The following is a 53,530-nucleotide window of genomic DNA, read 5'->3' on the forward strand; positions in this document are numbered from 1 at the left end:
GTCCCCCTCCCTCGCCCCGCTGGGCGATGGAGGGGGACTTCATTTGGCCGCGTGTGCTGCGATTGCGTGCAAACATGACGGCCACATGCTCCGACCTGACGCGCTTTGCGCGTCAGGTCTCCCCGCATCCGTATCCGTATCCGAATCCGATCCCGATTTCGCACCCGATCCCGCCTTCATCCCCCACCCTTCTGTATGCGCCGAGGAGCGGAGGTCCAGACGGATCAGGGCGAGCGATTGTCTGAGCCGAAGGCGAGTTCGAGCTCGACCCCGGCTGGACCGAGCACCGCAGGTTGCCCGCAGCGAAGCGGAGGGACGCAGACAGTAGGGTCGCCTTTCTTTTGCTTCCTTTTCTTTGGCGACGCAAAGAAAAGGGAGTCGCCCGCCGGGGCGAGACCCGGCCTGCTGGCAAACCACAAACGTTGGAGGCAAAGATGGCTTCGACAAGCTCAGCCCGCAAGGTGGCGGAACAGTAGCGCTATAAATTCAATAGCTACTCGCACCCAAATTACAAGGACTACAGGCCGACTTAATGCCAAACAGTGGAATCGGGCAGCCGCCCGAGTGAAAGACTCAGTCCCGCACCACAAGTATCGGCAGATGCGCATGCGAAAGCACCTGCGCAGCAACACTGCCCAACACAAGCTTCTCAAGCCCCCGGCGGCCATGCGAGCCCAGCACAATCAGGTCGGCACCGATGCTGCTCGCAGTTTCAAGAATGCCGCGGTAGATCGCGTGGCCTTCAATCACGGAAGCCTTGACCGTCACGCCTGCTTCTTCCAGCAATTGCGTGGCACCCTTGAGCGCCTCGTTGGCTTCAGCTGTAGCAGCCCCCAGGTATTGCGCCTGACCATAGGCGAAATCAGCGCCCACACCGCTGAAGGCATAGGGGTCAATCACGTAAATCACCGTCACCGTGCTCTTGAAAGCCTGTGCAAGCCCGCAGGCCTTGTGCACCGCCATCATCGAGGTGGAAGAGCCGTCAACCGGCAACAGGATGTGCTTGAACATGATTCATTCTCCAAAAGATGCCGGACTCCACCATCACGCTTCGATCTTCACGCCTTTCCAGAATGCCACATGCCCCTTGATGTTGTCGGCTTCGGGTTTCGGGTCGGGGTAATACCAGGCGGCATCGGTGTTCATCTCGCCGTTGACCAGCAGCGAGTAATAACTGGCCTGCCCTTTCCACGCACACATGGTGTGGTGGTTGCTGAAAGTGATGTAGTCGCGGTTGAGCGAATTTTCGGGAAAGTAGTGGTTGCCTTCCAGCACCACGGTATCGTCGCTTTGCGCAATAACTGCGCCGTTCCAGATGGCCTTCATAACACTTCTTTCATGGGTGGCGGGGTCCGCCGTCTGGCGAAAAAACACCCCTGCAGATCCATCTTCGCATACTCGGATGTGTCCGAGGGCGCCTCTCACGAAAGGGCAAAAGAAAAGCGTGACGGTCACCCATCACGCTTCTTGTTTTTCTGCATCGCCGCTACAGCGGCGGGACTTCAGGCCATGCGCAGGTTGTTGCCTTCAACAATCACGCGTGAGCCCACGGGCACCGAGCTTGAAACTTCCACCGTACGGGTTGTTCCGTCGTTCATGCGCACGCGCACCTGGTACACGGTGACCTTCTTCATGTTTTTCTCGATCTGGTTGCCGGCAAAAGCACCGCCCGCAGCACCGAGCACGGTCATGGCTGTCTTGCCGCTGCCGCCGCCGACCTGGTTACCCAGCAAGCCGCCGACCACACCACCGGCCACGGTCCCCAGGCCAATCGTGGTGTTGCCTACTGCCACGCCATTGACTTCGCCCTGGCGCTGCACGGGGGTGACCGCTTCAACCGTACCGCAGTCGGCGCAAACCACGGGCTTGGGAGCCGGGGCCTGGGCCACGGCAACAGGCCGCTGTTGAACGGCTGGTTTCGCCGGCGCGGGCTTGGCGGCAGGCGTTGTGGTGGTGGTGTTGCTCGCGAGCTTGCTCGTCGTGCTGGATTGGGTTGTGGGAGCAACCGCCTCCGTTCCGCCAGGCTGTGCGTCGGATCGGTTAACGACCAGAGCGGCAGCCAAAGCCATCACCGTGACGCCGAGAACGGCGACGATGGCGATAAGCGCCTTGCTGTGTTGCATGCGTTGCGAAAAAGCAGGCTGGCTGCCGGGAGCGGCGGTAACGGGGTTGTTTGTATCCATGATGGGTACTCCTTGTGTGAGCCTCAGTTGTAACCACCGCAAGTTAACGCGCATGTAGGACGACGTGACATTCGTAAGTAAAGGTTTGCTGAGCCCCTCTCAAAGCGTGCACTTTTGCGCAGTTGCGCAGCCCTTCACCGGCCCCTCACCGCGCGTTTGCGCGCGCTTTACACAGCGCCTTGGGGGTGCGTCGGATCGATCCACAACACCTGCTCGGGTTTTTCAACAGGCACGATGTCCAGGTTGATGGCCACCGCCTCGCCGTCGCTGCGGCAAAGCACGCACTCCAGCAGTTCAGTGGGGCTCGCATTGATTTCCTGGTGCGGTACATAGGGCGGCACATAAATGAAGTCCCCGGGGCCGGCCTCGGCGGTGAACTCAAGACGCTCACCCCAGCGCATGCGTGCCCGCCCCCTCACAACGTAGATCACACTTTCAAGGTGCCCATGATGATGTGCGCCGGTCTTCGCATTGGCGTGGATGGTAACGGTGCCGGCCCAGAGTTTTTGTGCCCCGACGCGCGCAAAATTGATCGCCGCCTTGCGGTCCATGCCGGGGGTGGAAGGCACGTTGCCGTCAAGCTGACCACCGGGAATCACACGCACGCCGTCGTGCTTCCAGTCGGTGCTTTCATGCGAATGATCGTGTCCGTGGTCATGGCTCATTGTTGTCTCCGGGAAAGTGAGTTCCTAGTCCAGCAGGGCCGCGTACACCAGGGTTCTAAACAGGGCGCGGTAGTGGTCACGCTGGTTGGGCGCCTGGATCATCAACAGCGCATACATGTCTTCGACGGGGTCCACGAAAAAGGTCGTCCCGGCAATCCCGCCCCAGTAATACAAACCGGGGGAGCCTGGAACAGACGAAATACCCGCCGCCCTGCGCACCGCAAACCCCAGGCCGAAGCCATAGCCGGGTAGCAACACGTCTCCGGTGACGGGAATGGCGCCCAGATGATCCGAGGTCATGAACTTCACTGTGTGCGGGCCTAACACCCGCACGCCGTCGAGTTCTCCCTTGTTCCGCATGAATTGGAGGAAACGCGCGTAGTCCATCGCCGTCGAGAGCAAACCACCGCCGCCGCTTTCCATGGCCGGCGCGCGACGCGGGTCGAGCATGCGAAGCGGCACACCGCCATCCGGGTCGTGGGCAAAGGGTTCGGCGATGCGTGAATGATCGGCCTCGGCGACCGAAAACCCGGTTTGGTGCATGCCTAGCGGCGTGAAAATGGATTGCTGCAAATAGGCGCCCAGAGGCTGCCCGCTGACCACCTCCACCAAACGCCCAATCACATCGGTCGCCCTGCTGTAAGCCCAGACGCTGCCGGGCTGGTACATCAACGGCAGGCCGGCAAGAACCTGCGAAAACTCCGCATTGCTGCGTTCACGTGAACCCATTTGCAGCTCCGCGTACTGGCGCTGGGTTGCGGAGCTTCCCATGAACTCATAGGTAAGGCCGGCGGTTTGGCGCAGCAAGTCGTGCACGGTGGCAGGCCGAACCACTTCTTCCAGGTGAACCTGGCCGCCACGCTCCACAGCCACTTTCTGGTTGGCAAATTCAGGCAGGTATTTCGCCACCGGATCAGCAAGTAACACCTTGCCCTGCTCCGCAAGCGTCATCAGTGCGACCGAGACCAGCGGCTTGGTCATGGAGTAGATGCGGAAAATCGCGTCGCGCCGCATGGCGCTGGCCGCCGCAGGGTTGCACTGACCCAGGCTTTCAAAAAGTGCAATCTTGCCGCGCCGCGCCACCAGGGCCACGGCACCGGGCAGGCGCCCGCTGTCGACGTCGCCCTGCAGCACGGAAAGCAGGCGCTGCAAACGCTTCGGGCAGAGGCCCACCTCAGCGGGAGAAGCGAAAGCCAGTTCGGTCATGGCCACGACTCAGGTGCCGTAACGCTGGCGTGCCAGGGCGGCGCCCTGGGCGAGCGCCTGCAATTTCTTGAGCGCAACCTCCCGGCTCATGGGTGCCAGGCCGCAGTTGGTGCAAGGCAAGAGGCGGTTCTTTGGCACGTATTTCAGCGCCTCGCCAATGGTGTCTGCAATCTGCTCCGGCGTTTCAATCTCGTCGCTGGCCACGTCGATCACGCCCACCATGACGTCCTTGCCTTCGAGCAAGGCCATCAGGTGCGGCGGCACATGCGAGTGATAACACTCCAGGCTGACCTGCTTGATGCTGCTTTTAGCCAGTGCAGGAAACACCGCTTCATATTGGCGCCACTCCTGGCCCAGTGTTTCCTTCCAGTCATTGTTGGCCTTGATGCCGTAGCCGTAGCAGATATGAACAGCGGTGGTGCAGGTCAGGCCCTGCGCAGCGCGCTCCAGCGCCTTGACGCCCCAGTCGGCGGCGTCTTTCATATAGACATTGAAAGCCGGCTCGTCGAACTGGATGATGTCCACGCCGTCGGCCTGCAGCGCTTTTGCCTCCTGGTTGAGCAGTTCAGCAAAGGCCATGGCCATCTTCGCGCGGTCACCATAAAACTGGTCGGCCACAGTGTCGACAATCGTCATCGGACCGGGCAGCGTGAACTTGATCTTGCGCGTCGTGTGGGCGCGCAGCAGCTGCGCCTCGGCCGCATGCACGCGGCCCTTGAGTTTGAGCGCAGACACGACCTGCGGCACCATGGCGTCATACCGGTTGTCGCGTATCCCCATCTTGACCTTGTGCTCGAAGTCAATGCCTTCGACCTGTTCGAGAAAGCCGTGCACAAAGTGCTGGCGCGACTGCTCGCCGTCACCAATTACATCCAGGCCCGCGTCTTCCTGTGCCTTGATCCACAGCAGCGTGGCATCAAGTTTGGCTTGCGCCAGCTCGGCGCCTTCGGCCTTCCACTGGGGCCAGAGTTTCTGGGTCTCGGACAGCCAGGCGGGTTTGGGCAGGCTGCCGGCAATGGTGGCGCTGAACAAGGGAGAAGTCATGGGCGTTCCTCGGGTGGTCGTCATGTTGGATGAAAAAAATTAGCGTGGTTCGGGCCTAACTGGCGCGTCGCAAAACTCCTGTGCCAGCAACTCGTAGGAGCGGCGGCGGGCGGCGGGATCATGGGCCCAGGTGATGACCACGAGTTCTTCGACCTGCAGCGCCTCCGAGAGCGCGCGCAGCTTGCCGGCGACCTGTGCGGAAGTTCCCACCAGCGCCGCGCTGCGAAGCCGCTCGGCATCGCCCTGCTCTGCCGCACTGTACGGACGCTGCGTAACCTCGGCCGGCGATTGAAGGGGCCCCAGGGCGCCTTTGCTCCGGTCGATTTTCCAGCGTTCGCGGCTGGAGAAAAGCTGCCAGGCCTCGGCTTCGGTATCGGCTGCCAGGGCCCAAACACAAAGCGCCGGCTGCGGTACGGGCTGGGAAGCACTGGGCCGGTACAGCTCGCGGTACAGGTCAATCGCTTCTTCAGCGCCCTGCCCGTCCGTGATGAAGTAAGCAAACGCATACGGCAGGCCATAGTGCGCGGCCAGCTGCGCGCCGTAGTTGGAGCTGCCTAGCATCCAGAGCGTGGGGGAGCCCGGTCCTGTCGGGTTGGCGCTTACGCCACGGCCGGGGTGATCTTCCGGCAACTCTGTGCCGTTGATCCAGGCCTGCAGCTCGCGCACCTGCAGCGGAAAGTGGTCGGCCGCATGGCGTGCATTCGGATTCAGCAGCTGGGCGGTGCGGCCGTCCGAACCCGGTGCACGGCCGACACCCAGATCGATACGCCCCGGCGCCAGCGCCTCCAGCACCCGAAACTGCTCGGCCACCTTGAGCGACGAGTAGTGCGGCAGCATCACGCCGGCGCTGCCGATGCGGATCCGCCGGGTGGTGGCGGCGATGGCGGCCATCAATACTTCGGGCGCGCTGCCCACAATCGTCGGGTGGCTGTGGTGTTCGCTGAGCCAGAAGCGCTCATAACCCAGGGTTTCGCAGTGTTGTGCCAAGGCCAGGGTTTCGCGGATGGAGGCATCCTCGCTGCGGCCGGTCACGGCCACGGATTGATCAAGTACAGACAGTCGAATCATGGCTTCACTATAGCCAGAGCCAGGTCGGCCCGCTGGTCTGTTCCAATAGAGGGTTACCGACCGCTTCACCCACCAGAAGAAACACCATGGCACTCAAAGCCACCATCTACAAAGCCCAGCTGCAAATCGCCGACATGGACCGCGGCGTGTACGGCGACCACAACGTGACGATTGCGCGCCACCCCTCAGAAGCGGACGAGCGCATGATGATCCGACTGCTGGCCTTTGCACTGAACGTGCCCGCCGACGACAAGCGTGGCCACCTCGAGTTTGCCAAGGACTTGTGGGATGTCGATGAAGCCGCCCTCTGGCACAAGGACTACACCGACGCCATCCTGCACTGGATTGATGTCGGCCAACCCGACGACAAGCGCCTGATGCGCGCGGCCGGCCGGGCGGAACGCGTCAGCGTCTACAGCTTTGCCAGCAGCACCCCGGTGTGGTGGAAAACCATGGAAACCAAACTGACCCGCGCTGCCAACCTGGTGGTGTGGCAGATCGACGCCGCGCAAAGCCAGGCCCTGGCGAAACTGGCCAACCGCACCATCCAGCTTCAGGTGACGGTGCAGGACGGCACCGTATGGATGAGCACGGGCGCGGAATCGGTGGAGATCACGCCGCGCAGGCTGACGCCCGGCGGCTAGGAGCCTGTCGGGCTTGGGGCGTCGAAAGCGAAAGTCGGCCCCAGCGAGGACAGTTTTTGCCGGGTTTGCAGGCCCATAGCCCAGCTATGGGACAAAAAGACGGTGAAAAATGGACCGCTGCGGTCGATTTGCAGCCGACGATCCCCAAGTCCGACAGGCTCCTAGTCCCTGCCCGGCGGTGCCGGGTCCGCACCTTGCTACTGGTACGCCGCGCAAAACCCGGTGAGCCCGCCCTCTGCAGGAAACACTGCCAGGTTCTGCTGGTGCCAACTGCTATTGTTTCGATAGCTATTCAAGCACAAAACACGAGGGCATCTGGCCATTTTCGTCATCAAACCCAGCTGCGGGCAGGCTGGGAAGGAATGCTCAGACCAAGGGCTTGGCGCTTGCCCCGCGGCCTTGCTGGCTCTGGAAATAAACCACCTTGCGGGCCCGCTGCACGTCGCCCAGCGGGCGATGTTGCGCCAGAGCCTGCCAGGGGTCGAACACATTGCTTTCGGCTTGCTCCAGCAAAGCCTGGCTGGCAGTCTGTTGCGGCAGCGTGAGCAAGGCAACCGTGGTGTAAGGCGTGGGCCAGTTGACCGACGCATCTTCAATCGGCGTGGTCTTCTCGTTCACAAAGGGCTGCAGTTGCAGCTCGTACTCCAGAGCTCCGGTGGCAAGCCGCCGGGCGAAGTCTGCGCCCCAATCCTTTTGGGCATCAGCCGAAGCCGGGCCGTTGCTGGAGGCAGGCAACAGCCGCACGCGCACGGCATACGGGCCGCAGGCCATGGGCACGCTGCTGAAAAAAGATTCGGTGGTGAACCCCTTGAAGGATTTGGCTGCGGTTTTGAGCATTTTGGCCAGTTGCACGGGCCCGCGATAAAAACCGTAACGCTTGAAGAAAAACTTCACCAAGGCGGCATTGCCGTATGAGGCAGCTTCGACCAGATCAACAAACTCCGCACTGCCGGCGAAAGCAAATTTCTCCTGGTTGATCAGTGTGAAGTCCTGACTCACGGCCGGACCACCCAGCGCACTGTCGCCGCTCACGCCCCAGACTTTGAATGAAAACCCGCGGATGTCGGGCATGCTGTCGCTGGCCTTGTTCAGTCCGCCGTTGGAAAGGCGCAGCAGCACCTCATGGGAAGCCGGCGCGGCAAACAGGCCGTGCCTGGCAAATTCAGGAAGGTCCGCAAGCACCCGCAGCTCGCCGCGCGCGGCAGTCAGCTGCTTGCGGTGCAACGTGCGTCCGGTGCCGTAGCGCGCCGACTTGCGGCGCTGGATCTCCGCAAAACGCCGGGCATAAGCTTCATACCGCGCGGCTTCGTCGTCGGCAATGCGTTCCTGCCATGTCGTGCTGGGTGTCTGTGTGCTCATCGGAATCTCCTGCTGTGCTTGTTACGCACGATACATCACGCCAACCATGACGCCAGTCGTCCCGATCCGTTCAGGCCGGCTTCAAACGATTCGATCAGCTACGATTTTTATAGCTGTCTGCGCCCGTAATCAAAGGGCAAACGGCCATTTTCTTCATGAGTTTCAGGCCGAAGCGCCTTCCGCCTCCTGCAGCGAGCGCCACATCACCTTGCCGGAACCACTTTTAGGCAGGACATCCACAAACTGGACCACACGCGGGTATTTGTAGGCCGCCATGTTCTCCTTGCACCAATTGATGACGTCTTCCTCGCTGACCTGGCCCTTGTGGCTTTGCCGCAGCACCACCACCGCCTTGACGGTCTCGCCGCGGTACGCATCTTTGGTGCTGATGATGCAGGCCTCCTGGATTGCCGGGTGCTTGAACATCAGCGCCTCCACCTCGGCCGGCCAGACCTTGAAGCCCGACGCGTTGATCATGCGTTTGAGCCGGTCGGTGATAAAGAAGTAGCCCTCTTCATCAACGCGCCCCAGATCACCCGAACGGAAAAAGCGCTTGCCATCTATCTCAATGAAGGCCGCTGCCGTGGCGTCCGGCCTCTTCCAGTAACCTGAAAAATTCTGCGGCCCGCTCATGATGATTTCGCCCTGCTCGCCCAGCGGCATTTCTTCCAGAGTCGTTGGGTCAATCACGCGCGCGTCGACGTTGACAAAAGGCACGCCCAGGCACTGCTGCTTGGTGGCGTCGGGTGGGTTGCTGTGTGATGGCGCAGCAGTTTCCGTCAGACCGTAGCCTTCGGCAAAACGCAGGCCGTACTGCTCCCACAGACGTTGTGCCACCGCCTGCGGCATGGCTGCGCCGCCACCGCCGATATAGACAAGGCTGCTCAAATCAAACGCTGCAAAGTTCGGGCTGGCCAAAAGGTCAATCACCATCGTCGGGATGTTGGTCCAGTGCGTGACGCGCCAGCGCGAGATCAGCTTTCCTGCGAGTTCGCGGTCCCAGCGCGGCATGATGACGAGCGTGGCCCCGCCGTAGATCGACGCGTGCATGACCGAGACCATGCCGGTGATGTGAAACATGGGTACCACCGAAAGCACCCTGTTTTCCGGCGTGCTGTTGCCCCACAGGCCGCTGGCCACGGCGTTGTGCATGATGCTGGCGTGCGTATGCATGCAGCCCTTGGGCAAGCCGGTTGTGCCACTGGTGTAGGGCAGCACCGCCAGGTCTTGCGGCGTGACGGTGTGCTCGGGCAGCCGGCCCGGCGCGTCCTGCGCCACGGCCTTGTTCCAGGCGGTGACGGCGCCGCCCTGCATGTCGGGCTCCAGGTGCACTGTACCCAGCCATTCCTGCCAAGCCGCCGGCAGGTCGGCCGACGCCGCCTCCATGTCAAAGGCATCGTTGTAATGCGTGACGATCATGTGCTGCAGCCGTAGTCCCGGCTCCAGCTGCGCATTGGCGCGGGCCAGCTCGGGCGCAAGGTCGGCCGAGGTGATGGCCACCCGTGCATCGGGGTCGGTGATGTAGTGCTTGAGTTCTTCTGCGCGGTTCATCGGGTTGACCGGCACCACGACCGCGTTCGCACGCAGGATGGCGAAATGCGCAATCACCCACTGCGGGCAATTCTGCATATTGAGCACCACCCGGTCGCCTTTTTTGACGCCCATCTCATGCAAAGTCGCCGCAAGCCGCTCGGCCTTTTGCAGCACTTCGGCATACGTGAAAGTGCGGTCGAAAAACACCAGCGCTGGCTTGTCCGGATAACGCAGTGCGCTGACCGCGAGGTTGTGCCACAGCGAGATGGCCGGCGCGGTGATGTGGTGGGGCAGACGCTTGGGCCAGACCTTGTAATGCAGGGTGTGCGGATTCGCTTGAGGGGTCGCAGATGCAACTGCTTTCAGGTCGGACAAGTCGGGCTCCAGGGGTTGCGCGAGGCGGGCCTTCAGCCTACCCTGCTGTTGCCGGGTTTGCATCGGGGTAGCTCCCGATAAAAACCTGTCGCCTGAGAGACCACCGCTGCGTATGGCGAGTGTCAGCCATGGCGGGCGGAACCTCGCTTCACCTTCGAGCACAACAAGAAACAGCATGCGCTTTATTCCGTTTCCCCCAGGCATCTCCTCGCAAGACACTGGCAGCGGTGACGCCGCTTCTCTTCTGGCCAGCGCCACATCGTTTGCGGTATTCCCCGAAACCCATCCGTATGTGGTGATCGGATTCCCTGCTGGCCATTGAAGAAGCTCGCGGCGCAGCGGCGCTCCCACCCTCTTCTGGTGCATCGGCGCACAGAAAATGATCTGATTTGATGTATTGACACCACATTAGTGCACAAATCTTGTATACCAGTTAAGGGCAATCCCTTAAATCGCCTGCCACCGCCTTGCATATCTGGCACGGGATATGCACCATCGGTCGCATGGCCAACGCATCCGACATCAGCAACCGAATCATCGAAGCCGTGATGGCACAAAAGCTCGCCCCCGGCGCTCGCTTGGGTGAGCAGCAGCTGGCCATGCTGTTTGATTGCAGCCGCACCATCGTGCGCGAAGCGCTGACCCGGCTGGCAGCACGCGGCATCGTCACCGTCAGCGCGCGGCGCGGCTGGTACGTCATCGAACCCTCGCAGGAAGAAGCTCGCGAGGCCTTCGAGGCGCGTCGCGTCATCGAGATGGGCCTTATCCGCTGCACGACCGATGTCAGCAAGGCCTCCATCAAACAGCTCAAGAGCCACTTGACCCGGGAAAAAGCCGCAGTCAAGGGCAAGGATGTCGGCATTCGCAGTTTTTTGCTGGGCGACTTTCACGTGTGCCTGGCCGAATGCCTGGGCAACAATCTGCTGGCTGATACCCTGCGCGACTTCACGGCACGCACCACCCTGATTGCCATGTTGTACCAGTCCTCACATGACGCAGCCCAATCCTGCGAAGAACATGTGCAGATCGTCGATGCCCTTGAAAAGGGCGACCTTGCCAAGGCTGAAAAGCTCATGCAAAGCCATATCGGCAGTGTGCAGGCGGCGCTCCGACTGGACGCTGCCGCCGGTGATCCACTCGCACAGCTGCGCAGCGCCCTGAGCCCGCTGTCATCGTCCAAAACAAAAACGGCACAAGACTTGCATACAAGTGTTCGCAAACCCGGCCGCCGGGCGGCCAAAACCCCGGAAGAATCCTCAACCTATTTAGGAGCCCTGTTATGAAACAAAGTAAACGTCTTTTTTCCGCCAGTCTGGCGGCCGTTGCCTTGCTGGCAACCGCAGGTGTGCAGGCGCAAACCGCGCTTGACGATGTGATGAAGGCCAAGACGATCAAGATCGCCGTGCCTACCGACTTCCCGCCTTACGGCATGGTCGGCATTGATCTCAAGCCCCAGGGACTGGACGTGGACATGGCCAACTACATTGGCCAAAAGATGGGCGTGAAGGTTGAGCTGGTGCCGGTGACCAGCGCCAACCGCATCGCCTACCTGCAGACCAAGAAGGCTGACCTCGTGATCTCAACACTGGGCAAAAACCCGGAACGTGAAAAAGTCATCGACTTCACCGCCGCATATTCCCCCTTCTTCCAGGCCGTGTTCGGCCCCAAGAGCATCACCGTGAAGTCCTTCGCCGACCTGGCCGGAAAAACCATCAGCGTCACGCGCGCCGCCCTGGAAGACCAGGAACTCACCAAAGTGGCGCCAGCCGGTGCAGACATCAAGCGCTTCGAAGACAACAACACCACCGTGTCGGCCTACACCGCCGGCCAGGTGCAGCTGATCGCCACCGGCGTGTCTGTCGCCGGAAACATGATGACCAAGAACCCGCAACTCAACACCGAGTTCAAACTGCTGCTCAAGGACAGCCCCAACTTCATTGGCGTTGCCAAGGGTGAAGACAAGCTGCGCCTGAAAGTCAACGAAGTCATCGCCGCCGCAAAGAAAAGCGGCGACATCGACAAGATGGCCGTCAAGTGGCTGGGTCGTCCGGCAGGTACCCTGCCTGAGTAATGTTGCACACCCCCGTTGGGGTTCGCTGCGCGTAACCCCCTCCCCCCTTGCAGGGGGCGTCCGCTGCGGCCCGGCGAAGCCGGTTCCGCGCCGACCCTGGTCGAACATCTACGCGCCGTAGCTCTCAACAGGATTCCGACATGAACATTGATTTTGATTTCATGGCAGTGCTGTCGCAGTGGCCCCTGCTGGCCACCGGCGTGGCTTGGACGCTGGGGTTGACGGTGGTGTCATCACTCGTTGGCCTGGCGCTGGCGGTGTTTTTTGCCTGGGCCCGCGCCAGTGGCCCGCTGGCCTTGCGTTGGGTGGTGGGAGCGTATGTAGAGTTGATCCGCAACACGCCCTTCATCGTGCAGCTGTTTTTCATCTTTTTCGGCCTGCCGGCCGCCGGGTTCAGGTTGTCGCCGGAAATGGCTTCGGTGCTTGCCATGGTGATCAACCTGTCGGCCTATGCCACCGAGATCATCCGCGCCGGCATTGAAGCCACGCCGCGTGGACAGGTCGAGGCGGCAGAAAGTCTGGCGCTCAACCGCGTGCAGATCTACATCCGTGTGGTGCTGCCACCTGCACTCAAGAAAGTGTGGCCGGCGATGGTGAGCCAGATCATCATCGTCATGCTGGGATCTGCGGTATGCGGGCAGATCTCGACACAGGAACTGTCTTACGCCGCCAACCTGATTCAGGGCCGCAATTTCCGCGCCTTCGAAGCCTTCATCATCGCCACTGTCATCTACCTGGCCCTGTCCATCGGTGTCCGCAAGTTGCTGAACTGGTTAGGCCCCAAATTCCTATTTGGTCGGTAGCCAGGAAGACCCCGTCATGATTGAATTTTCCATCTGGGACATCTTCAGGAACCTGCTGCTCGCCGGCCGCTGGACGGTGGTGCTGTCTCTCACGGCCTTTATCGGCGGCGGCGTGGTCGGTTTACTGTTGCTGGTGGGCCGCTTGTCGGCTGCACGCGCGACACCCGGCTCACAAAAAATCGCTCGGCTGAGCAGCAGCGTGCTGGACGGCTACATCCAGCTGTTCCAGGGCACACCGCTGCTAATGCAACTCTTCCTTGCCTATTTCGGCCTGGGCCTGTTCGGCGTTGACGTGCCGGCCTGGGTGGCAGCCGCATTGGCACTGACACTGTACACCAGTGCCTACCTCGCTGAAATCTGGCGTGGCTGTGTGGACGCCATTCCCAAAGGCCAGTGGGAAGCTGCTCAAAGCCTGGCCCTGAATTTTGGCGAACAACTGCGTCACATCGTGCTGCCGCAGGCCGTGCGTATTGCGGTGCCGCCCACCGTTGGTTTTCTTGTTCAGGTCATCAAGGGCACAGCGCTGGCGTCGGTGATTGGTTTCATCGAGCTGACCAAGGCCGGCACCATGATCACCAATGCCACCTTCAAGCCCTTCCTGGTGTACAGCTGCGTGGCCCTGATGTATTTCGCCCTGTGTTTCCCGGTGTCGCTGTATGCGCGCAGGCTTGAAAGGAAGATGAGAAATGGACGCTAAGGTGATATCCGATAAAACTCTTGTAGAAATTAATCAGCTGCGCAAGAGTTTTGGCAGCAACGAAGTGCTGAAGGGCATTGATCTTGACGTCAAGGCCGGCGAAGTGATTGCCATCATCGGCAAAAGCGGCTCGGGCAAAAGCACACTACTGCGCTGCATCAACGGGCTTGAAGTGTTCCAGAGCGGCACCCTTCGTGTGGACGGCAAACACCTGCTGCACGATAACCCGCAGGTGATGCGCGAGCTGCGCCAGCACGTCGGCATGATCTTCCAGAGCTTCAACCTGTTCCCGCACCTCATCGTCGGTAAAAACATCATGCTCGCACCCACGCTGGTCAAGAAAACCGCCGGTGCCGAGGCCGAGGCCCATGCGCGCAAGTTGCTGGAGCGCGTTGGCCTGGCAGAAAAATTTGACGCATGGCCGGACCAGCTCTCCGGCGGCCAACAGCAACGCGTAGCGATTGCCCGCGCGCTGGCCATGCAGCCTTCCGTGCTGCTGTGCGACGAGATCACCTCGGCGCTCGACCCCGAGCTGGTCGGCGAAGTGCTGCAAGTGGTGGAAAGCCTGGCCAGTGAAGGCATGACGCTGTTGATGGTCACGCACGAAATGAACTTCGCGCGCAAAGTCTGCGACCGCGTGGTCTTCATGCACCAGGGCCGGGTGCATGAAACCGGCGCGCCTGACGAGGTGTTTTCCAACCCGCAGACACCTGAACTCAAGCAGTTCCTGGGCATGATCCAGTAGTCGCCGATTTACGGGCACAAAAGCAGGGGCTCTGCTATCCTGTCCGCCAACCAGGTCCTGTTTGGATGGGGCCAGCAAGCCTCAGCGCGCTCGGCCCCATGGCATCCGTGATTCGACCTGCAGTAAGGCGCCGATTTTCTGCGCATTCACTGGTGCGATTGCTCGCGCGGAGGCTTCATGACAGGAACCTGGGTTGCAGGCAACGAAAGCGGCGCCGCCGATAACGAGGCGCTGCTACGCCTGCAGCCGGCGCTCGGGGCAGGCGTGCTGTACAAAGCCCTCTTTGAAAATCCCCTTCTTTGCTGCATTGCCACCGATAGACAAGGCCTTATCCTGATTTTTGGCGCTGGCGCTGAACACATGCTGGGCTACAGCGCGGCAAGCGTCGTCCATCAGCGCCTCCTGACTGAAATCATTGATTCGCAAACGTCTGATGTGCGCGTGGCGAGCCTGAACCACGAGCCATCCCATCTTCCTCTTGACAACGATTTCGCAGCATTCGTGTCAGGCGCGCTGCATGGCAACGGCAAACCCTGCACGCTGACCTTTGTTCACAAAGAGGGCGGCCGCATTGCCGCCGCAGTTTCAGTCACGCCGCTGCGCGACGCCCAGAACAACATCGTCGGCTATCTCCTGCTCAGCAACGCCGTTTCCGAACGCCCGGCGCTTGCGCCTGAGGCACCGCTTGCCCGCCACTTCGAAGAACCCTCGATGGTCTCCCGTCTGATGCGGGGCCTCACTGCAGGTAGACGCACCGCGCAGGCACTTCGGGAAAGTGAAGAACATTTTCGCTTTCTTAACGACATCAATGAAGCCACGCGCCTGCTCGAGGACCCGGTGCAGGTCATGGCAGTGATGTCGCGCAAGCTGGGTGAACAATTGCACGCCTCACGCTGTGCCTATGCCGAAGTGATGAACGACGGTGAGCAGTTCACCATTCTTCACGACTACACCGACGGATGTGCGAGCACGGTGGGAAGCTATCAGCTTTCGCTTTTCGGCGAGAAGGCCGTGACGCGACTCAGCATCGGGCAGACACTGATCATTCGCAATGTGGATGCGGAGCTTTCTCCGGATAACGGGGCCGACATGTTCAACGCCATCGGGATCAAGGCCATCATCACTTGCCCGCTGGTAAAAAATGGCAGCCTTCGCGCCATGATGGCGGTTCACCAGACCACGCCTCGAGACTGGACGCCTGTGGAAGTCGCTCTGGTTCAGGAAGTCGTCGAACGTTGTTGGGCAACCATTGAGCGTGGCACCGCCGAGAAAAAACTCCGCGAAAGCGAAGCCCTGCTCCATATGGCCGGCCGTACCGCCCGTTTGGGTGGCTGGGCTGTCGACTTGCAGGACGCGCGGGTGACGTGGTCCGACCAGGTGTGCGTGATTCTCGATCTGCCACCCGGCTCTCGGCCACAGGCTGAGCATTTTTTCAACTTCTGCGTGCCGCAATCACGCCTCAGGGTCCAGGAAGCTTTCGATACCTGCGCGCGCCAGGGAACGCCCTTCGATCTGGAACTCGAGATGATCACGTCCAACGGACGCCGCATCTGGGCGCGCTGCACTGGTGAAGCCCAGCACGGTGGCGCAGAAGTAGTGACGAAGGTACACGGTGCCCTGCAGGACATCACCGAGCGCAAGGAGTCAGAAGCCGCCCGCGACCGTCTGGCCGTGATTCTGGAATCCACCACCGACCTGGTCAGCATCAGCGATCCTGCGGGGCATATTCTTTATCTCAACCGTGCCGGCCGCCATGCACTGGGTGTGGGCCTGCAGGAGGACCTGACGCAAACCCTGATTACCAACTTTCTCCCGCCCCTGCCCCAACGCGCTGATGCACCCGGAAGAGTTTCCGTTGCCATTCGCGATGGTGTCTGGAGTGGTGAGGCGACCCTGCGAAGCCGCCTTGGCCGGGAAATTCCGGTGTCGCAGGTGGTCCTCGCGCACACGGCATCGAATGGAACGCTGGAGTATCTGTCGACCATCATGCGCGACATCAGCGAGCGCAACCAGGCGCAGAAGGAAATCCTGCGTCTCAACGCAGAGCTTGAAGAGCGCGTGTTGCATAGAACAGCGCAATTGCAGGCCGCCAACCGTGAGCTGGAAGCTTTCTCCTATTCCGTATCTCATGACCTGCGCACACCGCTGAGCACAATTGATGGATTCAGCAGCCTGCTCAGCAAAAGCATCCATGAAGATGCGGACAAAGAGCGCAACAAACACTACTTGACCCGCATTCGGGCAGGGGTTGTGCAGATGGGCGAGCTGATCGATGCGCTGCTGTCGCTGGCCCAGCTCTCCCGCACCGGCATGCAATGGAACAGTGTCAATCTGAGCGCCATGGCCGCGCGCTTGGCCAGCGGCTACCGCGAGCGGGCGCCCGAACGGCAGGCGCACTTTGACATCCAGCCGGATCTGCAGGCACGAGGCGACGAGCGCCTGCTGCTGCAGGTGCTGGACAACCTGCTGGGCAATGCCTGGAAATTCAGCGCACGACAACCCCAGACCCTCATAAGCTTCGGCGGCCAGACCCAGGAAGCGGGGGAAACCGTCTTCTGGGTGCGGGACAACGGCGCAGGTTTTGACATGGCCTATTCCGAAAAGCTTTTCGGTGCTTTCCAGCGGCTGCATACGGCCAACGATTTTTCCGGCACCGGCATCGGCTTGGCCACCGTACACCGGATTGTCACGCGCCATGGCGGCCGCATCTGGGCGGAATCAGCGCCGGACCAAGGCGCGACGTTCTACTTCACGCTGACACAGTCCCCCGCTTGAAAGGCGTCGCTTGCTTTGCTGAAGACCTGCCATTCAAAGATAGTGCGTGTCCCACGCGTTTCGCGCTGACCGGGCACAATCACCATGGGCCCGCGTTTCAGATCTTTGCCCACCACCGGTAATAGCTCTCTTTTTGATAGCTAATTTTGCCCGCGGGCAAAGGGCCAGGGGCCGACTTCATTGTTGAACTCACCAAATTCGCCCCCTGTGCCAAGCCCGGGCCCCGGGGGAACGCAGTTAGTTTTTTTCGACCATCCCATGCCACCTGTTCTCTATCTCTTTGCCCTGTGTAACCTTGTCATCGGCAGCGGCGCCTTTGTGCTGGGCGGCATCCTGGTGCCAATCAGCGAGTCGCTGAACATCAGCCTCGCCGCTGCCGGCCAGGTCATGACAGCCTATGCCGTTTCCACCGCGGTGATTGCGCCGGTGCTGATTGTTGCTACCGCACGCTGGCCGCGCAAACACGTCGTTCAGCTGGCCCTGGCGCTGTTCACCGCCGGCTGTCTGGTGTGCGCACTGTCGGACAACCTGTCCGTGCTGTTGCTGGGCCGGGTGTTGATGGGTGCCGGCGGAATGTTCAGCGCCGCGGCGTCGGCTCTCGCTGTCAGCCTGGTGGCACCGGCGCTGCGGGGCCGGGCGCTGTCGATCACCTTCCTCGGTATGAGCATCAGCTACGCCGTGGGTGTGCCGGTCGGCGCCTGGCTGGGGTTCGAGTACGGCTGGCGCGTGCCGGTCTGGCTGTCGGCAGGTGCCAGCCTGGTGATGCTGGTGGCCGCCAGCTGGCTGGTACCGGCCAACATGGTCACGGCCGGTGCAAGTTTTGCCGGTTTCGGCGCCACCGCGCGACAAGGTGCTGTGCTGCGCACCTGGCTGCGCACGCTGCTGTACTTCATTGCGATCTTCAGCGTCTTTGCCTACATCGGCCCGGTGCTGCAGGCGCTCAACACCATGAGCTCGACACAACTGTCCATCACGCTGGCGGTGTTCGGCGCGGCAGGCGTTGCAGGCACACTCTCTGGCGGCTGGGCGAACGACCGCTTCGGCTCGCTGCCCACCATGCGTACGCAACTGTCGGTACTGATTCTCACCATGCTCGTGCTGCCGCTGACACGCGGCCATCTGTACGCCACCATGGCAACGTTGATCGTCTGGGGCATCGCCGGTTTCGGACTGATGGCGCCACAGCAAAGCCGTCTGGCCGGCCTGGCCCCGGCGCAGGCACCGCTGTTGCTGAGCCTGAACGGTTCCATGCTGTACGTCGGCACAGCACTGGGCGCCGTGGTCAGCGGCTCGGTGCTGGGCCATCTCCATCTGTGGCAGCTGGGCTGGGTCGGTGCACCCTTCGGCTTGCTGGCCCTGCTGACGCTGGCCTTTGAACCGGCGCAGGTACGACCTGTCGGCAGCAGCGCCGCCGGATCGCCGTGACGGCCTGCGACCAGCTCACCGTTTTGTCGAACGCGCTGCAGCAGCTGAGCAGCGATGCATTGGGCGTGGCCGCGTTCTCACGCCTGGCGCAAAACCAGCCCGAGCTGCGCGCAGCACTTCCGACCAGATACACCGAGGTGCTGTTTCGTCTAATGCACCAGTTACGCAGCCCATGAGAGCTTTTTACGAAGCTGGCGCCGCTAGCACAGGCCTGCTCCATTGATGAAACAAATCCTTGATTTCCGCTGGCTTCTGCGGCTGATTTTTACCTAGCCACCAAGCCAGCATTTCAAACAGCGCGCCCCCCAAATAATGTGCCCGGGCAGCCGATTGCCAGCTGCGTGATTTGCCGGCAGGCGCTCCAGCCTGCACCAGCTCTATCAACAGTTCGCGAAAACGGTCCTGCACGTAGTGGCCAGACCTGCGGCCCAGCAATGCACGAAACACATCCTGTGCTTCATGCACATGGTCCACCAATCCCGACACAAACGCCAGTTGCTCTGACTGCGCCGGGCTTGCCTGGGCTTGTGCAAGCAGTGCACTGCGCAACCCCGCAAAGCTGGCTTTGAGTAACTCCTCCTTGTTGGGATAGTGTTGATAGAAAGTGGATCGGCCAATATTGGCTCGGTCGCACAGTGTCTGTACATCGATGGCATCCCATCCGCACTCCACCATCAGCTGCATCAGAGCTTCACGTAAAGCATCACGGGTCCGTTGGATACGGCGATCCAGAACTTCCACAGAGGCGGGCAAGCGCGATTTCATGCATGGCTCCTGAACACAAGTTGGTGTTCTGTCTGCTATCGAACAAATTTCACCACGAGGCGCTTTGCGGCCTTTGAGGGGGATCAGAAGATAGCGGCCATCAAGTTATTTATTGAACACCGTGTCCGCTATTGATAACAGGAATTCTATGCCGCCACCAGTATTGCGCAGCACTTCACGCAAGAAAAACTATTTCGCTCTTTTGAGCGCATGCACCTTCGCAACCAGCGCCGTCCAGGCTCAGGAGCCGGCCCGCGCCCTGTTGCATGTCAATGTTCTGGGGCTGCAAAACAGCCACGGCCAAGTGGTTGCCCATCTGTTCAGGGAAGGCGGTGACGTATTTGGCAAGCCCTATGCCAAGCAGAGGCAACCCGTTTCCGATCAGCCGGTCATCGTCACTTTTGTGAACCTGGAACCAGGCCGCTACGCGCTGATCGCTTTCCACGATATCAACGGTAACAACGATCTGGACCACAACATTTTCCGTCTTCCAGCAGAACCCCTGGGCTACTCCAACGGATTCGAGCTGAGCTTGCTGTCTGGATTGCCCGATTCGAAAAAACTGGCATTCAGTGTCGGCCCTAACACCCAAACCGTTGCCATCACCGTGAAATGACTATGACCACTCCTGCGCCCGCCTCCTCCAGTTTTCCGGCAAACGTCGCTCTTGCTACTTTTGTGTCCTACCTGTTTTATCCCCTGCTGCTAGGTATCACACTCTCTTTATATTTCGGGGCGCTGGCGTATGGCTGGAATCTGGCGACCGTATTTGCCTGGATGGCCGGCCTGCGCATTCTGTTGTTACTGGCCGTTGAGTTCTTGCATCCGGCTAAAGCCGAATGGAAAATGACCTGGGCAAGCTTTCGCCGGGATCTGAAATACATGGCGGTCAATGGTGGGGTCACAGCGCTGCTGAAACTGGGTGCGGGCTGGTTGGCACTGGATATGAGCCGCCTGAACACCGGCATTGTTGCCAATACATCCATCTTGATGGAGTTTCTCGCAGTACTGCTGGTGTTCGAGTTTTTCCAGTACTGGTACCACCGCCTGAGTCATGAAAGCCCGGGCCGTTGGGGCGCGTGGCTATGGAAAGTACACGTTGCGCATCATCTGCCCGACAAGGTGTACTTGCTGATGCATCCGGTAGGGCACCCGCTGAATCTGGTGATCTCACTGGCATTGGTGCAACTGCCCTTGGTCGTACTGGGTGCACGGCCGGAGTCCATATTTTTATTCAATGCGCTGATGGGGTTACAGGGTTTGGTATCGCACTTCAATGTAGACATCAAAGCCGGCCCTTTGAATTATTTGCTGGTCGGCACTGAATTGCACCGCTACCACCACAGCGCCAACGTAGACGAAGCCAAAAACTACGGTGTGTTGACTCCGTTTTGGGATCTTGTTTTTGGCACTTTTGAATACCATCCAAAGCGCCTGCCAATCGCACTGGGCGTCAAGGAACCGGCGCAATACCCTGCGAGCAATGAACTGGGGAAAGTTTTAGCACTGCCGTTCAGTCGTTAAACCGCATGCTCACCGTCTACACGTGGCGCTTTTTCGGTGCCGGACGAGACGGCGTCGAAACCTGCGCATCAGCCAGTTCGTGCAGCGCTTCGATGATGTGGCAATGCGTGTCGCTGCCGTCGCAGCGGTTACGCAGCGCCTTGAGGTCTTTCTCCAGCGCCTTCAGCTCCGTCAGCCGCGCGCGGACATGGCCCAAGTGCCCGTCGAGCGCGTCGCGTGCCGCTGCGCAATCCGTCTTGTTGTTCAGGTCCAGCCCCAGCAAGGTGCGCACCTCGTCCAGCGACATGTCCATGGCCCGGCACAGGCGGATGAAACGCAGCTGGTGCACATCGCCTTCACTATATAAACGATAGCTGTTGTCGCCCCGGCCCTGTGGACTGAGCAGGTTTTCCTTTTCATAAAACCGGATGTTCGCTGTGCTGACGCCGCTTTGCCGCGCGGCCTCGCCGATCTGATAACCCCGGACGGCGGATGGGCTTGAAACAGGCATCGCTTGACCTTGAAGTGACTTGAGGGTTTCCAATCATGCCATCAACCCGAAAACACTGGAGAAGCCCTCAATGTCCGCTCATTGCTGCGACCACGATGCCACGGCCGCCCAGGCCAACAGTCCGCGCTACCGGAAGATCCTCTGGGTCGCGCTGGCCGTCAACCTGGCCATGTTTGCCATCGAAATTGCGGCGGGCTTTCGCTCCGGCTCGGTTTCGCTGCTGGCTGACGCCATCGACTTTTTTGGCGACGCAGCCAACTACGGCGTGAGTCTGGCGGTGCTGTCCCTGGGCCTGGCCTGGCGTTCCCGCGCGGCGCTGCTCAAGGCAACGAGCATGCTGGCCTTCGGCGTGTTTGTGCTGGGCCGGGCGGGGTGGGTGGCCACCCAGGGCGGCGCGCCCGAAGCCCTGACCATGGGCGCCATCGGCCTGCTCGCGCTGCTTGCCAACGTGCTGGTCGCGGCCCTGCTGTACGCCTACCGCGAAGGCGATGCGAATATGCGCAGCGTGTGGCTGTGCTCGCGCAACGATGCCATCGGCAACCTGGCCGTGATGCTGGCTGCGCTGGGTGTGTTCGGCACCGGCAGCGCCTGGCCCGACCTGGCCGTGGCGGCGGTGATGGGCAGCCTGGCGATCTGGGGCGGCTGGTCGGTGATGCAACAGGCACGGCGCGAATTGCGTGCCAGCCGCTTGGCCCGGATACATGCATGAACACCTTCATCCATGACGAGCGCCACCGGGTTTTCAGGCAGCTGATGCTCGGTTTCAAAACGACCGGCGCCGCAGAAACCGGCGAGCGCTGGGCATGGCTGGAAGCCGCGCACGTGGTCGGGCAGCATGACTTCAGCCTCCACTGGGCCTCACACGCAGCGATGCTGCGTTTTGCACTGCAGACCCGGGACATGCGCGAAGCGGCCGGGCAGGTGTTTCGCCTGGGGCTGGTTCCGCTGGGTCACCTCCTGCAGCGTCTTCCTGCTGGAAACCCCGGTCGTGCCACCGTCAGTGCGTTTGCGCCTAGGCCGGTTGACGAACATTTGGGCCAACTGATACGGCAGGCGAGCGCTCCAGCCCAGCGATCTTTTTTTTGAACTTTCACCGCTCTGCCGTATCATTAACTTATGCGCCGCCTCTTTTTCATCGCCATGATCTTCCTGCTGCTCCTGCGCGGCATGGTGGGCGATGCAATGGCCACGGGCATGGCCGCCGGTCATTTGCAGCGGGTTTCTGTTGCTACAAAATTCATAGCTTCTCCCACCCATGAAACAAGGGCGGACGGGCATTTTGACCATGAAACAGCCACACATGAAACAGCCACAAAATCCATGGCGCACCCGGCGGCAACGCCTCCCGATTGCGCAGGACACGCCGCTGGCGACGCTTCCGCTCCCCTGACCCCGGAAGCCACCGGACACTGCGAATCCTGTGCGGCCTGCCAGGCCTGCAACACGATGGCGCTGTCGCCGCTGGCAGCCCGCACCGCTTCCCTCTCGATTCCTCCTGCGCTACCGCATTCGCCGGCCGCCCAATTTGCCAGCGCCGTCGCAGCGCTGGGTCAAAAACCACCGATTTCCTGACCTCCAGGCCCGTAGTGGGTCTGTACTTGCCATCCGGCATGGGCTTCACGCCTTTTCGCCGGATTCGCGCGATTTTTTCGATCGCCCCGCTTGTCTGTCAGGAGATTTTTGTGACCATCCGTTTCTTTTTTTGCATGCTGGTTCTGCCGCTAGGTATAGCCAACGCCCAGGGTTCACCAGCCCCGCAAGCCACCGATCCGGCGGCGCCCGTGCCCGCGGTGAATTACCGCTCCGTGTTTTCAGATCTCCCCACCGGTGTGGAAGCCGGGCGCGAAGACTGGAAAAAAGCCAATAACGACGTCGGCCGCTTCACGCGCGGCCACCCCGACATCCTCAAGTCGGAGCAGCAGGCAACGCCAGCGGCCCCTGCGGCCAGAACGGATGCCGCCCCACCTGCGACGGCCCATCCCCACAAACATTGAGCTGCACCATGTTTTCATTCCACAAATCCGCAACGGCCCTGCTGGCGGCCGCGACACTGGCCGGCTGCGCCAGCCTGTCGCCCGACGGCAACCTGGCCGACATCAATACATTGACTGCCGGCAAAACGTCGGGGGTACAAGCCCCGGTCGGGCGCAGCGACAGTGCAGAAACCCGCGAAGCGGTGAACCGCTTGCTGGCCGACCCCCTGAGCGCGGAATCGGCCGTACGCATTGCGCTGCTCAACAACCCGGGCATCCACGCCTCCATGGCCACCTTGGGCATCAGCGACGCCGACCGTGTACGTGCCGGCACGCTGCCGAACCCACATTTCTCGATTGGCCGCTTTGTCGAAGGCAGCAAGGTGGAGATTGAGCGCGGCATCGGCTTCAACGTCATCGGCCTGCTCACCCTGCCCTGGCGTGCCAAATACCAGAGCCAGCAACATGAGGTGGCCAAGCTGCAGGCCGCGCAAGAGGTTGTCAAACTCGCCGCCGACACGCGCAAGGCCTGGATCAACGCCGTCGCCGCGCAACAGACCGCCAGCTACATGAAAGACGCGAAGGACGCGGCCGAGGCCAGCGGCGAGCTGGCCCGGCGGCTGGCACGTGTGGGCAACTGGAGCAAGCTCAACCAGGCACGCGAACAGGCCTTTGTTGCCGATGCCGCGGCGCAGTTGGCACGCAGCCAGAACGCGGCGTATGCCGCACGCGAAAAACTCATCCGCCTGATGGGCTTGTGGGGAACGCAGACGCAGTTCACGCTCAGCGAGCGCCTGCCGGACCTGCCGAAAACAGTGGCGGAGATGCCGGACATCGAAGCCCGCGCGCTGCGCGACCGCCTGGACGTGCGCGCCAGCATGGCGCAGGCGAGCTACGTCGCCGACTCGATGGGCCTGACCCGTACCACCGGCTTCATTAACGCGCTCGACGCGAAGTACTCACGCAACACCACGTTCGACAACGCGACCGGTGACAAGGAAATCAAGCGCGGCTGGGAGCTTGAGTTGCCGCTGCCTATTTTCGACTGGGGTGGTGCCGGCAATGCGCGCGCACAAAACCAGTACATGCAGTCGGTGGCGCGCGTGCGCGAAACAGCCATCCAGGCCCGCTCCGAGGCACGCGAAAGTTACCACGCATGGCGCACCGCGCATGACCTGGCGCTGCATTACCGCAACGAGGTGGTGCCGCTGCGCAAGTTCATCAACAACGAACTGCTGCTGCGCTACAACGGCATGCTGGCCAGCGTGTTCGAGCTGCTGGCCGACACGCGCACCAGCATCGCGGCCGTCAATGCCAGCATCGAAGCGCAGCGCGACTTCTGGCTGGCCGACACCGACCTTCAAACCACACTGACAGGGACCTCCGCCGGCATGGCGCCCCTGGCCGCCGGCCCTGCTGCCGGCGGCAGCGAAGCCCGAGGACATTGACATGAACATCAACAACGAACGCAGACGATTTTTTGCCGGTGCAGCCGCTGCCACGGCGACCGCGGTGGCAGCCAGCGCGGTGAACCGCGTCGCCATGGCCGCGCTGCCCGAGCCGGTGATACAGGCCAAACCCGACACCATGCCGCCGCTGGTACCCAGCACGGGCCGGCCCTACAACCCGGTGGTCACGCTCAACGGCTGGACCCTGCCCTGGCGCATGAACAACGGCGTGAAGGAGTTTCACCTGGTGGCCGAGCCGGTGGTGCGCGAGATGGCGCCCGGCTTCAAGGCCAACATGTGGGGCTACAACGGGCAAAGCCCCGGCCCGACCATTGAGGTGGTGGAAGGTGACCGTGTGCGCATGTTTGTCACCAACAAGCTGCCCGAACACACCAGCGTGCACTGGCACGGCCAGCGACTGCCCAATGGCATGGATGGTGTCTCGGGCCTGACCCAGCCTGCCATTCCGGTAGGCAAGACCTTTGTCTACGAGTTCGTCGCGAGGCGGCCCGGCACCTTCATGTACCACCCGCACGCCGACGAAATGACGCAGATGGCCATGGGCATGATGGGTTTCTGGATCACGCACCCGAAGGCGAAACATCCGCTGATCGACGAGGTGGACCGCGACTTCGTGTTCCTGCTCAACGCCTACGACATCGACCCCGGCAGCATGACACCCAAGATCATGACCATGACCGACTTCAATCTGTGGTCGTGGAACAGCCGGGTTTTTCCGGGCATCGACACGCTCAACGTACGCAAGGGCGACAAGGTGCGCATACGCATGGGCAACCTGACCATGACCAACCACCCGATCCACCTGCACGGCCACGAGTTTGTGGTGACCGGTACCGACGGCGGCCCCACGCCGAAATCGACACGCTGGCTTGAAGTCACCACCGACGTCGCGGTGGGCCAGATGCGGCAGATCGAATTCCTCGCCGACGAGGAAGGCGACTGGGCCTTTCATTGTCACAAGAGCCACCACACCATGAATGCCATGGGCCACGATGTACCGACCATGATCGGTGTGGACCACCGCGGCCTGATCAAGAAAATGCAGAAGGCCGTGCCCGACTACATGGTCATGGGCGAGCGCGGCATGGCCGACATGGGCGAGATGGAGATGGAAATCCCCGAGAACACCGCACCCATGATGACCGGCACCGGCCCGTTCGGCCCGGTCGAAATGGGCGGCATGTTCAGCATGCTGAAGGTGCGCAAAAACCAGAAGCCCGGCGACTACAGGGACCCGGGCTGGTACAAGCACCCGGCCGGCACAGTCGCTTACGAATGGACGGGCGCATTGCCCGACCCGGCGCGGCCACGCGCCGGCAGCAAAGCCATGCCGGCAGCCTCACCGGGCCCGGTGACACAGGTTCAGATCCGCAAACCTTCCGGCCATGCCGGCCATTGACTGAAAGGAAAAACATGACAAACCAACTTACTCTCAAATTGATAGCTGCCAGCGCATTATTAATGGGAGCTGGAGGCGCATTTGGTCAACATTCCCACCAGCCGTCACATGAAGCCAGCCCCTATGCAGGCCAGCAGACGCGCGAAATCAAGGCCCTCTCGTCCACCCAGACAACCGACCTGCTGGCCGGCAAAGGCATGGAGCTGGCCAAGGCCGCCGAGCTCAACGGCTACCCCGGGCCCATGCACACGCTGGAGCTGGCTGCGCAACTCGAGCTGAGCAGTGAGCAGAAGCAGGCCAGCGAAGTGCTGATGAGTCGCCACAAAGCGGAGGCTCGCGAACTGGGCGCACAGCTGGTGGAAGCTGAACGTGCGCTGGACCTGGCTTTTTCATCGCGCCAGATCGACGCAGCCCGGCTGGCGGCCCACACTGACCGCATTGGCAGGCTTCAGGCCCTGCTGCGCAAGTCGCATCTGGAAACCCATCTGCAGCAAACCGCACTGCTGAGGCCGGAGCAGATCTCCCGCTATGCGCAGTTGCGCGGCTACACCGGATCGCCTGACTCTTTCACACCCTCAAGCAAGCATCATTAACCGAAACGGAAATATCCATGAAAAAATTCACCTCAGCCCTCCTCGTTGTTTTGATAACAAGCGCCAGTACCTTCGCTTTCGCCCACGGCGACGAGGCGCACGCAAAAAAAGCCGGCCCGGTCAAGAAAGAACAAAAGGAATGGGGCATTGGAGGCGACGCCAAGGCCGTCACCCGAACCATCACTTTCACCATGACCGACAACATGCGTTTTGATCCCGACAAGATCAACGTCAAGCAAGGCGACACGATCCGGTTCGTCATTAAAAACGGCGGCAAAGTCATGCATGAAATGGTGATAGGTACAAAAAAGGACCTGGAAGAACATGCCGCACTGATGATGAAGTTTCCCGCCATGGAACATGAAGAGCCTTACATGGCACACGTAGGACCGGGCAAAACCGGCGAACTCATCTGGACATTCAACAAACCCGGCAGCTTTGACTTTGCCTGCCTGATTGCCGGCCACTACCAGGCCGGCATGACAGGAAAAATCACTGTGGCGGCTTCCCGCTAGCCCTCACTCCAAAGAGAAACTCATGCAAAGAAGATTCCTTATTCAAGCCATCGCCAGCCTCGCCGGCACTTCCCTGCTGGCGCCTGCATTGATGGCCCAGACCCGGCCGCAGGTCGAAGTCTGGAAAGACCCGGGCTGCGGCTGCTGCAAGGACTGGGTGGCCCACATGGAAGCCAATGGCTTCGACGTCAAGGTACACGACAGCGGCAACACCGCCGCGCGCAAGCGGCTGGGCGTGCCCGACAAGCTCGGCTCCTGCCATACCGCGCTGGTCGGTGGCTACGCCATCGAGGGCCACGTGCCCGCCCGCGAGGTGCACCGCCTGCTCAAGGAACGCCCAGCCGCCGTTGGTCTGTCGGTGCCCGGCATGCCGGTCGGCTCGCCCGGCATGGACGGCAAGATTTACGGCGACAGAAAAGACCCGTACGACGTTGTGCTCATCAGCCGCAACGGCAGTACCCGCGTTTATCAAAGTTACCACCGCACCTGAACCGAAAGGATTTCCCCATGAAACATTTCACCACCCTGATTGCCACCCTGGTCACGTCGGCTGCCTTCGCGCAGGCCGGCCCGCCCGCCACCGAAGCCGAAGTCCGCAAGGTCGACAAGGACGCCGGCAAGATCACCCTCAAACACGGCGAGATCAAGAACCTGGACATGCCGGCCATGAGCATGGTGTTCCAGGTCAAGGACAAAACCCTGCTGGACAAGGTCAAGCCCGGCGACAAGGTCAGCTTCACCGCCGACAAGATCGACGGTGCTTACACCGTCCTGTCGATCGAGCCCGCCAGGTAAGACGCATCCCGGCCTAGTCCGGGGTTTTGAACTTTTCGCCCGTCCCCGTATCATTCCTCCATGCGTCACCTCCTGCTTGCCCTGTTGATCGCCGTGCTTCCTGTGCGCGGGTGGGTCGGCCATGCCATGGCGGTGGACATGGCGTCGCAGCATGCCGCCCTTGCGCAGGCTGTTGCTGCGGGTGACCCAACCCCGATGCCGGAGGACTGCCCCATGCATGCGCAGATGGCAGACACCGCGGCCGAATCGGCGCAAGCCAGCCAGGCCGGCATGCTCTGCCAGGGTTGCGACACCTGCCAGCTGTGCCTGGCGATGGCTTCTTTCACCGGAGCAGTCGTGCAGGCTGCAGCCTGGCTGCCGCACGCGGCACCGATGGACGCCGGACTCCTTTTCAACAGCGCCGACCAGCCTTCAGGCATCAAACCGCCTATTTCCTGATTTCCATGCCCAAGGTACGTCTGCCGACCCAGGCAGACGCTTCAAAAACCGGCGGCTCTTGCCGCCTGCATGCAGGAAACTGGAATGAGATATTTTTTATACACGTCACTCGCGGCACTGCTAGGCCTCGGCGCAGTCGCGATGGTCCATGCCGCAAAGCCGGCCCCCGAATCCGCCGAAGTGGTGAAGGCGAAAGTGGTCAAGGTCGACGCTCCCCGCAGCAAGATCACCTTGAAGCACGCGCCCATCCGCAGCATCCGGATGGAAGCCATGACCATGCCCTTCAGGGTCAGCGACCCGACGATGCTGGCGCCACTCAAGGCGGGTGACCGGGTCACTTTCTCCGTCGCAATGCAGGACGGCGAGCTGGTGATCACGCAGATCAAGGCGGCGAAATGACGGCCTGGTACCGCTTTCTTCTGGCTGCGGCCCTTGTGGCCGGCACATCCACTTCGGTGCAGGCCGGTCCCATGGGCTTCAAGGACAGCACCATGGCCATGGGGGACTTCAGCCCCGGCTGGCGCGAGGCCTGGGTCAACCACGCCGTCACCGCACGCGATGCCTTCGGTGTCGGCGGCGTTTACATGCGTTCGGACGACAGGCGCCTGACCCGCGAGTTTGCGGAACTGACTTACACCCGGCTGGCGCACCGTATCAACGGGGAGCACTCACAGGCCAACTTCTGGTTTGTGGGTGGTGCGGGGCAGCTCAAAGGCAATGACTTTGGGGGCAGCAAAACCATGCTGGCTCCCGGCGTCTCGGCCGACTATGAAACCACACGTGTCTATGTGTCCGGGTCTGTGCGGCTATACCGCGCGCCTGGCATCAGGCACGACTTTGCCTCGGTGCGGACCGGGTTCTCCTTTTACGAAACCGACTATGACGAAATGCAGCCCTGGCTGATCCTGGAAGCGCGGCGCATGCGTGGCCTGTCGGAGAAAACCGAAATCACGCCGATGCTGCGCTTCATCCACAACCGTTACTTCGTCGAGGTTGGCATCAACAACATGAAGCAGGGCCGTTTCAACTTCATGTACATCTTCTGAAAATTCACCTACCTCTTTCATTCAAGGACTCATCATGAAATCATTTACTATCAAATTCATAGCAGCCTGCGCAGGTGCTACCCTGGCTACAGGCATTTTTTCCTCTGCATTTGCGGTCGAAAGCATCAAGGCCACCGTCAACGGCATGGTGTGTGCATTCTGCGCACAGGGCATTGAAAAACGCCTGTCTGCCATGCCGGCCACCCAGGCCGTGTTCGTGGACCTGAAGAAAAAAATCGTGGTCGTGGAAGCCAAGGACGGCCGGGCGCTGGACGGCAAAGCCATCAGCCATGAAATCAAGGAAGCGGGATATGACGTGACCAGGCTGGAAACGGTGGCGCAATCGGTGGCCGACATCAAGGCCCAGATGAAAGCAAAAAACAAATGACGCCGCCCCTGCGCGACCCGGTCGACAAGACATCGGCCTGGTCCTCCTGGGCCGCGCTGTTTGCCAGCTCCGGCACGCTGATCTGCTGCGCGTTGCCGGCCCTGCTGGTGGCGATGGGCGCCGGCGCGGCGCTGTCCACACTTGTTTCCGCCATGCCTGGGCTGGTCTGGGTCAGCGAGTACAAGGAAGCAGTGTTTGCGGCGGCTGGCCTGATGCTGGCGTTCAGCGGCGTGCTGCAATGGCGCAACCGGTCGGCTCCCTGCCCGCTTGATCCCGCACTGCGCCAGGCCTGTATGCGCATGCGGCAAACGTCAACACGGGTGTACGGAGTGAGCGTAGCGATTTATTTTGCTGGCGGCTGGTTTGCTTTCGTGCAACCGTGGCTGGGCAATGCCTGACCGCGCTATCAGAGAGGCCACTCAGCTCACTCAGGAAACACTTGTCCGGAAGCCTCTTCCCGCAGGTAGCAGATCAACCCTGAAATCCACAGCATGGCAGGCACCAGCAGCAGCCAGCGAAAATCCGACTGCAACATGAAGTTCGTTGCGCTCATCAGCATGACGCTGGCTGCTCCGGCCAGCGTCATCGCTGCAAACGTTCCCCTGGCACGGTTGGCAAGGTAACGGCAAGCCACCAGCAGGGTCAGTGCGCCGGTGGCGACCATGAAACCACCCATCACATTGAATACATGATCAAGCCAGCGCAAAAGGCCGGGCGCTGCAGTCAGCAGGATTTCCATGGAACTCCCCATAAAACGGGGATCCTCCGGAAGCAGGGCTGGGCGCAGGAACAGGAAATAAACGCCCAGCCCCACCATCCATAAACTGCAGGCGGCGAACACCTTGGCGGAAGCACGCATTCTCATTTTGGCCGACTGCATGAACAGGCTCCTGTTGAAGTTCTCATGGTCTGACGCTGACACCGTTGGGCCCTTTGCCAACGGAGACGGTTGCAACCACACTGCGCTTCCTGATATCGAGCACCGACAGCGAACCGGCGTAGGTGTTCGTGATGTAGGCGTACCGCCCCTCCCGGTTAATAGCCACACCGTGGGTACCGGCGCCGGTTTCGATGGTCCCGATCACCTTGAAACTCTCCAGATCGATCATGCTAAGGGTCTTGCCCGGCTTGTTCCGCGTTCCCTGGTTGGCAACAAGCAAGGTGGTGGAATCCGGCGTCGAGAACAACTGGATGGGGACCGTTCCGACACCAATCCTGCGCAAGACCTTGCGGGTCGCAGGATCGATCACAGCAACGGCGTTTTCGCCTGACAGTGAAACAAAAGCGAGACGCCCGTCGGGCGTAAAGCCAACCTGGGCAGGCCCTTTGCCCACCGGTATTTGCGTCACCTCTTTTTGGCTGGCTGTATCAACAACAGATACCGTGCCCCCTTTGAGGTTGGCAACATAGGCTTGTTTGCCATCCGGGCTGATTCGAATACCGTGAGGAAATTTTCCAACCGCTATCGTTGACACCCGGCGTTGCGTCGACGCATCTATCACGCTCAACGTGTTGTCACCACCATTGGTCACGTAGGCAAAACGCCCATCAGGGGTCAGCACAACATGAGCTGGATGCAACCCTACCGGTACTTTCGAAACCACTGCATCGGTCGCGGCGTCAATGACCCAGACGGCACCAGCACCGCTTGTGGCCTGATGTTCGTCCTTGCCCATGTCCTGATGGGCAGAAGCATCTGCAGCAGCCGGCTCTCCATTGTTGGTCACCCACACCCGCGTTCCATCCGGCGACACCTGCACGTTATGCGGTTTTCCGCCGACACGCACGTTGGCGAGCAACTTGAACGACGCAGCATCCAGCACACTGACCGTGTCGGCATCCTCGTTCGCTACATACACCTTGTCTGCCGCTGAACAGACACCCGCAACACCCCACCCTGACAGCATTGCCGCCATCACCAGCCAGTTTCTGATTCCAGACATGATTACCCCTTGTTAAAAAAATCCACTGCGTCCCGGGCCATGCGGGTCACACACCAATCTGCGTAGACCTGACCCAGGAGTTTTCCCAACCAACGCCCCGCAAAGCCGGTTGGAAGGCTGTAGTCAATCCAGACACGCAAGCGGGCGCCGGTAGCTGCCGGGGCAAGTTCGAACCCCATTCGGTATTGGTCGATCACCAGCAAGCGCGGTTGACCGCGCGTTTCCCAGGTCTTGCGAAAAGGAGGCTCATGGTGAGTAACCACTTCCTCCACATGCAGAGACACTCCCAGGATCACGCCTTTCATGCGTATCACTGATCCCACCGCCTGGCCCCGCAGACTGTCGAGCTCTGTCTTCATCGTTGCGCCGGCCATCATGAGAGACGGCTTCTCCATGTGCGCAGACAGCCGCCTGTGATCGTCCAGCACTGCAAAAACGGCTGCGGGATCGGCGGCAACATCGGCCAGTGCTTCCCGATGAAGCTGGAACGGCGCACTCATGCCCGGTTCGGCCGCAGGCCATGGTGATGCGTTTTTCAGCGCCATGTTCCTACCCCTTCCACTGGTTCGTGCGATCCGGCTCCTGTCGCCGATGCGCATGGCCACCATGGCCGCCACCACCGTGTCCATGCATCAGGTGCATCAACGGACAAGCCAGCAGAAGCAGGTACGGCCAGAAGCCAAGAATATGACCCCAGTGTTCACGCAGAAGATAGAAGCCAGCGATCAGGGCGGCCGTTGCGACAGCCATGCCGGCAGGACGGCGCCAGAACGGGGGCGCCGGCTGATCATTGTTGTCAAACTGATCCATGATGACTCTCCTTCAAAGTTGCCAGCGAAAAATCCGGGGGGCGAATTCACCCAATCGCGCAATCCTGAGTTCGATCACGCCCGGTCGCGGCGCCGGAACATCGAAGGCCAACAACCCTTCGCGGTGATGGCCGCCGGGTGGCGCTCCCTCCCAGCTCACAGGCTTGAATGTGCGGCCCTCGTCAGTCGCCAGGGTGGCGCTGCGGGCCAGGTCATCGTTCAAGTCTGCGCTGTGGGTGTCCAGCACAACTGTGAACTCCCATCGGCTGTCCAGGGTTCCGATTGATTTCGGTGTTACCTTGATCGTTACCCCTCGGTCGCTCGTCGACCGTGTGGTGGTCGCTTCAGGACTTGTCTGTGCCATCGCACCCCGGGGCGCTGACGCCAGCACAAGCCCGGCGCAGGCTATCGCGCCAGCGAACAGGCTGCGCCTACTCAATGGGTGGTCTCGTGTGTCAAACATACCGGTCTCCTCAGGAAATAATTTGCACTGAAAATGCAGCGTACTGGCGTCAACGCAGGAGCTGGCGCGATGCCGGACCCACGCCCAACCACCTGGACACTGCGCTCCTGGACTTGGAAATAAACGCGGATCTTCGGAACGCGAGGTTCCGGGCCAGCCGTCAGCAGGTGGCTAAAGTGTCAGCCGGGAGTAGCGCACCCGCATGGGCCGCTCAGGTAGAACGGGTTGGGTGTCGTCGAATCTCCGAGGCGACGTCGCAACAGGCGTCAACGCTGTCCAGAGAATGGACACCAGAGGCGCCGGACCAGGATCGACCTGGTCTGCCGTCAAGTCCTGCCTGGGCAAGGAATGCCCACCATCGTCGCAGGCCTTCAGGCACGGGGCCTTGGCAACATGCGAGTCGTCGTCGTGGCCAGCCACAACTCCCGCATGACCTGGGGAGACAAAGGGGGCTTGCGCGATTTCGAATAGTTCGACGGGTGCTGCGTGGGCGTGCGTGACGCGCGCTTCCAGCAAGCAGGCATTGGCGACTCCTGAAGCCAGAGCAAACAGCCACCCCAGCAACACCAGGAATGCGGTGTGGCGTTTGGTGCGGGTGCTGAAAGAAAGTTTCATGGACGTGCAGGTTCCGAAAGTCCATGCTAACGGCGCCCCGCGACGGCGAATTGATATGCATCAAAGGGGATGGTGCCCGTGGGTACGGTATGCCGGTAATCCCTGCAAACAGTCATGGATCCCGCAGTGCAGCACCGGCCTCCGATGGCAGCGTGATCACCGCGATGGCAGCGGGCTTGATGTAACGCAAGCGGCAGGGCATCCCATCCGCTGCGGCTGCGGTCTGCGGTTCGGCGTGGCCGTTTTTGCGCTAACCTGACAGGACCAACCTGTTATGCCCATGACCGCCAAGACCCCCTCGTCACACAGCGGGCCTGCGACCGCTCCTACGCTGTGGCATGCCTTGCCGGCCGGCGAAGTCCTCACCCGGCTGGCCTGCAACCCCGCCGTGGGGCTCAGCGCCGCAGAAGTGGAAAAACGACACGCGAGCGAAGGCGCCAATGCCCTGCCCGAACCGCCGCGCCGCTCCATGCTGGCCGTGTTCGCGCGCCAGTTCAAGAGCCCGCTGATCTACATCCTGTTTGCAGCCGTCGTCCTGGCGGTTGCCATGGCGCACTATGGCGATGCGGTGGTCATCCTGGCCGTGGTGCTGGTCAATGCCGTGGTGGGCACCTTCCAGGAGGGCCGCGCAGAACGTTCGATGGCCTCGCTGCGCCGGTTGGCCGCGCTACGGGTGCGGGTACTGCGCGATGGCCAGGAGGCACTGATCGAAGCGCGCGAGCTGGTGTCGGGTGATGTGCTGCTGCTGGCTGCGGGAGATGCGATTGGTGCCGACGCCAGGCTGATCGAAGAGGCGCAACTGCAGGTCGCCGAAGCGGCCCTGACCGGCGAGTCGGTGCCGGTGAGCAAAGCGGTCACGCCGCTGTCCGAGTCCGCGGGGCTGGCGGACCGCCACAACATGCTGTTCTCCGGCACCTACGCAACCGCCGGGCGCGGGAGTGCGGTGGTCGTCGCCACCGGCCCCCGTACCGAAGTCGGTCGCATCGCCGGACTGACCGAAACCGCCGCCGACCCCCAAACGCCGCTGGAGCAACGCATCGCGCAGTTTGGCCGCTCGCTGGTCGTCGCCGCGCTGGTGCTTTTTGTCTCGGTGGTCGCGCTCGGGATGTTCAGGGACTTGCCGCTGGCCGATGTGCTGATGGTGGCCATCAGCCAGATGGTGTCCATGGTGCCCGAAGGCCTGCCGGTGGCCATGACCATCGCACTGGCCGTCGGCATGCAGCGCATGGCGGGGCGCGGCGCCATCATCCGTCGCCTGTCAGCCGTCGAAACCCTGGGCTCGACAACCGTGATCTGCACCGACAAGACCGGCACCCTGACACGCAACGAAATGACGGTCAGCGCCTTGTGGCTGCCCGGCGGGCTGGAAGTGTCCGTCAGCGGCACGGGCTACGCACCCGAGGGCCGGTTGAGTTCCGGTGATGCGGCCCTGCTGCCGCTGCTGCAGGCTGCCGCGCTGTGCAATGACGCGCAACTGCTGCCGCCCGAGGAGGCGCGCACACAGTGGTCGGTGCTGGGCGACCCGACAGAAGGCGCACTAAAGGTACTCGCTGCCAAGGCGGGCATTGATCTGGAAAAACTCGCCCGCGAAGCATCGCGCGAGGCCGAGCTGGCCTTCGATGCCGACACCCGCATGATGGCCACACGCCACCGCTTTGCCGGTGCACCACGCCGCGTGTTCATCAAGGGGGCGCCCGAAGTGCTGCTGCACCTGTGCGCGGCCGACGGAACGGCCGTGATCCACACGGCCCGCGCGGCCGCCGACGCCATGGCTGCGCGCGCGCTGCGGGTGCTGGCCTTTGCCGTGGTAGAGGACGATGCTCTGGACCCCGAGGCCGGTTTCGACGCACTGGCCGGGCGCGCCCGCCTGCTCGGCCTGGCCGGCCAGATCGACCCGCCGCGCGAGGAGGTCAAGGCCGCCGTCGCAGAATGCCGCGCGGCCGGCATCCGGGCCGTCATGGTGACCGGCGACCACAAACTCACCGGCCTGGCGATTGCCCGTGAACTCGGCATCGCGCGTGACGGTGACCGCGCGGTGGACGGCGCAGAACTCGAACGCATGAACGAGGCAGATCTGCGCGACGGGCTGGACCACATCTCGGTCTTTGCGCGTGTCCATCCGGCGCAGAAGCTGCGCATTGTCGAAGCCCTGCAGGCGCGCGGCGAGGTGGTGGCGATGACCGGCGACGGCGTCAACGACGCGCCCGCGCTGGCGCGCGCCGATGTGGGTGTGGCCATGGGCATCACCGGCACCGAGGTAGCCAAAAGCGCGGCCAAAATCATCATCACCGATGACAACTTCGCCACCATCGTCGGCGCGGTCGAACAGGGGCGCGTGGTTTACGGCAACCTGAAAAAAGTCATCCTTTACCTGTTCGCCACCTCGATCGACGAGGTCGTGGTGCTGCTGCTGGCCCTGCTGGCCGGCTACCCGCTGCCGCTGGCGGCGGTGCAAATCCTGTGGATCAACATCGTGACCGAGGGCACACTGACCGTGAACCTGGTGATGGACCCGCCCGACGGCGATGAGATGAAACGTGCGCCGGTGCCGCGCAACGACCGGCTGGTGGACCGCACCATGCTGGGCCGGGTGCTGCTGATGTCGGCCACCGCCGTGCTGGTCACCTTCGGCTGGTTCGTCTGGCGACTGGGGCAGGGCGTGCCGATTGATCTGGTGCGTACCGAAACCTTCACCGTGCTGGCGATGTGCCAGTGGTTCAACGTGCTCAACTGCCAGTCGGCCACCCGCTCGGCATTCCGGCTGGGTCTGCTGAAAAACCCCTGGCTGCTCGGCGGCCTGGCCCTGAGCATCGCGCTGCAGGTGTTGGTGCTGTATGCCCCGTTCATGAACACGCTGTTTTATACGGTGCCGCTGGCGCCTGCCTCCCTGCTGCCCTTGTTGCTGCTGGCCAGCAGCGTGTTGTGGGCGGAAGAGCTGCGCAAGTTCGTCGTGCGTCTTCGTTAAAGGCAACCGCACGACTCCGACCCGCCATTTGCCATCCGCTGCCGCGAGTGCCGACGCCCGGTGTGAACCTTCTTTGGCAGGGCAAATTTGCTATCATAAACATAGCTTCTTACGCCCATAAACAAAGGGCTGGCGGCTATTTTTATCCGTAAAATCACCGTCTCGTCGATACCATCCGGCAGCTCATGTTATGGTTCAAACATGCCCAAAGCCATCCGCTATACCCTGCTTTCGCTGCGTGATCTCGCTGTCTCCGCCGGCCCCTTCATCGTGCTGGCTGTGGCGCTGCTGGTGCTGGCCTACATGTGGCTGGACCCGAACCCGCCCAAGCGCGTCACACTGGCCACCGGCCCGGCGCAAAGCGCGTATGAAGAGTTCGGCAAGCGCTACGCCAGAATCCTGGCCCAGGACGGCATCGAGGTGGTGCTGCTGCCCTCGCAGGGTTCGGCCCACAACCTGCAATTGCTGCGCGAAGGCAAGGTCGACCTCGGTTTTGTGCAGGGCGGCACCAGCAGCTACGACGCCGCTGACGCCGAGGCCCTGACATCTCTGGGCAGCCTGTTTGTCGAGCCGCTGTGGCTGTTTTACCAACAAGGCGCCCTCGGGCATGAACGGAAAGCGACGAGCGTGAGGGCCCTTAATTCACTTACCCAACTTCAAGGCCTGCGCGTCAACCTCGGCACACCCGGCAGCGGCGTGCCCAACCTGATGGGCAAGCTGCTGGAAAGCAACCGCATCGACCCCGCCAGCCTGCGCATCTCGAACCTGGACCAGACGCCCGCAACAGTTGCGTTTCTCGGCGGTGAGCTTGATGCGATTGTGTTTGCCTCTGCACCTGAATCACTGATGGTGCAAATGTTGCTGCAGACACCCGGCGTGAAACTCATGAATTTCACGCAGAGCGAAGCTTATTCCAAGCGCTTTGCCTTCCTGAGCACGGCACGCCTTCCGCAGGGTGTGGTGGACCTGGCCGGCAATATTCCGCCCGAGGATGTCAGCCTCGTCGCAACCACCACCTCGCTCATCGCCAGAAGCACGACCCATCCGGCCCTGGTGCAGCTGTTTGCGCAGGCTGGCAACGTCATTCACAGTCCTGCGGGGTGGTTCAAAAGCGCCCGCGAATTCCCCAACCGGGACAACAACGAGTTGCCCATCTCCAAGGAAGCCGAACGCGCTATCAAGAACGACGCACCTCTGTTGCAGCGCTACCTGCCCTTCTGGGTGGCCAATCTGGTCGAGCGCATGTGGCTGGCGATGGGCATCATCATTGCGGTCATGCTGCCGCTGTCGCGCATCGTGCCGCCCCTGTATGAATTCCGCGTTCGCTCACGCATCTTCAGATGGTACGGACAGCTTCGTGACATTGAAAACCGAATTGAAGGCACACGCAACACGGGCGCGCTCCTCGACGAACTCAACGCCCTGGAAAGCCGCGCCGAGAAAATCAGCGTGCCACTTTCCTACACCGATGAGCTTTATGCGCTACGCAGCAATATTCATCTGGTGCGCAAGAAGTTGCAGCGGTTGTAGCGATCTATCGCTATCAATAAACTAGGACCGTATGCGTCAATCCAGGAAAGGACGCTGCTACCTAATCACTGGAGCAGGAAATGGAAAACGTACCGCAGGAGTTGAAGCATGCGTTGGAAAAATTTTGCGACGCCGCAGACGATATCGTCAAGTCATTTACCAAGCCCATAGCCTCACAGGAACCTCCAAAAATCATTTGGCACTACACAAATGATGTTGGCTTGAGAGGAATCCTGGAGACCGGTCAGCTTTGGCTATCTGACATATTTAATCTCAACGATCCCTCTGAGCTACGCCACGGGTTTTCCCATGCGGTAAAAATCTTGAATAGCAAAGCAGAAAAAGGTCCCCCAGAAAGTCGGCTTTTCGCTAAACGTTTTTCTGACTTCTACGAAGGGGGTATGCAAGGTAGTGCTCATTATTTTGTCTGTTCGTTTAGTGCGGACGGTGATGACCTCGGGCAATGGCGGGCATATGCGGATAACGGGCGGGGTTACGCACTCGGGTTTGATGCCAAGGCTTTGGAACACGCTTTTACGCAACAGAACGGAATCCCAATACCAAGCAACAGCACATTCCCCATCACATACAAAGACGAAGAACTTGCCGATCTACACCGCCAGATGATCGACAAAATGTTTGATCTGATCTCACTGTGGCGAGATAAAGCGATAGATGCCGCAGTAGTCATGGCTTACATTCAGGAATTGCACGCTCGCCTTGCAGTCCCTGCACTAGAAGCCTCTCTATTCTTCAAACACGAAGCGTATGAGAACGAGAGTGAGTACAGGTTTATGCAGATTTTCAGAGGTGATACTCCGGCACCCGAAGTGAAGCGCAGATACCGCTCCTATGAGTTGGTCAAATACAAAGAGTTTGATTGGAAGCGCTTGGATGCCGGAGCGCTAAAACACATCGCCGTTGGCCCTGCGGCTGACTGCACGAAAGCCACACAATTTGCGGCAGACTGCGTAGCGGCATTCGACATAGGAAACGCCGAAATAACATGTTCAAAAATTCCCTATCGCGCGCTATAAAGGCTTGAGCATTGGATTTTTCATTTTGTAAGGCCGCACATCAGATTTCAGGAGTACCCATCATGAATCCAGGCCATCACGTCGAAAGCTACCGCTTCTGGGACATCGTTACCCAGTGGGCAAGGGAAACGCTTCAGCACGAGCACGTCATTGCCAGAGCTCTTGCCAAAGGTGTGCTCCGCGATGGGCTTAGGGCCCAAAGTGTGGACCCGAAATGGGTGAACAAGGGCACATTTGAATTGCGCGGCCTTCCACTGGTAGGCTACGTTGCAAAGAACGGATGCCTCCCGATATTCATACGTTCATCGGCGCTCAACCATCTGACTGAGGTGGTGGAGAACGCAGCCACGCCAGACCCTCAGGCCTTGTTTGAGGAATTCGTAACCAAGCAGGACTTCGGCGCATGGCTGCAGCAGGTGGGCATCAGCCCGCCCGGATTCTGGTTCGCCGTTGGTGAGCTTCAAGAAAGTTGACGAAGAGGACCACCATGCCCATCCAACTGAACCACACCATTGTTCACGCACGGGATTCGCTGACCTCGGCCACCTTTCTTGCAGACATGCTGGGGCTGGCTGCACCAGTCCGGTTCGGCCCCTTCCATGGCGTGGAGCTTGACAACGGCGTCACCCTCGACTTCATCTCGCATGACGGTGAGCTCATCATCGAGCACTACGCCTTCCTGGTGAGTGAAGAGGAGTTCGACACCATCTTCGGTCGCATCCGTGCACGTCAGCTTCCCTACTGGGCCGACCCGGGCCATCAGCAAGCCGACCAGATCAACCACCATGACGGCGGGCGCGGCGTTTACTGGAACAACCCGGACGGCCACTACCTGGAAATCATCACCCGGCCCTACGGTAGCGGCGGCTGAGCCGGCGTAAACGGCTCACCGAGGAGCCTGCCGAGCAGCGCACCAAGCGGCAAGTCGTCCGCGTGCCCAAAATGATTCAGGCGAATTCGTCCTCCGCGGTCCACCACAATGAGACTGGGCGTCCCCCGCAGCGCGTAGGCCTGCATGGTCAGCGGGACATGCCCACGCTCTGGCGGCTGGTCAATGCCAATGGGAAATGACAAACCATACTCGTGCGCAAACACCTGCAGCGCCTGGGCATTCATCACCGTGTGGTGTTCAAACACAGTGTGCAGGCCAATAATGGCCAGCTCATGTGCAGGAAACGCAGCCTGAATCCGTTTAGCCTGCGGAATGCCCTGAGAGACGCAGCCGGGGCACAACATCTGAAAAGCATGCAACACCACCACGCGCCCGCGCAAGTGTTCCAGGCTGACGGGCTCAGGCGTGTTGAGCCATTGCCTAACTTGCAGCGCGGGCGCCAGTTCCATTGCGGCGTTCATGCTCATTGATTCACTTTGCCCGGCAAGGACAAATCGCCCGAGCCCACTTTGAACACGTTGGCCACACACAGCAACGGGTTGTGAACACTCGCGTTGACGCGCAAGGCGGCGGTGACACCGTCGAAACCGGCGGTGTTGACTGCACCTATGTCATCGAAGGGCACACGTACTTCCAGCGTTTGGCCTTTCAAGATGGGGCTCCAGCCGGGGCTGTCGATCAGCAAAGGAAGCCCGGGCCAGGTCTTGGGCAGGCGCGGCTTGCCGCCTTCCGGAATATCCACCACCTTGAGCGCACCCTTGCCGCACGCGTCGTCAGGTTGCAGCACCACCCAGTGCGAATGCCAGACGTTGCCGTCGTTTTTTGGATTGCCGTCGCCGTTCTCGTCGAACAGCGGCGTGTCATCGAAGTCGGGATGCGAAGTCACGGCAAACGCCAGAATGCCGCTCTTGGTTTCGAAGCCAACCACCGCCGGATCGAGCGCGGTCGGCCACACATACGAAAACACTTTGCTGCCCGCAAGCTTGCCCGTGCGTGCCGGCTTGCTGGCGCCCGCCTTGCCCGACACAGCAATATGGAACACGGCAGCGTTTCCTTCGGTGCTGATTTTGGTGTGGAAGATGTCAAACGCGGCTGTCACGGCCTTTGCCGGCTGACTACGGATACCGCCCTTGTGATCGTGGTCATGTGCCAAAGCTGGCGTTGCAGACACAGCCAGTGCGAGCACCAAAGCGATTGAAAAGTGGGAGGGTTGCAGTTTCATGGTTCTTCCTTTGAGGTGTTCAAACAAGGCGCGCACCGTTGCGCACCCAGGCAGTGTCATGGGAGAATCCATACCAATTAAGTCATTTCATCCTGATAACAACCCAATTCGTCCAGAACCAGATGCTTACCTCTAGTGCCTCTGTTGACCGCCTCTCGTCGCTGCTGGAGCGCTTCAGGGTGCGGGCACATCTGTTTCACAGCGGACCCTTGTGCGGTGTCAGTCATTTCGCCGCGGAGCCGGGCCGGGGGTTTCTTCATGTGCTGCGACGCGGCAGCATGGTGGTCACGCACAAACCCAGACACGGCGCACCCACCAAGGTGGTGGTGAACGAACCCACGTTGCTGTTCTACCCGCGCCCGCTGGCGCACAACTTTCACAACGCGCCACGGGAAGGCTCGGACTTTGTCTGCGCCACACTCGATTTCGAAGGCGGCGTCAATCACCCGCTGGCTTGCGCCTTGCCAGCGCTGATCGTTTTGCCCTTGCGCGAAGTAGACGGCCTGGAGCACACGCTGGCCTTGCTCTTCGCCGAAACAGAACGCCTGCGCTGCGGCCAGCGGCTGCTGGCAGACCGCATGTTTGAAGTGCTGTTGTTGCAGCTGCTGCGCTGGCTGCTCGATCACCCGGAAGAGGCTGGCCTGCCCAAAGGGTTGCTGACGGGCCTGGCGCATCCCCGGCTGGCCCGCGCGCTGGTGGCCGTGCACGAGCTGCCCGGTGACGCATGGACACTGGAGTCCATGGCCGCACAGGCGGGCATGTCGCGCAGCGCATTTGCCGCAACGTTCAAAGACCATGTGGGTGAGACGCCTGCAGACTATCTGCTGCGCTGGCGGGTCTCGGTTGCGCAAACCCTGTTGCGCAACGGCCAGTCCATCAAGGCCGCGGCCGATACGCTGGGCTACGCCAGCGCCTCGTCGTTTTCACGGGCCTTCACACAAACTACGGGTGTGTCGCCCCGCGCCTGGCTACAGCTATAAGTTACAGGGCAGGCAGAAAGTCAAAGCCCCAGGGCCTTCCAGCCCGCATGCCCGAGCTTTTCCAGCGTCTGGATGTTCTGCTCAAAAATCGCGTCGGCTTCGGGAAAAGCTTCCACCGCGCGCTCCACGCTTTCTTCACGCAGCAAATGCAGGATGGCAAACGGTGCACGGTTGGTGTAGTTGCTGATGTCGTCCGGCTCGGTGCCGTCAAACTGGAATTTCGGGTGAAAGCTGGCAAGCTGAATCACGCCTTCGAGGTCATGTTCATCGACCACACCTTCGGCAATTTCGAGGAAATCATTGAAGTCCAGAAAGTCGTCGAACAGCGTGGGATGAATCAGCAGCGTGGTGTCGATTTCTTCTGCAGGTGTTGCCACCAGCAGGTCGAGCTCCTTGTCGAGCTCCTCCAGCAAATCATCGGCATGGCGCGCCTTGCTCACCACCAGCCGCACCTGGTTTTTGACGTATACCGCTTTTGCAAACGGGCACAGGTTCAGGCCAATAACTGCTTTTTCGAGCCAGTGTTTCGTCGCCGCAAGAACAGCTTCGTCTGTCATGCTCATTACCCCTCTTAATCCAAGCAGGGGCCGCGGGTCTGGCTTTGCCAGCCCGCAGGCGCAGCGGCCCCCTCGGGGGGCAGGAAGCTACACGCAGTGAGCGACCGTGGGGGCATCAGCATCAGCGTGGGGGCTCAGTGCAAGGCTTTAAAGCGCATGCGTTTGGGCTTGGCACCCTCTTCGCCCAGGCGTTTCTTCTTGTCGGCTTCGTATTCCTGGTAGTTGCCGTCGAAGAAGGTCCACTGGCTGTCGCCTTCGGCCGCCAGGATGTGGGTGGCGATACGGTCCAGGAACCAGCGGTCATGACTGATCACCATGATGGAACCGGCAAATTCGAGCAGCGCGTCTTCGAGCGAGCGCAGGGTCTCCACGTCAAGGTCGTTGGACGGCTCATCAAGCATCAACACGTTGCCACCGGCAATCAGTGTTTTGGCCAGGTGCAGGCGTCCACGTTCACCACCGGACAACATGCCCACGCGTTTTTGCTGGTCAGCCCCATTGAAGTTGAAGCGACCGGCATAAGCGCGGCTGGGCATGGTGAACTTGCCGACGGTCAGCATGTCGAGGCCACCGGAGATGTCTTCCCAGACGGTTTTCTCATTGGCCAGATCATCACGATGCTGGTCCACAAAAGCCATGCGTGCCGTCTTGCCGATGGCCACCTCACCGCTGTCCGGCTGCTCCTTGCCGGCAATCAGTTTGAACAGCGTTGATTTACCGGCGCCGTTGGGGCCAATGATGCCGACGATCGCACCAGCCGGCACCTTGAAGCTCAGGTTGTCGATCAGCAGGCGGTCGCCAAAGGACTTGCTGACGTTCTTGAACTCGATCACCTCATTGCCCAGACGCTCGGCCACCGGGATGAAAATCTCCTGGGTTTCGTTGCGCTGTTGGTATTCAAAGTCAGACAGTTCTTCAAAGCGGGCCAGACGCGACTTGCTCTTGGCCTGGCGTGCTTTCGGGTTCTGGCGCGACCATTCCAGCTCTTTCTTCAGGGCCTTGGCGCGGGCTTCTTCGCCCTTTTGCTCCTGCGCCAGACGTTCGCCCTTCTGGTCCAGCCAGCTGCTGTAGTTGCCTTTCCAGGGAATGCCACGGCCGCGGTCCAGCTCCAGAATCCACTCTGCGGCGTTGTCAAGGAAGTAGCGGTCATGGGTGATGGCCACCACGGTGCCGGGGTAACGCTGCAAAAACTGCTCAAGCCAGTCCACCGATTCGGCGTCCAGGTGGTTGGTCGGCTCGTCGAGCAGCAGCATGTCGGGCTTGGACAACAACAAGGCGCACAGGGCCACGCGGCGCTTTTCACCACCGGACAGCACGCCGACTACGGCGTCCCAGGGCGGCAGGCGCAGGGCGTCGGCGGCAATTTCCAGCTGGTGCTCGGAGTCGGTGCCTGATGTCGCGATGATGGCTTCCAGACGCGCCTGCTCGGCGGCCAACGCGTCAAAGTCGGCATCGGGTTCGCCATAGGCGGTGTACACGGCTTCCAGTTGCGCCTTGGCGGCAAATACCGCGCCCATGCCGGCTTCAACACTTTCACGCACGGTGTGCTCGGGGTTGAGCTTGGGCTCCTGCGGCAGGTAGCCGATGTTCAGGCCGGGCATGGGCGTGGCTTCGCCTTCAATCTCGGTGTCCAGCCCGGCCATGATCTTGAGCAGAGTGGACTTGCCCGAACCGTTGGTGCCGAGCACGCCAATCTTGGCGCCAGGGAAAAAGCTGAGGGAAACGTCTTTGAGAATTTGACGCTTGGGCGGCACGATTTTGCCGACCTTGTTCATGGTGAAAACGTATTGAGCCATTTGTTTACAAATAATGAGCGAATGAAATGAGTGAATGCATCTGCGGCTGTAAGTCGCTGATGCGGCGCCGTTTCGGTAATACGTACTGGGCCATCGGAATAAATTTCTGATTGAAGGAGAAGAAAAAAGGGGTCCGCAATCCTGCTGGAATTTGCGGCAATCCTCTGATTATCGTTCCATGCGACAATACCCAGGTTGCTGGCTCCAGTTGCTTTCAACATTTAGGCACACCTTCGGTGACAGTTTGGGTGCCCAGCCTGACTTTTTTACCCGTCTGCCTTCACTGGCGGAGGCCTTCACAGGCCCCCGACTGGCCGATCTTTAGCACCCACAGCGGTGCACTACCAATGACTTTTGAAAATCTGAACTTGGCCCCGGCCATTCTTAAAGCCGTGCTTGAGCAGGGCTATACCGTTCCCACCCCGATCCAGGCCCAGGCGATCCCCGCCGTGCTGGCAGGCGGCGACCTGCTCGGCGGCGCCCAGACCGGCACCGGCAAAACAGCAGCCTTCGTGCTGCCCATGCTGCAGCGCCTGTCCTCCGAGCCGTCCCTGAAGAACAAACGCGGCGTCAACGCCGTGCGCTGCCTGATCATGACGCCCACCCGCGAGCTTGCCGCCCAGGTGGAAGAAAGCGTGCGCGTTTACGGCAAATACCTCGAACTCTCCTCCATGGTCATGTTCGGCGGTGTCGGCATGGGCGCGCAGATTGAAAAACTGCGCCGCGGCGTCGACATCCTGGTCGCCACCCCCGGCCGCCTGCTGGACCACGCCAGCCAGGGCACCCTGGACCTGAGCCAGGTGCAAATCCTCGTGCTCGACGAAGCCGACCGCATGCTGGACATGGGCTTCATCCACGACATCAAGAAAGTGCTAGCGCTGGTGCCCAAGCAGAAGCAGTCGCTGCTCTTCAGCGCGACCTTCAGCGACGAGATCCGCGAGCTGGCCAACGGCCTGCTGAAAAACCCGCAAAGCATCCAGGTCACGCCGCGCAACACCACCGTGCAGCGCATCACGCAGACCATTCACCCGGTGGGCCGTGGCAAGAAAAAAGCGCTGCTCACGCACATCATCAACCAGCACAACTGGAGCCAGGTGCTGGTGTTCACACGCACCAAATTCGGCGCCAACAATGTGGCCGAACATCTGACCAAAAATGGCATCCCGGCGATGGCGTTGCATGGCAACAAGAGCCAGACCGCCCGCACCCAGGCGCTGGCCGACTTCAAGAGCGGCAGCATCCGCGCACTGGTCGCCACCGACATTGCCGCCCGCGGCATCGACATTGACGAGCTGCCACACGTCGTGAACTACGAAATTCCGAACGTCAGCGAAGACTACGTTCACCGCATCGGCCGTACCGGCCGCGCCGGCAACAGCGGCGAAGCCGTCAGCCTGGTCTGCCTGGACGAAGAAGGCTTCATGCAGGACATCGAGCGCTTCACCAAGCAGAACATCGAAAAAGTGACCGTGCCCGGCTTTGAAGCCGAGCCCGGCGAAAAAGCCGAGCCGCTGGCCATGGGCCGCCAGACCATCTGGGGTGGCATCGGCAAACCGCCAAGCCGTGACGTCATGCAGGCCGCTGCCAAGGCTGCGCGCAGCGAAATGATGACACGCATCCGCGAGAACAAGCCCCAGGCTGGCCGTGGCGCCGGCAATGGTGGCGCCGGCAATGGCGGTGGCAGTGGCGGTGGTGGACGGGGCCGCAACGGCGGCGGTGGCGGCAATGGTGGCCGCAGCCAGCAGCCTCAGGGCGGCCAGCCGCGCCAGAATTCGGGCTATTCACAAGGTGGCCAGCCTGCGCAACACCAGGCACGCAACCCGAATGCGCAGCCCCCACGCCCACGCAACACGCAGGAGCGCGACGATGACGCCCAACCTACCAGCCATGTCTCTTCCGGCTTCCCCTCTTCCGGCCAGCCCACAGGCGGCAACCGCGGCAACTACCGCGGCAGCCGGCCAGCGGGCGGCGGCGGTGGCGGACGCTCGGGTGGCGGTGGTGGCCGGGGCAACGGGTCTGGTCGGTCAGGAAATTCTGGCTCGTTTACTGGCCGATAAAATGTACTCAGCGGTCCACTGCGTGGGCCGCCGCAAGCCCGAGGTGGTACACCCCAAGCTGGTGACCCACCTCAGCTCCGACTTCGCAACATTCCTTGTCCCTGCGGTGGACGATGTGTTCATCGCCCTGGGCACCACCATCAAGGTGGCGGGCAGCCAGCAGGCTTTTCGTGCCATCGATTTCGACGCGGTCGTGGCCCTGGCCACCTCCGCGCGTGCTGCGGGCGCCAAGCGTATTGGCATCGTCAGTGCCATGGGCGCCGATGCAAAATCAGCCGTCTTTTACAACCGCGTCAAAGGCGAGATGGAAGACGCTGTCAGCCAGCTTGGTTATGACAGCACGGTCTTTGCGCGCCCCTCGGTGCTGGCGGGCGACCGTGAGGCGCTGGACCAGCCCAGCCGCCGTGGCGAAAAGCTTGCACTGGTTGCCATGGCCCTGTTCAAGCCGCTGGTCCCTGCCAACTACCGCGTGATTGCCGCCGCTGACGTTGCTGCCGCATTGGTCAATGCAGTAAAGGCCGGCAAACCGGGGCGCCAGGTGCTGCTTTCGGGCGAAATGCAGTCAAACTGAAAAAGTTTGAAGCCGTTTTGGCACTTTGCCCTTATTGTGCGGGCGAAGGTAGCTATTTATTTGATAGCAAATCTTGCTGCATCACACATCTCTGCACTCCCTTCCGAACGGCTTTCAAACTGAGCGCAGCTGCGTTGGGGACCGGGCCGCCAGTACGCTGGCGACGATGTCCTCTGGCGGGCTCGCAACATCAAAACGCTGAGCGTTCTCCCCCTCACCGGGCACTTCCAGCGTGCTGAGCTGGCTGGTCAGCAGCGACAGCGGCATGTAATGCCCGGTGCGTGCCGCCATGCGCGCCTCCAGCAGGCTGGTGTCCCCGTGCAGAAAAAGAAAATGAAGGTCGGGCGCTCCCTGGCGCAAGATGTCGCGGTAAGACCGCTTGAGCGCCGAACAGGACAACACCAGGCCCTGACCCGCTTCACGGGCTTGCCGGATGCGTGCAGCCAGTGCCTGCAGCCATCCTTCGCGGTCCTCATCACTCAAGGCAAAGCCAGCGGCCATGCGGGCCACGTTACGGGCCGGGTGCAGGCTGTCACCCTCAAGAAAAGGCACGCCCAGAGCAGCAGCCAGTTGTGCTGCGACGGTGCTTTTCCCGCAGCCGCTGACGCCCATCACCACAAAAATGTCCGGGCATGTCACGGTCTCACTGGCTTCCATTCAACCGGGGCGACGCTCACACCATTTTCAGCAAGCTCGCGGGCTGGCTGAGGCTGGGAAGGCGCCGACGCGATGCCAGCACTTCTTCAATGTCGTCACGCGCGCTGTCAATCAGCTTCTGGATTGCTTTTTCGGCGCGGTCCGGATCATGCGCAATCACCGCATCCAGTACCGCCCGGTGCATGGGCAAGGAGATTTGCGGGCCGTTCTTGCGGCGCGTGGAAATCTCAAAACTGGTGCGCAGCAACGCGCCCAGCACCTTGCTCATCTGCACCAACATGCGGTTGCGCGAGGCCTTCAACAGGCCCTGGTGAAAAAGCAGGTCATAAGTGACATAGTCGCCGCCCTCTTCCACGGCGCGCCGCATGCCGGCGTAGGCAAGCTCAATTCCCGCGATGTCCTGCGCCGTGGCGCGAACTGCGGCCAGCCGCATGGCGGCAGGTTCAACCACGCGGCGCAAATCCTGCAGGTCGCGTAGAAATTCCGGCGTCAGACCCGCTTTGGACTGCCAGATGATGACGTCAGGATCAAACCAGTTCCAGTGGTCTTCGGACAGCACGCGGGTCCCGACCTTGGGGCCGGTGGTGATCAGCCCCTTGGCGATCAGTGACTTCACCGCCTCGCGCACCACGGTGCGGCTCACACCCAGCTCGGCACACAACGCCGGCTCCGGCGGTATGGAAGCGCCCGCTGCGTAACGCCCCGAGACAATGGCTTCGCCGAGATGGTCCACCGTGTTGCCATGAACGTTTTTGATCATGGTGGTCCGTCCCTCAGCCACGCACGAACAGCGTGACCAGCGGGTCCGCCCCCACCTGGCGGCTCCAGTGGCCATGCACGGTCGCGTCGAAAGTGGCGCCTTGCGGCAGCAGATCGGCGGAATAAAAATGCTGGCCTGGCTTGAAGATGCGCGACGTCCCGTCCTGCAGGCCGATCTCCATCTCGCCACCCAGGATGACCACCCACTGCGTATAGGGCGAACAATGAAACTGGCTGCGAAAACCCACGGGGCTGTGGCGTAACTGGAAACCGCCAGAAGGGAAAAGTCTGGAAAGCATGGCCTGCGGTGAGCCTTCGCCCAGGGGAACAGCTTCCTCGCGGAATTTTGCGCGACCATCGGTGTCGGTATAGAGAATGACTTCGGTAAAAACGGTCAAAGGAAGCTCCGGTACGGAAAGGTAAAAATCTGTTTTATCACGCCAATTCTCTGTCAAAAACAATCTGCACTTTCATGGACTGCCGCTTGTCCCCGGCGAGCCGGAAGGCGTCACCCGCCTGGCCGAAATCCACAATGTCGGAAATCACGGGTCGGCCGTCGATCAAACGCTGATTCAGGAAGGCCACGGCCACGGCAAACTCGGAGTGAAAGCGGAAAGTACCGCGCAAGTCGATTTCCTTGCCCACCAGCGTGTTCAGCGGCATGGCGATGTTACCGCCCAGACCGATGGAGACAATCACGCCACGCGGCGCCACCACGTCAAGCCCGCCTATCAATGCCTTCTCGCTGCCGGAGGCTTCGAACATCACGTCGAAACAGCCTTTGTTCACAGCAAAAGGCGCCAGACCTTCGGGGTCCTGCGCCAGATTGATGGCCTGGTCGGCCCCCATCTTCAGCGCACAGGCAAGCGGAAGGTCGGCAATATCGGCCGCCACGATGTGCGCAGCACCAGCGCGCCGCAAAGCCGCAATCAGCAGTGCGCCTATCGGCCCGCAACCGGTCACCAGTACTTTTTTTCCAAATACAGAACCTGCCCGCGCGATGGCATGCAGCCCCACCGACAGCGGCTCGGCCAGTGCCGCCTGCGACAGCGGCAAATCATCGGCCACCGCGTAAGCCTGCGCGGCATCGATCACCAGGGTTTGGCGAAACGCCCCCTGCACGTGCGGAAAGCGCATGGCACTGCCGTAAAAACGCATGTCCATGCAATGGTTGTGCAAACCCTGCTGGCAATAGCGGCACATGCCGCAGGGCCGCGACGGTGAAATCGCGATGCGCTGGCCCACGCGAAAACCACTGACCTCGCTGCCCAGCGTCTCCACCACCCCCGACACCTCGTGGCCCAGCACCATGGGCTCCTTGATGCGCACGGTGCCAAAACCGCCGTGCTGGAAATAGTGCAGGTCCGAACCGCAAATGCCGCCGAAAGCGACACGCACCCGCATCTGCTGCGGCCCCATGGCCTCGTCGGCAAAGGCATCGAGACGCAGATCCAGCGGGGCATGACAGACCAGGGCACGCATGATTTTCTCCAGATTAATAGGCGGGTTCACAGGGTGGCCGTCACTCCGCCATCAACATACAGGACATGGCCGTTGACAAAACTCGACGCATCGCTGGCCAGGAAAACAGCCGCACCCGCCAGCTCGGCAACTTCACCCCAGCGCCGGCTAGGCGTACGCCCGGTCAACCAGGCGCAGAATTTTTCATCCGCGACAAGCTTTTCGTTCAGCTCCGTCTTGAAGTAACCAGGACCCAGCCCGTTGACCTGCAGGCCATGCGGGCCCCAGTCGATGGCCATGCCCTTGGTCAGCATCTTCACAGCGCCCTTGCTGGCCATATAAGGTGCAATGTTGGGTCGGCCCATCTCGCTTTGCACCGAGCAGATGTTGATGATCTTGCCGCGCCCGCGCGGAATCATTTTTCGCGCAACGGCCTGGCCCACGAAAAAGACGCTGTCGACATTGGTGCGCATGAGTTCGTGCCAGTCGGCCGCCGGAAAATCCTCCAGCGGCATGCGCCGCTGCATGCCCGCGTTATTGACCAGAATGTCGATGGCACCCAGGGTCGCTTCGATATCTTCCACCGCCGCTTGCACGTCCGCCGCCTGCGTGACGTCAAAAGCACGGGTATGCACCTGAAAACCCTCGCCGCGCAAAACTGCCGCTGCGCTCTCCAGTTTGATCTTGTCACGGCCGTTGAGCACCAGCGCGGCGCCGGCTTGCCCCAGCCCACGCGCCAGCGCAAAACCGATGCCGCCCGACGACCCTGTGATGAGTGCCAACCTGCCGTCCAGCCTGAAAGGGTTTGATGTCGTCATCAGTTGGATCACTCCAGACGCCGACCGCTGGCTTCGTCAAACACATGGGCTTTGCCGTGTGCGACTTCAAGATGCACGATATCGTCCGGCTGGACGCTGGTCCGGCCGTGCATCACCACGACAACTCGCGTGTCACCGACTTCGAGCAGCAGCTCGGTCTCGGCACCGGTCGGCTCCACCACAATCACCTTGGCGGGAATGCCCTGGCCTGTTGAAGACAAAGTCAGGTCGCCCGGCCGGACGCCATAGACCACCGCCTGGCCGTCGCGCCCCTGCGCCAGCGTATGTACCTGCCACGCATGGCCCTGGGATTCCACCCAGGCGCGGCCGTCGGCCTGGCGCAAAGTTCCCTTGAGCACGTTCATGGACGGCGAGCCGATGAACTGCGCCACAAACAGATTGCCAGGCCGGTCGAACAGTTCCAGCGGCGTACCGATCTGCTCGATGATGCCGTCGTGCATCACAACGATACGGTCAGCCAGCGTCATGGCCTCGATCTGGTCGTGCGTGACGTACACCGTGGTTGTTTTCAGGCGCTGGTGCAGGGCCTTGATTTCAGCGCGCATGGACACACGCAGCTTGGCGTCAAGGTTCGACAGGGGCTCGTCAAACAGAAACACTTTCGGGTCGCGCACAATGGCGCGGCCCATGGCCACACGCTGGCGCTGGCCGCCGGAAAGTTCGCGGGGAAAGCGGTCGAGCAAGGGATCGAGATTGAGAATTCGCGCAGCATTGCTGACACGTTGCTCAGTCAGTTCCGCATCGGCCTTACGCAGTTTGAGGCTGAAAGCCATGTTGTCGCGCACGGTCATGTGCGGGTACAGCGCGTAACTCTGGAACACCATCGCGATGTCGCGGTCCTTGGAGTCAAGGTCATTGATGATCTTGTCGTCGATGGCAATTTCGCCACAGCTGATTTCCTCGAGGCCGGCCAGCATGCGCAGCAACGTGGACTTGCCGCAGCCGGAGGGCCCGACCAGCACCACGAACTCGCCGTCGGAGATGTCGAAGCTGATGCCGCGAATGATTTTGACCTTGCCGAAGGACTTTTCGATTTTGCGAAATGAAACAGAAGCCATGTGTAGTTTTTTCCAAATCAGAACAGTTCAGCTTTTGACAGCGCCGGCGGTCAGGCCCGACACCATGTAGCGTTTGAAAGCGTAATAAATGGCCGCAGGAGGCAGCGCGTAAATCAGGCCGGTGGTCATGAGCAGCTCCCACGGCGAATCGTCCGCCGCGAGAAAGTTGCCAAGAGCCACGCCCAGGGTGATGCTGCTTTCGCTCGAAAGCAGGAGGAAGGCATACAGGTACTCATTCCACGCCAGCAGCAAGGCATAGGTGCCGACCGCCACGAGCGAGGGCACCATCAGGGGCAGATAGACAAGCCTGAACAGCTGCATCGCGGACGCACCGTCCATTTTGGCCGCTTCATCAAGCTCGTAAGGCAGCTTGTCGGAAGCCTGCTTGAGCACCCAGATGCAGTAAGGCGATGCAATCGTGACCATGGCCATGATCAGCGACCACTGGCTGTTGAGCATGCCGTAATTGCCCATGGTCTTGTACATCGGCACGGCAAGGAATGCCGCAGGGATGAAATAGGTCAACAGTGCCATGTTCATGACCGTGCGCCCGCCACGCGCCCGCAGACGACTGATGGCAAACGCAGCCAGGGTGGCGACCACCAGGGTAATGCCCGCAACGGCAAACGCGATCAGGAACGAGTTGGCCAGCTGTTGCCAGAAGTGATGCAGGTAGAAATGCTTCTGCTCCACGACGATGCGGAAGTTGTCCAAGGTCGGATCCTTGGGCCACAGGCGGCCGGATGTGGCCTGGTCGCGTGGCGAGATCGAAAACAGGAACAGGTGGTACACCGGAATCATGGTCCACAGGAAAACCGGGATTCCGATCAGCACCAGCTTGGCCTCGGTCGTTACCTGCTTGAAGGTGATGGGTTTCATTTGGACAAACGCTTCATCATGAAATAAACCAGCGGCAACACCAGCGGCAGGGCGACCACGATAGAGGCCATGGCCAGCTCGATCTGGTCCAGCCGCAAATAGCGGATGCCCAGCGTGGCAAGAACGTGCGTGAGGTCAGCCGGGCCGCCACCGGTCAGCAGGTAGACGCTGTTGAAATCCCCCAGCGACCAGATGGTCGACAACAGGAGCGAGGTCAGGTACACGGTCTTGAGCGAAGGCCAGGTGATGAACTGGAACTTCTGCCAGTTGCTCGCGCCATCGACGGCTGCGGCTTCGTATTGCTCAGTCGGAATCGCCAGGCGCGCGGCCACCAGGATCAGCGTCCAGAACGGCAGGGACTTCCAGATATGCGCCAGGATGGACAGGGACAGCGCCAGCGTCGGATCGTTCAGCCAGTTGGGGCCATCGGCGCCGGTGAGCTTGAAGATCAG

65 protein-coding genes (1 of these 65 cut by a window edge) are annotated in these 53,530 nt (G+C 61.1%); 35 read left to right on the top strand and 30 right to left on the bottom strand.

Annotated features, from left to right (window positions below; all coding sequences use genetic code 11):
- Positions 1–573 precede the first annotated feature (573 nt).
- The 7 genes from B0B52_RS03135 to B0B52_RS03165 all read right to left on the bottom strand — a co-directional run bounded on the left by B0B52_RS03135 (position 574) and on the right by B0B52_RS03165 (position 6,163).
- Positions 574–1,011 carry a universal stress protein gene (locus B0B52_RS03135; RefSeq protein ID WP_077592162.1) on the bottom strand — a complete coding sequence of 146 codons (438 nt, stop codon included), beginning with the start codon at positions 1,009–1,011 and terminating at the stop codon, positions 574–576.
- A 33-nt stretch (positions 1,012–1,044) separates the two neighbouring features.
- Positions 1,045–1,326 (bottom strand): DUF427 domain-containing protein, encoded by a 282-nt coding sequence (locus B0B52_RS03140; RefSeq protein WP_077592163.1) that lies wholly within the window; start codon positions 1,324–1,326, stop codon positions 1,045–1,047.
- Positions 1,327–1,502: 176 nt separating this feature from the next.
- Positions 1,503–2,183: a glycine zipper 2TM domain-containing protein gene (locus tag B0B52_RS03145; protein ID WP_077592164.1), complete on the bottom strand. Its 681-nt coding sequence runs from the start codon at positions 2,181–2,183 to the stop codon at positions 1,503–1,505.
- A gap of 167 nt (positions 2,184–2,350) precedes the next feature.
- Positions 2,351–2,848: a cupin domain-containing protein gene (locus B0B52_RS03150; RefSeq protein WP_077592165.1), complete on the bottom strand. Its 498-nt coding sequence runs from the start codon at positions 2,846–2,848 to the stop codon at positions 2,351–2,353.
- Between the two features lie 24 nt (positions 2,849–2,872).
- Positions 2,873–4,054: a serine hydrolase gene (locus B0B52_RS03155; RefSeq protein WP_077592166.1), complete on the bottom strand. Its 1,182-nt coding sequence runs from the start codon at positions 4,052–4,054 to the stop codon at positions 2,873–2,875.
- Positions 4,055–4,063: 9 nt separating this feature from the next.
- Positions 4,064–5,086, bottom strand: a complete 1,023-nt coding sequence (locus B0B52_RS03160; RefSeq protein ID WP_077592231.1) for a methionine synthase — start codon at positions 5,084–5,086, stop codon at positions 4,064–4,066.
- Between the two features lie 51 nt (positions 5,087–5,137).
- Positions 5,138–6,163, bottom strand: a complete 1,026-nt coding sequence (locus tag B0B52_RS03165) for an LLM class flavin-dependent oxidoreductase (protein WP_077592232.1) — start codon at positions 6,161–6,163, stop codon at positions 5,138–5,140.
- Positions 6,164–6,252: 89 nt separating this feature from the next.
- Between B0B52_RS03165 and B0B52_RS03170 the strand changes: the two genes are divergently transcribed.
- Positions 6,253–6,810 (top strand): YaeQ family protein, encoded by a 558-nt coding sequence (locus B0B52_RS03170; protein ID WP_077592167.1) that lies wholly within the window; start codon positions 6,253–6,255, stop codon positions 6,808–6,810.
- A gap of 366 nt (positions 6,811–7,176) precedes the next feature.
- Here B0B52_RS03170 and B0B52_RS03175 read toward each other — a convergent pair whose 3' ends face one another.
- Together B0B52_RS03175 and B0B52_RS03180 are read right to left on the bottom strand one after the other, a co-directional pair.
- On the bottom strand, positions 7,177–8,169 hold the full coding sequence (locus tag B0B52_RS03175) for a catalase (RefSeq protein WP_077592168.1): 993 nt from the start codon (positions 8,167–8,169) through the stop codon (positions 7,177–7,179).
- 162 nt (positions 8,170–8,331) lie between these two features.
- A complete protein-coding gene (locus B0B52_RS03180) occupies positions 8,332–10,254 on the bottom strand; it encodes a long-chain fatty acid--CoA ligase (protein ID WP_254425620.1) in 1,923 nt (640 codons plus the stop codon).
- Between B0B52_RS03180 and B0B52_RS22415 the strand changes: the two genes are divergently transcribed.
- The 9 genes from B0B52_RS22415 to B0B52_RS03220 all read left to right on the top strand — a co-directional run bounded on the left by B0B52_RS22415 (position 10,253) and on the right by B0B52_RS03220 (position 18,769).
- Positions 10,253–10,399, top strand: coding sequence for a hypothetical protein (locus B0B52_RS22415; RefSeq protein ID WP_168173468.1), 147 nt, complete (start codon positions 10,253–10,255; stop codon positions 10,397–10,399). The genes B0B52_RS03180 and B0B52_RS22415 overlap by 2 nt on opposite strands.
- Before the next feature lie 181 nt (positions 10,400–10,580).
- A complete protein-coding gene (locus B0B52_RS03185) occupies positions 10,581–11,360 on the top strand; it encodes a GntR family transcriptional regulator (protein ID WP_077592170.1) in 780 nt (259 codons plus the stop codon).
- Positions 11,357–12,148, top strand: a complete 792-nt coding sequence (locus B0B52_RS03190; protein ID WP_077592171.1) for a transporter substrate-binding domain-containing protein — start codon at positions 11,357–11,359, stop codon at positions 12,146–12,148. Before B0B52_RS03185 ends, B0B52_RS03190 begins: the two co-directional genes overlap by 4 nt.
- A 140-nt stretch (positions 12,149–12,288) precedes the next feature.
- Positions 12,289–12,951 (top strand): amino acid ABC transporter permease, encoded by a 663-nt coding sequence (locus tag B0B52_RS03195; protein WP_077592172.1) that lies wholly within the window; start codon positions 12,289–12,291, stop codon positions 12,949–12,951.
- 16 nt (positions 12,952–12,967) lie between these two features.
- Positions 12,968–13,648 (top strand): amino acid ABC transporter permease, encoded by a 681-nt coding sequence (locus B0B52_RS03200; RefSeq protein WP_077592173.1) that lies wholly within the window; start codon positions 12,968–12,970, stop codon positions 13,646–13,648.
- Positions 13,638–14,393, top strand: a complete 756-nt coding sequence (locus B0B52_RS03205; protein ID WP_077592174.1) for an amino acid ABC transporter ATP-binding protein — start codon at positions 13,638–13,640, stop codon at positions 14,391–14,393. Before B0B52_RS03200 ends, B0B52_RS03205 begins: the two co-directional genes overlap by 11 nt.
- Before the next feature lie 177 nt (positions 14,394–14,570).
- On the top strand, positions 14,571–17,168 hold the full coding sequence (locus B0B52_RS03210; RefSeq protein WP_077592175.1) for a PAS domain S-box protein: 2,598 nt from the start codon (positions 14,571–14,573) through the stop codon (positions 17,166–17,168).
- Positions 17,169–17,426: 258 nt separating this feature from the next.
- Complete coding sequence (locus tag B0B52_RS03215) at positions 17,427–18,593, top strand: MFS transporter (protein WP_077592176.1); 1,167 nt, start codon at positions 17,427–17,429, stop codon at positions 18,591–18,593.
- Positions 18,590–18,769, top strand: a complete 180-nt coding sequence (locus B0B52_RS03220) for a hypothetical protein (protein WP_077592177.1) — start codon at positions 18,590–18,592, stop codon at positions 18,767–18,769. Before B0B52_RS03215 ends, B0B52_RS03220 begins: the two co-directional genes overlap by 4 nt.
- Positions 18,770–18,776: 7 nt before the next feature.
- On the opposite strand, the gene B0B52_RS03225 is transcribed toward B0B52_RS03220, so the two are convergent.
- A complete protein-coding gene (locus B0B52_RS03225; protein WP_077592178.1) occupies positions 18,777–19,358 on the bottom strand; it encodes a TetR/AcrR family transcriptional regulator in 582 nt (193 codons plus the stop codon).
- Positions 19,359–19,479: 121 nt separating this feature from the next.
- Here B0B52_RS03225 and B0B52_RS03230 point away from each other — a divergent pair, with 121 nt between their 5' ends.
- Together B0B52_RS03230 and B0B52_RS03235 are read left to right on the top strand one after the other, a co-directional pair.
- Positions 19,480–19,974 (top strand): DUF2141 domain-containing protein, encoded by a 495-nt coding sequence (locus tag B0B52_RS03230; protein WP_139351794.1) that lies wholly within the window; start codon positions 19,480–19,482, stop codon positions 19,972–19,974.
- Positions 19,971–20,882 carry a sterol desaturase family protein gene (locus tag B0B52_RS03235; RefSeq protein ID WP_217349770.1) on the top strand — a complete coding sequence of 304 codons (912 nt, stop codon included), beginning with the start codon at positions 19,971–19,973 and terminating at the stop codon, positions 20,880–20,882. Before B0B52_RS03230 ends, B0B52_RS03235 begins: the two co-directional genes overlap by 4 nt.
- 16 nt (positions 20,883–20,898) lie before the next feature.
- On the opposite strand, the gene B0B52_RS03240 is transcribed toward B0B52_RS03235, so the two are convergent.
- Positions 20,899–21,372, bottom strand: coding sequence for a Cd(II)/Pb(II)-responsive transcriptional regulator (locus tag B0B52_RS03240; RefSeq protein ID WP_077592181.1), 474 nt, complete (start codon positions 21,370–21,372; stop codon positions 20,899–20,901).
- A gap of 70 nt (positions 21,373–21,442) precedes the next feature.
- Between B0B52_RS03240 and B0B52_RS03245 the strand changes: the two genes are divergently transcribed.
- The 15 genes from B0B52_RS03245 (at position 21,443) to B0B52_RS03315 (ending at position 30,386) form a co-directional block, all read left to right on the top strand.
- Positions 21,443–22,081, top strand: a complete 639-nt coding sequence (locus B0B52_RS03245) for a cation transporter (protein WP_077592182.1) — start codon at positions 21,443–21,445, stop codon at positions 22,079–22,081.
- Positions 22,078–22,458 carry a DUF3703 domain-containing protein gene (locus B0B52_RS03250; protein WP_077592183.1) on the top strand — a complete coding sequence of 127 codons (381 nt, stop codon included), beginning with the start codon at positions 22,078–22,080 and terminating at the stop codon, positions 22,456–22,458. The genes B0B52_RS03245 and B0B52_RS03250 overlap by 4 nt, the downstream gene beginning before the upstream one ends.
- A 30-nt stretch (positions 22,459–22,488) precedes the next feature.
- Positions 22,489–22,944 carry a hypothetical protein gene (locus B0B52_RS03255; RefSeq protein WP_077592184.1) on the top strand — a complete coding sequence of 152 codons (456 nt, stop codon included), beginning with the start codon at positions 22,489–22,491 and terminating at the stop codon, positions 22,942–22,944.
- A 110-nt stretch (positions 22,945–23,054) separates the two neighbouring features.
- Positions 23,055–23,366: a hypothetical protein gene (locus B0B52_RS03260; protein ID WP_139351795.1), complete on the top strand. Its 312-nt coding sequence runs from the start codon at positions 23,055–23,057 to the stop codon at positions 23,364–23,366.
- An 8-nt stretch (positions 23,367–23,374) separates the two neighbouring features.
- A complete protein-coding gene (locus B0B52_RS03265) occupies positions 23,375–24,793 on the top strand; it encodes a TolC family protein (protein WP_077592186.1) in 1,419 nt (472 codons plus the stop codon).
- A 1-nt stretch (position 24,794) separates the two neighbouring features.
- Positions 24,795–26,213, top strand: coding sequence for a multicopper oxidase family protein (locus B0B52_RS03270; protein WP_077592187.1), 1,419 nt, complete (start codon positions 24,795–24,797; stop codon positions 26,211–26,213).
- A 14-nt stretch (positions 26,214–26,227) separates the two neighbouring features.
- Positions 26,228–26,806: a Spy/CpxP family protein refolding chaperone gene (locus B0B52_RS03275; protein ID WP_217349771.1), complete on the top strand. Its 579-nt coding sequence runs from the start codon at positions 26,228–26,230 to the stop codon at positions 26,804–26,806.
- 17 nt (positions 26,807–26,823) lie between these two features.
- The gene (locus B0B52_RS03280; RefSeq protein WP_077592189.1) at positions 26,824–27,321 is read left to right on the top strand and encodes a plastocyanin/azurin family copper-binding protein; all 498 of its coding nucleotides are present in this window, start codon (positions 26,824–26,826) and stop codon (positions 27,319–27,321) included.
- A gap of 22 nt (positions 27,322–27,343) precedes the next feature.
- Entirely contained in the window at positions 27,344–27,811 is a 468-nt protein-coding gene (locus B0B52_RS03285) for a DUF411 domain-containing protein (RefSeq protein WP_077592190.1), read from the top strand.
- Between the two features lie 17 nt (positions 27,812–27,828).
- Entirely contained in the window at positions 27,829–28,116 is a 288-nt protein-coding gene (locus B0B52_RS03290; protein WP_077592191.1) for a copper-binding protein, read from the top strand.
- Positions 28,117–28,176: 60 nt separating this feature from the next.
- Positions 28,177–28,554, top strand: a complete 378-nt coding sequence (locus tag B0B52_RS03295; RefSeq protein WP_077592192.1) for a hypothetical protein — start codon at positions 28,177–28,179, stop codon at positions 28,552–28,554.
- Between the two features lie 84 nt (positions 28,555–28,638).
- A complete protein-coding gene (locus B0B52_RS03300) occupies positions 28,639–28,953 on the top strand; it encodes a copper-binding protein (RefSeq protein ID WP_139351796.1) in 315 nt (104 codons plus the stop codon).
- On the top strand, positions 28,950–29,600 hold the full coding sequence (locus tag B0B52_RS03305) for a hypothetical protein (protein ID WP_077592193.1): 651 nt from the start codon (positions 28,950–28,952) through the stop codon (positions 29,598–29,600). The genes B0B52_RS03300 and B0B52_RS03305 overlap by 4 nt, the downstream gene beginning before the upstream one ends.
- 34 nt (positions 29,601–29,634) lie before the next feature.
- The gene (locus B0B52_RS03310) at positions 29,635–29,988 is read left to right on the top strand and encodes a heavy-metal-associated domain-containing protein (RefSeq protein WP_077592194.1); all 354 of its coding nucleotides are present in this window, start codon (positions 29,635–29,637) and stop codon (positions 29,986–29,988) included.
- Positions 29,985–30,386 (top strand): hypothetical protein, encoded by a 402-nt coding sequence (locus tag B0B52_RS03315; protein WP_077592195.1) that lies wholly within the window; start codon positions 29,985–29,987, stop codon positions 30,384–30,386. Before B0B52_RS03310 ends, B0B52_RS03315 begins: the two co-directional genes overlap by 4 nt.
- Before the next feature lie 26 nt (positions 30,387–30,412).
- Here B0B52_RS03315 and B0B52_RS03320 read toward each other — a convergent pair whose 3' ends face one another.
- From B0B52_RS03320 to B0B52_RS03345, 6 genes are all read right to left on the bottom strand, one after another.
- The gene (locus tag B0B52_RS03320) at positions 30,413–30,868 is read right to left on the bottom strand and encodes a hypothetical protein (RefSeq protein ID WP_254425621.1); all 456 of its coding nucleotides are present in this window, start codon (positions 30,866–30,868) and stop codon (positions 30,413–30,415) included.
- Between the two features lie 22 nt (positions 30,869–30,890).
- Positions 30,891–31,931: a cytochrome D1 domain-containing protein gene (locus tag B0B52_RS03325; protein WP_077592196.1), complete on the bottom strand. Its 1,041-nt coding sequence runs from the start codon at positions 31,929–31,931 to the stop codon at positions 30,891–30,893.
- Positions 31,932–31,933: 2 nt separating this feature from the next.
- A complete protein-coding gene (locus B0B52_RS03330; RefSeq protein WP_254425622.1) occupies positions 31,934–32,476 on the bottom strand; it encodes an SRPBCC family protein in 543 nt (180 codons plus the stop codon).
- Between the two features lie 4 nt (positions 32,477–32,480).
- Complete coding sequence (locus B0B52_RS03335) at positions 32,481–32,741, bottom strand: DUF2933 domain-containing protein (RefSeq protein WP_077592197.1); 261 nt, start codon at positions 32,739–32,741, stop codon at positions 32,481–32,483.
- Positions 32,742–32,753: 12 nt separating this feature from the next.
- The gene (locus tag B0B52_RS03340; protein WP_254425623.1) at positions 32,754–33,203 is read right to left on the bottom strand and encodes a hypothetical protein; all 450 of its coding nucleotides are present in this window, start codon (positions 33,201–33,203) and stop codon (positions 32,754–32,756) included.
- Between the two features lie 171 nt (positions 33,204–33,374).
- Positions 33,375–33,818, bottom strand: a complete 444-nt coding sequence (locus B0B52_RS03345; protein WP_077592198.1) for a hypothetical protein — start codon at positions 33,816–33,818, stop codon at positions 33,375–33,377.
- 274 nt (positions 33,819–34,092) lie between these two features.
- Here B0B52_RS03345 and B0B52_RS03350 point away from each other — a divergent pair, with 274 nt between their 5' ends.
- The 5 genes from B0B52_RS03350 to B0B52_RS03370 all read left to right on the top strand — a co-directional run bounded on the left by B0B52_RS03350 (position 34,093) and on the right by B0B52_RS03370 (position 40,221).
- Positions 34,093–36,783 carry a cation-translocating P-type ATPase gene (locus B0B52_RS03350; protein ID WP_371327360.1) on the top strand — a complete coding sequence of 897 codons (2,691 nt, stop codon included), beginning with the start codon at positions 34,093–34,095 and terminating at the stop codon, positions 36,781–36,783.
- A 201-nt stretch (positions 36,784–36,984) separates the two neighbouring features.
- The gene (locus B0B52_RS03355; protein WP_077592199.1) at positions 36,985–38,313 is read left to right on the top strand and encodes a TAXI family TRAP transporter solute-binding subunit; all 1,329 of its coding nucleotides are present in this window, start codon (positions 36,985–36,987) and stop codon (positions 38,311–38,313) included.
- Positions 38,314–38,393: 80 nt separating this feature from the next.
- The gene (locus B0B52_RS03360) at positions 38,394–39,350 is read left to right on the top strand and encodes a DUF2971 domain-containing protein (RefSeq protein ID WP_077592200.1); all 957 of its coding nucleotides are present in this window, start codon (positions 38,394–38,396) and stop codon (positions 39,348–39,350) included.
- Positions 39,351–39,412: 62 nt separating this feature from the next.
- Positions 39,413–39,823: a hypothetical protein gene (locus B0B52_RS03365; protein WP_077592201.1), complete on the top strand. Its 411-nt coding sequence runs from the start codon at positions 39,413–39,415 to the stop codon at positions 39,821–39,823.
- 14 nt (positions 39,824–39,837) lie between these two features.
- Positions 39,838–40,221 (top strand): VOC family protein, encoded by a 384-nt coding sequence (locus B0B52_RS03370; protein WP_077592202.1) that lies wholly within the window; start codon positions 39,838–39,840, stop codon positions 40,219–40,221.
- On the opposite strand, the gene B0B52_RS03375 is transcribed toward B0B52_RS03370, so the two are convergent.
- Both B0B52_RS03375 and B0B52_RS03380 read right to left on the bottom strand, forming a co-directional pair.
- Entirely contained in the window at positions 40,203–40,709 is a 507-nt protein-coding gene (locus tag B0B52_RS03375) for a peroxiredoxin (RefSeq protein WP_139351797.1), read from the bottom strand. The genes B0B52_RS03370 and B0B52_RS03375 overlap by 19 nt on opposite strands.
- The gene (locus B0B52_RS03380) at positions 40,706–41,464 is read right to left on the bottom strand and encodes a hypothetical protein (protein WP_077592238.1); all 759 of its coding nucleotides are present in this window, start codon (positions 41,462–41,464) and stop codon (positions 40,706–40,708) included. The genes B0B52_RS03375 and B0B52_RS03380 overlap by 4 nt, the downstream gene beginning before the upstream one ends.
- A gap of 122 nt (positions 41,465–41,586) precedes the next feature.
- Between B0B52_RS03380 and B0B52_RS03385 the strand changes: the two genes are divergently transcribed.
- Positions 41,587–42,444 carry an AraC family transcriptional regulator gene (locus tag B0B52_RS03385; RefSeq protein ID WP_077592204.1) on the top strand — a complete coding sequence of 286 codons (858 nt, stop codon included), beginning with the start codon at positions 41,587–41,589 and terminating at the stop codon, positions 42,442–42,444.
- A gap of 20 nt (positions 42,445–42,464) precedes the next feature.
- Here the strand turns inward: B0B52_RS03385 and B0B52_RS03390 are convergent, their stop codons facing one another.
- The 3 genes from B0B52_RS03390 to B0B52_RS21985 all read right to left on the bottom strand — a co-directional run bounded on the left by B0B52_RS03390 (position 42,465) and on the right by B0B52_RS21985 (position 45,018).
- Positions 42,465–43,001 carry a DUF1415 domain-containing protein gene (locus B0B52_RS03390; protein ID WP_077592239.1) on the bottom strand — a complete coding sequence of 179 codons (537 nt, stop codon included), beginning with the start codon at positions 42,999–43,001 and terminating at the stop codon, positions 42,465–42,467.
- 134 nt (positions 43,002–43,135) lie between these two features.
- Positions 43,136–44,797 carry an energy-dependent translational throttle protein EttA gene (ettA, locus tag B0B52_RS03395; RefSeq protein WP_077592205.1) on the bottom strand — a complete coding sequence of 554 codons (1,662 nt, stop codon included), beginning with the start codon at positions 44,795–44,797 and terminating at the stop codon, positions 43,136–43,138.
- Positions 44,773–45,018 (bottom strand): hypothetical protein, encoded by a 246-nt coding sequence (locus B0B52_RS21985; protein ID WP_139351798.1) that lies wholly within the window; start codon positions 45,016–45,018, stop codon positions 44,773–44,775. Before B0B52_RS21985 ends, ettA begins: the two co-directional genes overlap by 25 nt.
- A gap of 126 nt (positions 45,019–45,144) precedes the next feature.
- Here B0B52_RS21985 and B0B52_RS03400 point away from each other — a divergent pair, with 126 nt between their 5' ends.
- On the top strand, positions 45,145–46,854 hold the full coding sequence (locus B0B52_RS03400; RefSeq protein ID WP_077592206.1) for a DEAD/DEAH box helicase: 1,710 nt from the start codon (positions 45,145–45,147) through the stop codon (positions 46,852–46,854).
- A 1-nt stretch (position 46,855) separates the two neighbouring features.
- Positions 46,856–47,425, top strand: a complete 570-nt coding sequence (locus tag B0B52_RS03405; RefSeq protein WP_254425624.1) for an epimerase — start codon at positions 46,856–46,858, stop codon at positions 47,423–47,425.
- A 114-nt stretch (positions 47,426–47,539) separates the two neighbouring features.
- Here B0B52_RS03405 and B0B52_RS03410 read toward each other — a convergent pair whose 3' ends face one another.
- The 8 genes in view from B0B52_RS03410 to B0B52_RS03445 are tightly spaced (at most 37 nt apart) and all read right to left on the bottom strand, a layout consistent with a single transcriptional unit that may run on beyond the window.
- On the bottom strand, positions 47,540–48,064 hold the full coding sequence (locus tag B0B52_RS03410) for a gluconokinase (protein ID WP_371327361.1): 525 nt from the start codon (positions 48,062–48,064) through the stop codon (positions 47,540–47,542).
- Between the two features lie 34 nt (positions 48,065–48,098).
- Entirely contained in the window at positions 48,099–48,842 is a 744-nt protein-coding gene (locus B0B52_RS03415; RefSeq protein ID WP_077592209.1) for a FadR/GntR family transcriptional regulator, read from the bottom strand.
- Positions 48,843–48,855: 13 nt separating this feature from the next.
- Positions 48,856–49,239, bottom strand: a complete 384-nt coding sequence (locus B0B52_RS03420; RefSeq protein WP_077592240.1) for a hypothetical protein — start codon at positions 49,237–49,239, stop codon at positions 48,856–48,858.
- A 37-nt stretch (positions 49,240–49,276) separates the two neighbouring features.
- Positions 49,277–50,323: an L-idonate 5-dehydrogenase gene (locus tag B0B52_RS03425; protein ID WP_077592210.1), complete on the bottom strand. Its 1,047-nt coding sequence runs from the start codon at positions 50,321–50,323 to the stop codon at positions 49,277–49,279.
- 26 nt (positions 50,324–50,349) lie between these two features.
- Complete coding sequence (locus tag B0B52_RS03430; RefSeq protein ID WP_077592211.1) at positions 50,350–51,120, bottom strand: SDR family oxidoreductase; 771 nt, start codon at positions 51,118–51,120, stop codon at positions 50,350–50,352.
- 8 nt (positions 51,121–51,128) lie between these two features.
- Positions 51,129–52,199 carry an ABC transporter ATP-binding protein gene (locus B0B52_RS03435; RefSeq protein ID WP_077592212.1) on the bottom strand — a complete coding sequence of 357 codons (1,071 nt, stop codon included), beginning with the start codon at positions 52,197–52,199 and terminating at the stop codon, positions 51,129–51,131.
- A gap of 27 nt (positions 52,200–52,226) precedes the next feature.
- Entirely contained in the window at positions 52,227–53,078 is an 852-nt protein-coding gene (locus B0B52_RS03440) for a carbohydrate ABC transporter permease (RefSeq protein ID WP_077592213.1), read from the bottom strand.
- A protein-coding gene (locus tag B0B52_RS03445) for a carbohydrate ABC transporter permease (protein ID WP_254425625.1) crosses the window boundary here: on the bottom strand, positions 53,075–53,530 show its 3' portion. The gene runs 411 nt beyond the window's last position; 456 of the gene's 867 nt are visible here — the last part of the coding sequence; the start codon falls outside the window, past its right edge — the gene reads right to left on this strand; the stop codon is at positions 53,075–53,077. The genes B0B52_RS03440 and B0B52_RS03445 overlap by 4 nt, the downstream gene beginning before the upstream one ends.

Origin of the sequence: Polaromonas sp. A23, assembly GCF_002001015.1 — a bacterium.
In the GTDB taxonomy this organism is placed as follows: Bacteria; Pseudomonadota; Gammaproteobacteria; order Burkholderiales; family Burkholderiaceae_C; genus Polaromonas.

What these genes read in the sequence shown, in the direction of transcription:
- B0B52_RS03135 (WP_077592162.1), bottom strand. Translation starts at nt 1,011, where the DNA reads ATGTTCAAGCACATCCTGTTGCCGGTTGACGGCTCTTCCACCTCGATG.
- B0B52_RS03140 (WP_077592163.1), bottom strand. Translation starts at nt 1,326, where the DNA reads ATGAAGGCCATCTGGAACGGCGCAGTTATTGCGCAAAGCGACGATACC.
- B0B52_RS03145 (WP_077592164.1), bottom strand. Translation starts at nt 2,183, where the DNA reads ATGGATACAAACAACCCCGTTACCGCCGCTCCCGGCAGCCAGCCTGCT.
- B0B52_RS03150 (WP_077592165.1), bottom strand. Translation starts at nt 2,848, where the DNA reads ATGAGCCATGACCACGGACACGATCATTCGCATGAAAGCACCGACTGG.
- B0B52_RS03155 (WP_077592166.1), bottom strand. Translation starts at nt 4,054, where the DNA reads ATGACCGAACTGGCTTTCGCTTCTCCCGCTGAGGTGGGCCTCTGCCCG.
- B0B52_RS03170 (WP_077592167.1), top strand. Translation starts at nt 6,253, where the DNA reads ATGGCACTCAAAGCCACCATCTACAAAGCCCAGCTGCAAATCGCCGAC.
- B0B52_RS03175 (WP_077592168.1), bottom strand. Translation starts at nt 8,169, where the DNA reads ATGAGCACACAGACACCCAGCACGACATGGCAGGAACGCATTGCCGAC.
- B0B52_RS22415 (WP_168173468.1), top strand. Translation starts at nt 10,253, where the DNA reads ATGCGCTTTATTCCGTTTCCCCCAGGCATCTCCTCGCAAGACACTGGC.
- B0B52_RS03180 (WP_254425620.1), bottom strand. Translation starts at nt 10,254, where the DNA reads ATGCTGTTTCTTGTTGTGCTCGAAGGTGAAGCGAGGTTCCGCCCGCCA.
- B0B52_RS03185 (WP_077592170.1), top strand. Translation starts at nt 10,581, where the DNA reads ATGGCCAACGCATCCGACATCAGCAACCGAATCATCGAAGCCGTGATG.
- B0B52_RS03190 (WP_077592171.1), top strand. Translation starts at nt 11,357, where the DNA reads ATGAAACAAAGTAAACGTCTTTTTTCCGCCAGTCTGGCGGCCGTTGCC.
- B0B52_RS03195 (WP_077592172.1), top strand. Translation starts at nt 12,289, where the DNA reads ATGAACATTGATTTTGATTTCATGGCAGTGCTGTCGCAGTGGCCCCTG.
- B0B52_RS03200 (WP_077592173.1), top strand. Translation starts at nt 12,968, where the DNA reads ATGATTGAATTTTCCATCTGGGACATCTTCAGGAACCTGCTGCTCGCC.
- B0B52_RS03205 (WP_077592174.1), top strand. Translation starts at nt 13,638, where the DNA reads ATGGACGCTAAGGTGATATCCGATAAAACTCTTGTAGAAATTAATCAG.
- B0B52_RS03210 (WP_077592175.1), top strand. Translation starts at nt 14,571, where the DNA reads ATGACAGGAACCTGGGTTGCAGGCAACGAAAGCGGCGCCGCCGATAAC.
- B0B52_RS03215 (WP_077592176.1), top strand. Translation starts at nt 17,427, where the DNA reads ATGCCACCTGTTCTCTATCTCTTTGCCCTGTGTAACCTTGTCATCGGC.
- B0B52_RS03225 (WP_077592178.1), bottom strand. Translation starts at nt 19,358, where the DNA reads ATGAAATCGCGCTTGCCCGCCTCTGTGGAAGTTCTGGATCGCCGTATC.
- B0B52_RS03235 (WP_217349770.1), top strand. Translation starts at nt 19,971, where the DNA reads ATGACTATGACCACTCCTGCGCCCGCCTCCTCCAGTTTTCCGGCAAAC.
- B0B52_RS03240 (WP_077592181.1), bottom strand. Translation starts at nt 21,372, where the DNA reads ATGCCTGTTTCAAGCCCATCCGCCGTCCGGGGTTATCAGATCGGCGAG.
- B0B52_RS03245 (WP_077592182.1), top strand. Translation starts at nt 21,443, where the DNA reads ATGTCCGCTCATTGCTGCGACCACGATGCCACGGCCGCCCAGGCCAAC.
- B0B52_RS03250 (WP_077592183.1), top strand. Translation starts at nt 22,078, where the DNA reads ATGAACACCTTCATCCATGACGAGCGCCACCGGGTTTTCAGGCAGCTG.
- B0B52_RS03255 (WP_077592184.1), top strand. Translation starts at nt 22,489, where the DNA reads ATGCGCCGCCTCTTTTTCATCGCCATGATCTTCCTGCTGCTCCTGCGC.
- B0B52_RS03265 (WP_077592186.1), top strand. Translation starts at nt 23,375, where the DNA reads ATGTTTTCATTCCACAAATCCGCAACGGCCCTGCTGGCGGCCGCGACA.
- B0B52_RS03270 (WP_077592187.1), top strand. Translation starts at nt 24,795, where the DNA reads ATGAACATCAACAACGAACGCAGACGATTTTTTGCCGGTGCAGCCGCT.
- B0B52_RS03275 (WP_217349771.1), top strand. Translation starts at nt 26,228, where the DNA reads ATGACAAACCAACTTACTCTCAAATTGATAGCTGCCAGCGCATTATTA.
- B0B52_RS03280 (WP_077592189.1), top strand. Translation starts at nt 26,824, where the DNA reads ATGAAAAAATTCACCTCAGCCCTCCTCGTTGTTTTGATAACAAGCGCC.
- B0B52_RS03285 (WP_077592190.1), top strand. Translation starts at nt 27,344, where the DNA reads ATGCAAAGAAGATTCCTTATTCAAGCCATCGCCAGCCTCGCCGGCACT.
- B0B52_RS03290 (WP_077592191.1), top strand. Translation starts at nt 27,829, where the DNA reads ATGAAACATTTCACCACCCTGATTGCCACCCTGGTCACGTCGGCTGCC.
- B0B52_RS03295 (WP_077592192.1), top strand. Translation starts at nt 28,177, where the DNA reads ATGCGTCACCTCCTGCTTGCCCTGTTGATCGCCGTGCTTCCTGTGCGC.
- B0B52_RS03300 (WP_139351796.1), top strand. Translation starts at nt 28,639, where the DNA reads ATGAGATATTTTTTATACACGTCACTCGCGGCACTGCTAGGCCTCGGC.
- B0B52_RS03305 (WP_077592193.1), top strand. Translation starts at nt 28,950, where the DNA reads ATGACGGCCTGGTACCGCTTTCTTCTGGCTGCGGCCCTTGTGGCCGGC.
- B0B52_RS03310 (WP_077592194.1), top strand. Translation starts at nt 29,635, where the DNA reads ATGAAATCATTTACTATCAAATTCATAGCAGCCTGCGCAGGTGCTACC.
- B0B52_RS03315 (WP_077592195.1), top strand. Translation starts at nt 29,985, where the DNA reads ATGACGCCGCCCCTGCGCGACCCGGTCGACAAGACATCGGCCTGGTCC.
- B0B52_RS03320 (WP_254425621.1), bottom strand. Translation starts at nt 30,868, where the DNA reads ATGCAGTCGGCCAAAATGAGAATGCGTGCTTCCGCCAAGGTGTTCGCC.
- B0B52_RS03325 (WP_077592196.1), bottom strand. Translation starts at nt 31,931, where the DNA reads ATGTCTGGAATCAGAAACTGGCTGGTGATGGCGGCAATGCTGTCAGGG.
- B0B52_RS03330 (WP_254425622.1), bottom strand. Translation starts at nt 32,476, where the DNA reads ATGGCGCTGAAAAACGCATCACCATGGCCTGCGGCCGAACCGGGCATG.
- B0B52_RS03335 (WP_077592197.1), bottom strand. Translation starts at nt 32,741, where the DNA reads ATGGATCAGTTTGACAACAATGATCAGCCGGCGCCCCCGTTCTGGCGC.
- B0B52_RS03340 (WP_254425623.1), bottom strand. Translation starts at nt 33,203, where the DNA reads ATGTTTGACACACGAGACCACCCATTGAGTAGGCGCAGCCTGTTCGCT.
- B0B52_RS03345 (WP_077592198.1), bottom strand. Translation starts at nt 33,818, where the DNA reads ATGAAACTTTCTTTCAGCACCCGCACCAAACGCCACACCGCATTCCTG.
- B0B52_RS03350 (WP_371327360.1), top strand. Translation starts at nt 34,093, where the DNA reads ATGCCCATGACCGCCAAGACCCCCTCGTCACACAGCGGGCCTGCGACC.
- B0B52_RS03355 (WP_077592199.1), top strand. Translation starts at nt 36,985, where the DNA reads ATGCCCAAAGCCATCCGCTATACCCTGCTTTCGCTGCGTGATCTCGCT.
- B0B52_RS03360 (WP_077592200.1), top strand. Translation starts at nt 38,394, where the DNA reads ATGGAAAACGTACCGCAGGAGTTGAAGCATGCGTTGGAAAAATTTTGC.
- B0B52_RS03365 (WP_077592201.1), top strand. Translation starts at nt 39,413, where the DNA reads ATGAATCCAGGCCATCACGTCGAAAGCTACCGCTTCTGGGACATCGTT.
- B0B52_RS03370 (WP_077592202.1), top strand. Translation starts at nt 39,838, where the DNA reads ATGCCCATCCAACTGAACCACACCATTGTTCACGCACGGGATTCGCTG.
- B0B52_RS03375 (WP_139351797.1), bottom strand. Translation starts at nt 40,709, where the DNA reads ATGAGCATGAACGCCGCAATGGAACTGGCGCCCGCGCTGCAAGTTAGG.
- B0B52_RS03380 (WP_077592238.1), bottom strand. Translation starts at nt 41,464, where the DNA reads ATGAAACTGCAACCCTCCCACTTTTCAATCGCTTTGGTGCTCGCACTG.
- B0B52_RS03385 (WP_077592204.1), top strand. Translation starts at nt 41,587, where the DNA reads ATGCTTACCTCTAGTGCCTCTGTTGACCGCCTCTCGTCGCTGCTGGAG.
- B0B52_RS03390 (WP_077592239.1), bottom strand. Translation starts at nt 43,001, where the DNA reads ATGACAGACGAAGCTGTTCTTGCGGCGACGAAACACTGGCTCGAAAAA.
- ettA (WP_077592205.1), bottom strand. Translation starts at nt 44,797, where the DNA reads ATGGCTCAATACGTTTTCACCATGAACAAGGTCGGCAAAATCGTGCCG.
- B0B52_RS21985 (WP_139351798.1), bottom strand. Translation starts at nt 45,018, where the DNA reads ATGTTGAAAGCAACTGGAGCCAGCAACCTGGGTATTGTCGCATGGAAC.
- B0B52_RS03400 (WP_077592206.1), top strand. Translation starts at nt 45,145, where the DNA reads ATGACTTTTGAAAATCTGAACTTGGCCCCGGCCATTCTTAAAGCCGTG.
- B0B52_RS03405 (WP_254425624.1), top strand. Translation starts at nt 46,856, where the DNA reads ATGTACTCAGCGGTCCACTGCGTGGGCCGCCGCAAGCCCGAGGTGGTA.
- B0B52_RS03415 (WP_077592209.1), bottom strand. Translation starts at nt 48,842, where the DNA reads ATGATCAAAAACGTTCATGGCAACACGGTGGACCATCTCGGCGAAGCC.
- B0B52_RS03425 (WP_077592210.1), bottom strand. Translation starts at nt 50,323, where the DNA reads ATGCGTGCCCTGGTCTGTCATGCCCCGCTGGATCTGCGTCTCGATGCC.
- B0B52_RS03430 (WP_077592211.1), bottom strand. Translation starts at nt 51,120, where the DNA reads ATGACGACATCAAACCCTTTCAGGCTGGACGGCAGGTTGGCACTCATC.
- B0B52_RS03435 (WP_077592212.1), bottom strand. Translation starts at nt 52,199, where the DNA reads ATGGCTTCTGTTTCATTTCGCAAAATCGAAAAGTCCTTCGGCAAGGTC.
- B0B52_RS03440 (WP_077592213.1), bottom strand. Translation starts at nt 53,078, where the DNA reads ATGAAACCCATCACCTTCAAGCAGGTAACGACCGAGGCCAAGCTGGTG.